Annotated in this window: 52 protein-coding genes, 1 tRNA gene and 1 riboswitch (1 of these 54 running past the window's edge); of the genes, 15 read left to right on the forward strand and 38 right to left on the reverse strand. The window is 56.4% G+C overall.

Annotated elements, in window-relative coordinates:
* The first annotated feature begins 252 nt into the window (after window positions 1-252).
* Window positions 253-2,667, forward strand: a complete 2,415-nt coding sequence (locus ABVF61_RS10040; protein WP_502949938.1) for a Tex family protein — start codon at window positions 253-255, stop codon at window positions 2,665-2,667.
* A 3-nt stretch (window positions 2,668-2,670) separates the two neighbouring features.
* Here ABVF61_RS10040 and ABVF61_RS10045 read toward each other — a convergent pair whose 3' ends face one another.
* The 3 genes from ABVF61_RS10045 to ABVF61_RS10055 form a co-directional block, all read right to left on the reverse strand.
* Window positions 2,671-3,432, reverse strand: a complete 762-nt coding sequence (locus ABVF61_RS10045; RefSeq protein ID WP_353993375.1) for a hypothetical protein — start codon at window positions 3,430-3,432, stop codon at window positions 2,671-2,673.
* 166 nt (window positions 3,433-3,598) lie between these two features.
* A complete protein-coding gene (locus ABVF61_RS10050; protein WP_353993376.1) occupies window positions 3,599-4,360 on the reverse strand; it encodes a hypothetical protein in 762 nt (253 codons plus the stop codon).
* A gap of 105 nt (window positions 4,361-4,465) precedes the next feature.
* A complete protein-coding gene (locus tag ABVF61_RS10055) occupies window positions 4,466-5,128 on the reverse strand; it encodes a hypothetical protein (protein WP_353993377.1) in 663 nt (220 codons plus the stop codon).
* 261 nt (window positions 5,129-5,389) lie between these two features.
* On the opposite strand from ABVF61_RS10055, the gene ABVF61_RS10060 reads away from it, so the two are divergent.
* Together ABVF61_RS10060 and ABVF61_RS10065 are read left to right on the forward strand one after the other, a co-directional pair.
* Window positions 5,390-6,076, forward strand: a complete 687-nt coding sequence (locus tag ABVF61_RS10060; protein ID WP_353993378.1) for a DUF2270 domain-containing protein — start codon at window positions 5,390-5,392, stop codon at window positions 6,074-6,076.
* 762 nt (window positions 6,077-6,838) lie between these two features.
* Window positions 6,839-7,276 carry a GNAT family N-acetyltransferase gene (locus ABVF61_RS10065; RefSeq protein WP_353993379.1) on the forward strand — a complete coding sequence of 146 codons (438 nt, stop codon included), beginning with the start codon at window positions 6,839-6,841 and terminating at the stop codon, window positions 7,274-7,276.
* 30 nt (window positions 7,277-7,306) lie between these two features.
* Here ABVF61_RS10065 and ABVF61_RS10070 read toward each other — a convergent pair whose 3' ends face one another.
* From ABVF61_RS10070 to glpD, 11 genes are all read right to left on the reverse strand, one after another.
* On the reverse strand, window positions 7,307-7,981 hold the full coding sequence (locus ABVF61_RS10070) for an MIP/aquaporin family protein (protein WP_353993380.1): 675 nt from the start codon (window positions 7,979-7,981) through the stop codon (window positions 7,307-7,309).
* 14 nt (window positions 7,982-7,995) lie between these two features.
* The gene (locus tag ABVF61_RS10075) at window positions 7,996-8,484 is read right to left on the reverse strand and encodes an arsenate reductase ArsC (RefSeq protein ID WP_353993381.1); all 489 of its coding nucleotides are present in this window, start codon (window positions 8,482-8,484) and stop codon (window positions 7,996-7,998) included.
* Between the two features lie 29 nt (window positions 8,485-8,513).
* On the reverse strand, window positions 8,514-8,867 hold the full coding sequence (locus tag ABVF61_RS10080; RefSeq protein ID WP_353993382.1) for an ArsR/SmtB family transcription factor: 354 nt from the start codon (window positions 8,865-8,867) through the stop codon (window positions 8,514-8,516).
* Between the two features lie 49 nt (window positions 8,868-8,916).
* Window positions 8,917-10,257: an MFS transporter gene (locus ABVF61_RS10085; RefSeq protein WP_353993383.1), complete on the reverse strand. Its 1,341-nt coding sequence runs from the start codon at window positions 10,255-10,257 to the stop codon at window positions 8,917-8,919.
* Between the two features lie 75 nt (window positions 10,258-10,332).
* Complete coding sequence (locus ABVF61_RS10090; RefSeq protein WP_353993384.1) at window positions 10,333-11,163, reverse strand: dipeptide ABC transporter ATP-binding protein; 831 nt, start codon at window positions 11,161-11,163, stop codon at window positions 10,333-10,335.
* A gap of 1 nt (window position 11,164) precedes the next feature.
* On the reverse strand, window positions 11,165-12,001 hold the full coding sequence (locus ABVF61_RS10095) for an ABC transporter ATP-binding protein (RefSeq protein WP_353993385.1): 837 nt from the start codon (window positions 11,999-12,001) through the stop codon (window positions 11,165-11,167).
* A 3-nt stretch (window positions 12,002-12,004) separates the two neighbouring features.
* Window positions 12,005-12,934 carry an ABC transporter permease subunit gene (locus ABVF61_RS10100; protein ID WP_353993386.1) on the reverse strand — a complete coding sequence of 310 codons (930 nt, stop codon included), beginning with the start codon at window positions 12,932-12,934 and terminating at the stop codon, window positions 12,005-12,007.
* A gap of 17 nt (window positions 12,935-12,951) precedes the next feature.
* A complete protein-coding gene (locus tag ABVF61_RS10105; protein WP_353993387.1) occupies window positions 12,952-13,959 on the reverse strand; it encodes an ABC transporter permease subunit in 1,008 nt (335 codons plus the stop codon).
* 117 nt (window positions 13,960-14,076) lie between these two features.
* Window positions 14,077-15,681, reverse strand: a complete 1,605-nt coding sequence (locus ABVF61_RS10110) for an ABC transporter substrate-binding protein (RefSeq protein WP_353993388.1) — start codon at window positions 15,679-15,681, stop codon at window positions 14,077-14,079.
* A gap of 294 nt (window positions 15,682-15,975) precedes the next feature.
* On the reverse strand, window positions 15,976-17,469 hold the full coding sequence (gene glpK / locus ABVF61_RS10115; RefSeq protein WP_353993389.1) for a glycerol kinase GlpK: 1,494 nt from the start codon (window positions 17,467-17,469) through the stop codon (window positions 15,976-15,978).
* 74 nt (window positions 17,470-17,543) lie between these two features.
* Window positions 17,544-19,064, reverse strand: a complete 1,521-nt coding sequence (gene glpD, locus ABVF61_RS10120; protein WP_353993390.1) for a glycerol-3-phosphate dehydrogenase — start codon at window positions 19,062-19,064, stop codon at window positions 17,544-17,546.
* 339 nt (window positions 19,065-19,403) lie between these two features.
* On the opposite strand from glpD, the gene ABVF61_RS10125 reads away from it, so the two are divergent.
* Both ABVF61_RS10125 and ABVF61_RS10130 read left to right on the forward strand, forming a co-directional pair.
* A complete protein-coding gene (locus ABVF61_RS10125; protein ID WP_353993391.1) occupies window positions 19,404-19,802 on the forward strand; it encodes a hypothetical protein in 399 nt (132 codons plus the stop codon).
* Entirely contained in the window at window positions 19,802-19,996 is a 195-nt protein-coding gene (locus tag ABVF61_RS10130; protein ID WP_353993392.1) for a helix-turn-helix transcriptional regulator, read from the forward strand. Before ABVF61_RS10125 ends, ABVF61_RS10130 begins: the two co-directional genes overlap by 1 nt.
* Window positions 19,997-20,405: 409 nt before the next feature.
* Here ABVF61_RS10130 and ABVF61_RS10135 read toward each other — a convergent pair whose 3' ends face one another.
* On the reverse strand, window positions 20,406-21,467 hold the full coding sequence (locus tag ABVF61_RS10135; RefSeq protein ID WP_353993393.1) for an N-acetylmuramoyl-L-alanine amidase: 1,062 nt from the start codon (window positions 21,465-21,467) through the stop codon (window positions 20,406-20,408).
* A 315-nt stretch (window positions 21,468-21,782) separates the two neighbouring features.
* Here ABVF61_RS10135 and ABVF61_RS10140 point away from each other — a divergent pair, with 315 nt between their 5' ends.
* A complete protein-coding gene (locus ABVF61_RS10140; RefSeq protein WP_353993394.1) occupies window positions 21,783-22,451 on the forward strand; it encodes a hypothetical protein in 669 nt (222 codons plus the stop codon).
* Between the two features lie 203 nt (window positions 22,452-22,654).
* On the opposite strand, the gene ABVF61_RS10145 is transcribed toward ABVF61_RS10140, so the two are convergent.
* Window positions 22,655-24,937 (reverse strand): mechanosensitive ion channel domain-containing protein, encoded by a 2,283-nt coding sequence (locus ABVF61_RS10145; protein ID WP_353993395.1) that lies wholly within the window; start codon window positions 24,935-24,937, stop codon window positions 22,655-22,657.
* A gap of 289 nt (window positions 24,938-25,226) precedes the next feature.
* Here ABVF61_RS10145 and ABVF61_RS10150 point away from each other — a divergent pair, with 289 nt between their 5' ends.
* On the forward strand, window positions 25,227-26,303 hold the full coding sequence (locus ABVF61_RS10150) for a DUF2336 domain-containing protein (protein WP_353993396.1): 1,077 nt from the start codon (window positions 25,227-25,229) through the stop codon (window positions 26,301-26,303).
* A 51-nt stretch (window positions 26,304-26,354) separates the two neighbouring features.
* Here ABVF61_RS10150 and ABVF61_RS10155 read toward each other — a convergent pair whose 3' ends face one another.
* The 3 genes from ABVF61_RS10155 to fliI all read right to left on the reverse strand — a co-directional run bounded on the left by ABVF61_RS10155 (window position 26,355) and on the right by fliI (window position 28,756).
* A complete protein-coding gene (locus ABVF61_RS10155; RefSeq protein WP_353993397.1) occupies window positions 26,355-26,789 on the reverse strand; it encodes a paraquat-inducible protein A in 435 nt (144 codons plus the stop codon).
* Window positions 26,790-26,994: 205 nt separating this feature from the next.
* On the reverse strand, window positions 26,995-27,402 hold the full coding sequence (gene fliJ / locus ABVF61_RS10160) for a flagellar export protein FliJ (RefSeq protein ID WP_299483266.1): 408 nt from the start codon (window positions 27,400-27,402) through the stop codon (window positions 26,995-26,997).
* Between the two features lie 28 nt (window positions 27,403-27,430).
* Entirely contained in the window at window positions 27,431-28,756 is a 1,326-nt protein-coding gene (fliI, locus tag ABVF61_RS10165) for a flagellar protein export ATPase FliI (protein ID WP_353993398.1), read from the reverse strand.
* 371 nt (window positions 28,757-29,127) lie between these two features.
* Here fliI and ctrA point away from each other — a divergent pair, with 371 nt between their 5' ends.
* A complete protein-coding gene (gene ctrA / locus ABVF61_RS10170; RefSeq protein ID WP_299483262.1) occupies window positions 29,128-29,820 on the forward strand; it encodes a response regulator transcription factor CtrA in 693 nt (230 codons plus the stop codon).
* Window positions 29,821-29,915: 95 nt separating this feature from the next.
* Here the strand turns inward: ctrA and ABVF61_RS10175 are convergent, their stop codons facing one another.
* A complete protein-coding gene (locus ABVF61_RS10175) occupies window positions 29,916-30,281 on the reverse strand; it encodes a VOC family protein (RefSeq protein WP_353993399.1) in 366 nt (121 codons plus the stop codon).
* 214 nt (window positions 30,282-30,495) lie between these two features.
* Window positions 30,496-31,464, reverse strand: coding sequence for an MBL fold metallo-hydrolase (locus tag ABVF61_RS10180; RefSeq protein WP_353993400.1), 969 nt, complete (start codon window positions 31,462-31,464; stop codon window positions 30,496-30,498).
* Window positions 31,465-31,769: 305 nt separating this feature from the next.
* Here ABVF61_RS10180 and ABVF61_RS10185 point away from each other — a divergent pair, with 305 nt between their 5' ends.
* On the forward strand, window positions 31,770-32,675 hold the full coding sequence (locus ABVF61_RS10185; protein ID WP_353993401.1) for a LytTR family DNA-binding domain-containing protein: 906 nt from the start codon (window positions 31,770-31,772) through the stop codon (window positions 32,673-32,675).
* Between the two features lie 37 nt (window positions 32,676-32,712).
* Here the strand turns inward: ABVF61_RS10185 and ABVF61_RS10190 are convergent, their stop codons facing one another.
* From ABVF61_RS10190 to ABVF61_RS10220, 7 genes are all read right to left on the reverse strand, one after another.
* Window positions 32,713-33,597 (reverse strand): CheR family methyltransferase, encoded by an 885-nt coding sequence (locus ABVF61_RS10190; RefSeq protein ID WP_353993402.1) that lies wholly within the window; start codon window positions 33,595-33,597, stop codon window positions 32,713-32,715.
* The gene (locus tag ABVF61_RS10195; protein WP_353993403.1) at window positions 33,594-34,811 is read right to left on the reverse strand and encodes a protein-glutamate methylesterase/protein-glutamine glutaminase; all 1,218 of its coding nucleotides are present in this window, start codon (window positions 34,809-34,811) and stop codon (window positions 33,594-33,596) included. The genes ABVF61_RS10190 and ABVF61_RS10195 overlap by 4 nt, the downstream gene beginning before the upstream one ends.
* A 21-nt stretch (window positions 34,812-34,832) precedes the next feature.
* Entirely contained in the window at window positions 34,833-35,198 is a 366-nt protein-coding gene (locus ABVF61_RS10200) for a response regulator (protein WP_299483244.1), read from the reverse strand.
* Between the two features lie 33 nt (window positions 35,199-35,231).
* On the reverse strand, window positions 35,232-35,729 hold the full coding sequence (locus tag ABVF61_RS10205; protein WP_353993404.1) for a chemotaxis protein CheW: 498 nt from the start codon (window positions 35,727-35,729) through the stop codon (window positions 35,232-35,234).
* Window positions 35,726-38,524 (reverse strand): hybrid sensor histidine kinase/response regulator, encoded by a 2,799-nt coding sequence (locus tag ABVF61_RS10210; RefSeq protein ID WP_353993405.1) that lies wholly within the window; start codon window positions 38,522-38,524, stop codon window positions 35,726-35,728. Before ABVF61_RS10210 ends, ABVF61_RS10205 begins: the two co-directional genes overlap by 4 nt.
* Window positions 38,525-38,656: 132 nt before the next feature.
* Complete coding sequence (gene chpT, locus ABVF61_RS10215; protein ID WP_353993406.1) at window positions 38,657-39,301, reverse strand: histidine phosphotransferase ChpT; 645 nt, start codon at window positions 39,299-39,301, stop codon at window positions 38,657-38,659.
* Window positions 39,302-39,482: 181 nt separating this feature from the next.
* Window positions 39,483-39,968: a YHS domain-containing (seleno)protein gene (locus tag ABVF61_RS10220; protein WP_353993407.1), complete on the reverse strand. Its 486-nt coding sequence runs from the start codon at window positions 39,966-39,968 to the stop codon at window positions 39,483-39,485.
* A 125-nt stretch (window positions 39,969-40,093) separates the two neighbouring features.
* Between ABVF61_RS10220 and ABVF61_RS10225 the strand changes: the two genes are divergently transcribed.
* The 3 genes from ABVF61_RS10225 (at window position 40,094) to ABVF61_RS10235 (ending at window position 42,996) form a co-directional block, all read left to right on the forward strand.
* Complete coding sequence (locus tag ABVF61_RS10225) at window positions 40,094-40,699, forward strand: DUF1134 domain-containing protein (protein ID WP_353993408.1); 606 nt, start codon at window positions 40,094-40,096, stop codon at window positions 40,697-40,699.
* 127 nt (window positions 40,700-40,826) lie between these two features.
* Window positions 40,827-42,152: a hypothetical protein gene (locus tag ABVF61_RS10230; RefSeq protein WP_353993409.1), complete on the forward strand. Its 1,326-nt coding sequence runs from the start codon at window positions 40,827-40,829 to the stop codon at window positions 42,150-42,152.
* 61 nt (window positions 42,153-42,213) lie between these two features.
* A complete protein-coding gene (locus tag ABVF61_RS10235; RefSeq protein ID WP_353993410.1) occupies window positions 42,214-42,996 on the forward strand; it encodes a DeoR/GlpR family DNA-binding transcription regulator in 783 nt (260 codons plus the stop codon).
* A gap of 62 nt (window positions 42,997-43,058) precedes the next feature.
* Here ABVF61_RS10235 and ABVF61_RS10240 read toward each other — a convergent pair.
* Together ABVF61_RS10240 and ABVF61_RS10245 are read right to left on the reverse strand one after the other, a co-directional pair.
* Window positions 43,059-43,134: transfer RNA gene (locus ABVF61_RS10240), tRNA-Glu, on the reverse strand.
* Between the two features lie 164 nt (window positions 43,135-43,298).
* Window positions 43,299-43,655 carry a hypothetical protein gene (locus ABVF61_RS10245; protein WP_353993411.1) on the reverse strand — a complete coding sequence of 119 codons (357 nt, stop codon included), beginning with the start codon at window positions 43,653-43,655 and terminating at the stop codon, window positions 43,299-43,301.
* Here ABVF61_RS10245 and ABVF61_RS10250 point away from each other — a divergent pair.
* Window positions 43,654-44,679 (forward strand): RluA family pseudouridine synthase, encoded by a 1,026-nt coding sequence (locus tag ABVF61_RS10250; RefSeq protein WP_353993412.1) that lies wholly within the window; start codon window positions 43,654-43,656, stop codon window positions 44,677-44,679. The genes ABVF61_RS10245 and ABVF61_RS10250 overlap by 2 nt on opposite strands.
* Before the next feature lie 179 nt (window positions 44,680-44,858).
* A complete protein-coding gene (gene rpoH, locus ABVF61_RS10255; RefSeq protein ID WP_353993413.1) occupies window positions 44,859-45,749 on the forward strand; it encodes an RNA polymerase sigma factor RpoH in 891 nt (296 codons plus the stop codon).
* Window positions 45,750-45,867: 118 nt separating this feature from the next.
* Here the strand turns inward: rpoH and ABVF61_RS10260 are convergent, their stop codons facing one another.
* The 5 genes from ABVF61_RS10260 to ABVF61_RS10280 all read right to left on the reverse strand — a co-directional run bounded on the left by ABVF61_RS10260 (window position 45,868) and on the right by ABVF61_RS10280 (window position 52,841).
* On the reverse strand, window positions 45,868-46,809 hold the full coding sequence (locus ABVF61_RS10260; protein WP_353993414.1) for an ABC transporter substrate-binding protein: 942 nt from the start codon (window positions 46,807-46,809) through the stop codon (window positions 45,868-45,870).
* 22 nt (window positions 46,810-46,831) lie between these two features.
* The gene (locus ABVF61_RS10265; RefSeq protein WP_353993415.1) at window positions 46,832-47,587 is read right to left on the reverse strand and encodes an ABC transporter permease; all 756 of its coding nucleotides are present in this window, start codon (window positions 47,585-47,587) and stop codon (window positions 46,832-46,834) included.
* A 223-nt stretch (window positions 47,588-47,810) separates the two neighbouring features.
* Window positions 47,811-47,917: riboswitch (TPP riboswitch) on the reverse strand.
* Window positions 47,918-47,996: 79 nt separating this feature from the next.
* Window positions 47,997-49,826, reverse strand: a complete 1,830-nt coding sequence (locus tag ABVF61_RS10270; RefSeq protein WP_353993416.1) for a hypothetical protein — start codon at window positions 49,824-49,826, stop codon at window positions 47,997-47,999.
* A gap of 254 nt (window positions 49,827-50,080) precedes the next feature.
* Entirely contained in the window at window positions 50,081-51,373 is a 1,293-nt protein-coding gene (locus ABVF61_RS10275; RefSeq protein WP_353993417.1) for an adenylosuccinate synthase, read from the reverse strand.
* 196 nt (window positions 51,374-51,569) lie between these two features.
* The gene (locus ABVF61_RS10280; RefSeq protein ID WP_353993418.1) at window positions 51,570-52,841 is read right to left on the reverse strand and encodes an MFS transporter; all 1,272 of its coding nucleotides are present in this window, start codon (window positions 52,839-52,841) and stop codon (window positions 51,570-51,572) included.
* 171 nt (window positions 52,842-53,012) lie between these two features.
* On the opposite strand from ABVF61_RS10280, the gene ABVF61_RS10285 reads away from it, so the two are divergent.
* Window positions 53,013-53,909, forward strand: coding sequence for a DMT family transporter (locus tag ABVF61_RS10285; protein WP_353993419.1), 897 nt, complete (start codon window positions 53,013-53,015; stop codon window positions 53,907-53,909).
* A 76-nt stretch (window positions 53,910-53,985) separates the two neighbouring features.
* Here ABVF61_RS10285 and serA read toward each other — a convergent pair whose 3' ends face one another.
* The 3 genes from serA to ABVF61_RS10300 all read right to left on the reverse strand — a co-directional run.
* Window positions 53,986-55,572: a phosphoglycerate dehydrogenase gene (gene serA / locus ABVF61_RS10290; RefSeq protein ID WP_353993420.1), complete on the reverse strand. Its 1,587-nt coding sequence runs from the start codon at window positions 55,570-55,572 to the stop codon at window positions 53,986-53,988.
* 74 nt (window positions 55,573-55,646) lie between these two features.
* A complete protein-coding gene (locus ABVF61_RS10295) occupies window positions 55,647-56,825 on the reverse strand; it encodes a phosphoserine transaminase (RefSeq protein WP_353993421.1) in 1,179 nt (392 codons plus the stop codon).
* Window positions 56,826-56,980: 155 nt separating this feature from the next.
* Window positions 56,981-57,091 carry the end of an outer membrane protein gene (locus ABVF61_RS10300; protein ID WP_353993422.1) on the reverse strand. 786 nt of this gene lie beyond the right edge of the window, so only the last 111 of its 897 coding nucleotides appear in the window; its start codon lies off the right edge, out of view — the gene reads right to left on this strand; it ends in the stop codon at window positions 56,981-56,983.

Raw genomic sequence — 57,091 nt, forward strand, 5'->3', positions numbered from 1 at the left:
GAAGTAGCCCATCGTGCCGTCATTCAGATTAAAAGTCGTTTCCGGATGCAACTGGTTGACGGAATTCGTGAGTACGTGCCGGGCACAGCTTGACCCGACAACGCGCCCGAATTAGCAGATGAAGGTCGCGCAACGGACGCTCGGCAAGTGATGACTGACGCCACAACAGCACAACGCGACCGATAACCAGCCTTTTTGACCCTGAGAGCTCAACTACCTATGACCAGCCCTTCCGCCCCAGACTTGTCAACCATGACAACCAAGACTGCTCCGTCAGGGGACATCGCGCTACGGATTGCGAGCAGGATCGCAGATGAAATCGGCTGCAAGGCAGCTCAGGTGAATGCAACCGTTCAGATGCTCGATGAAGGGTCGACGGTACCGTTCATCGCCCGCTACCGGAAGGAAGCCACTGGAGGTCTCGATGACAGCCAGCTGCGCAAGCTGGAAGAACGCCTGATTTACCTGCGAGAGCTGGAAGATCGCCGCGTAGCGATCACGAAGTCCATCGAGGAACAGGGCAAACTCACCGATCAGTTGAGCGCAGGCATACAGGCTGCCGAAACCAAATCGCAGCTGGAAGACATCTACCTTCCGTTCAAGAAAAAACGGCGGACGAAGGCACAGATTGCGCGCGAAGCGGGCTTGGAACCACTTGCAGACCTCCTTCTGAACGACCCGGCCAAGACACCGGAAACGGAGGCGGCCGCATTCGTGGACGAAGGCAAGGGCGTCGCCGACACCAAGGCGGCACTAGATGGTGCACGGCAGATTCTGATGGAGCGCTTTGCTGAAAATGCCCAACTTGTCGGCCGCCTGCGGCGCCATGTCGAAGAGCGCGGCGTGGTGCAGTCGAAACTGATCGACGGCATGGCTGAGAAAGGCGCGAAGTTTGCCGACTATTTCGACTATTCCGAAAAGTGGTCCAAGATCCCGAGCCACCGCGCATTGGCCCTTTTCCGAGGCCGGAATGAAGGTGTTCTTTCCGTCGATCTGACGGTGGACGCTGACGACGTTTCCCCCGTCCTGCCCGCGGTGAAGATGGTGGCCGACACCCACGCGATCACCGATCGCGGCCGTCCGGCAGATAAGTGGCTGATGGATGTGGCGCGCTTTGCCTGGAAGGTGAAGCTTGCGCTGCATCTGGAAATCGACCTGATGGGCGTCCTGCGGGACAACGCCGAAGAAGAGGCGATCCAGGTCTTTGCGAAAAACCTGAAGGACCTGCTTCTGGCGGCGCCCGCGGGCTCCAAATCAACGCTTGGCCTTGACCCCGGCATTCGCACCGGTGTGAAGGTCGCCGTGGTCGACGATACCGGCAAGCTTGTTGACACCGCGACCATCTACCCCTTTCAGCCGCGCAACGATATCTCCGGCAGCCGCGCATCTCTTTTGGCTCTGATCGCAAAACACAAGGTCGGCCTGATCGCCATCGGCAACGGCACGGCAAGCCGCGAAACGGACAAACTGGCAGGAGACGTGCTTTCCGACATTCCGTCGGCGCAGCGCCCGGTCAAGGTGATCGTCAATGAAGCCGGCGCTTCGGTCTACTCCGCCTCGGAACTGGCTGCGAAGGAAATGCCGGACGTGGATGTTTCCCTGCGCGGCGCTGCCTCCATCGCGCGCCGCCTGCAGGACCCGCTGGCCGAACTCGTCAAGATCGAACCGAAATCGATCGGCGTCGGCCAATATCAGCACGACGTCAATCAGACCAGGCTTGCCCGGGCGCTTGATGCCGTCGTGGAAGATGCGGTGAACGCCGTCGGCGTAGATCTCAACACAGCGTCCCCTGCCCTCCTTTCCAGGATTTCAGGCCTGTCCGACAGTCTGGCGAAGGCGGTTGTCGAACACCGCGACTCGATCGGCCGTTTCGAAAAGCGGACTCAGCTGAAGGACGTGCCAAGACTTGGGGCAAAGGCGTTCGAGCTTTGTGCTGGTTTCCTGCGTATCAATGACGGCAAGGAACCGCTCGATGCGTCTTCAGTGCACCCTGAAGCCTATCCGCTTGCCAAAAGGATCGTGAAAGCCTGCGGCCGCGATGTGCGTCAGCTGATGGGTGACGGATCGGTTCTGAAGGCCCTCGATCCGGCCGAATTCACCGACGAGAAATTCGGTCTGCCGACGGTCAGGGACATCCTTTCGGAACTCGAAAAGCCCGGCCGCGACCCTCGTCCGGAATTCAAGACCGCGGCGCTTCAGGACGGTGTCGAAGAAATCTCCGACCTGAAACCGGGCATGAAACTGGAAGGCACTGTAACCAATGTCACCAACTTTGGCGCGTTCGTTGATGTTGGCGTGCACCAGGACGGTCTTGTCCACGTCTCCCAGCTCGCCGACCGTTTCGTCGACGATCCGCACCAGGTGGTGAAAGCGGGCGACATCGTCAAAGTCACCATTCTGGACGTTGACGTACCACGCAAACGCATCTCCATGACCATGAAGTCCCAGGCAGACTATCAGGGTCAGCGTGAGCGGTCCGACAGAGACCGTCCTGGACCCGGTGGCCGGAACCAGGGCCAGCGTGGCCCGGGTGGTCGTGGACCAGGTGGCACTGGTCCGCGCGGAGGTGGGAAAGGCGGCGCACCGAAAGGATCAGGTGATGGTGGCGGTGGCAACAATGCCATGGCAGCGGCCCTTGCCGCCGCCATGAACAAGAAAAAGAAATAGTCCTCAGGCGAAAACGTCAGCCTCGGCAACAGGCAGTTCGCCGCGCTCTTCGAGATCCTTGAGATAAGCGCGGCAAACGACAACCGAAAACACCGCAAAGCTGTAGCCGGCCACCAGCTTAACGATCAGCAAGACGACCCCGCCAGGTATGTTGGGTGTTCCCTGAAGTGTAATCGGATCTGATCCGATACCGGTGTTCTCGAAAAAGATCAGCAGCGCAAACGCCAGTGTTGCGAAGGAACCGGCACCGAGCAGGATCCGGGGGAGCAAATATCCTGCCTGCCGGAATGATCTGCTGACGGCGGCTCCGATGCCGGTACTAACGCCGATCAGGTGTGCGGGAAAAACAGTCCCGAAAAGAAACATGGCGGCAAATGCGACGACGCCACTGGAAAGCAGCGTAACGCCGAGGAATAAATCCTGATTCTGCGAACTGTTCGGTGCTGCCGACATGGCGCCGAATACAACGACCATCGCGATGATGAAGACCGGCAGGTAGAGCAACAGGATGTATCGCAGCATGAAGCCGGTGTATTTCTTACCCGTATCTTTCGATTTAAGATCCAGTCCAAGCAAGGTCGCGCAAATGTAAAAGACGATAGCAGACTCCACAAAAGCACGTGCAACCGTTAGTCCGCTCCCAAGATCATAAACAACGCTCACCGCTTCAAGAATGTAGATCACGGCAATCATTGCGAAAAAATACTTCCAGCAGGCGACAATTGCCGCAAACGCTTGTGAGAAAATGTTCAACTCGGAATTCAAGACACACCTCTAAATTGCAGGACGAAACAGAGTTAGGCCACAGATCGCATTCATTTTCAACGCTTGCGCGAAGTGCTTGCCAAACGTCGAGCTCGATGGCTGGCTCGGTGCAATCTGATTCAGGACAGCGTTGCCCGCAGTCGGGAGACACACTGGTTAAAGCGCCCTAAGCAAACACTTCAGCATCATGCTCGGGATGGTCTCCGTATTCCTGTACATCCCGCAGGTAGGCGTTTTTTGAAATCACCATGAAAACCGCTTCGCCGAAAACATACAATGCGCCGGAAGTCAGCATCAGCAACATACTGAACGCGTCAGGCTCCCCGGAATAAGTGAGTTGCTGGAAATCAGGCCCGGTCAATTGCGCTTCCACATACAACGAAGCCCCTAGAAACGAGATGGGAAAGAAAATTCCAACAAATCTGGGCAGCAGATATCGGGTCTGTCGAAATACCCTCTCCAAAGTCGTTCGAAGACTGTCGGATCTACCCAGAAGCATCGCTGGAAACAGGGTGGCGAAAAAATAATACGGAAAATACAAACAGAACGTCGTCGAGACGTAGTAACCGATCCACCAGTACCCTCGATCCTGCGTTTCTGAAGATGCCGTCTCAAAGAGGATCGCAACAAGCTCTGACGCGCCCACCGGGATCAGATGGATCAACAAAAACACCCAGATCGCGAACCTGGCAAACTCTTTTAGCCCCCTATGCGGATTACGCACTTCCAACAGTTTGAAATAGAAAAAATACCAGAAGATCATGCCGCCGGGCGCGAAGAACAAACTAAAGTACCAGGTGTCTTCAAGCTGCATATCCAAAATCGAAAGGGCGTAATCCATCACAAGAAACGCCAGCACCAGCCACAGCAGCGAAAACAACGTTTCGTAGGTTTCTGAGAACAAATCTCTATTCTGCTTCTCGTCCATCGCCTCGCACCGTCGTCTTTACTGTTAATTGAAAATTTCAGCGGAATAACAACCTGAAACAAACCGGCGCAGATGCACATTGCATCAAGGCCCTGCATTTGAAGGTCAATTCGTTTTTGTAACCTCAAAGCCGTCCAGCAGATCCGCGACCTCGACCATGAAAGCCGAAATGTCGGACGGAAAACGCTCGGGGATCGTGCTCACCATGTAAACGAAGTCCCCGCGTTTCCATTCGCACGTGGTGTAAGTCTGGTGCTCCGTACAAGTCTCCTCGGGCGCGGCACCACCCTTGCCGCGGTTGAAATCAACGGCTTTCCCGACTGTGATCAACTGGTCCCTGGTTTTGTATCGTGGCTCAAGATCCGGAAACGAAACGCTCACCCAAAAATACTTGCCACCGGGCTCGGAGCGGCCGTTGTAAGGCCCATAGTACCAGGGGATTTCGTGCCGGGTTTCGGCGAGCCAATACGTTTCTCGATAATTGCCCTCAATACGTGGAAGCAGCGGCAACAACGTTGCGAACGCAATCAAAACCAGACCAACGATATAAGGCCTGTTCTTGAGAGGTCTGCGCCACAGCCAAAATAGAAACATCATCAGCGCGATCGGGATCGGAGCGAGAAGCGCAGCCTCCTTGACCAGACGCAGCGCATCACCTTTTACGGACATGGGGAAATAGGCGGCTCTCACAAAATAACTAATGAGCATCCAGCCATTCCAGATGGCGGACAATAGGGCTGCAAACCAGAAAAGTTTGGAATAACGCATAATGGTGCTCAATTAGTCAGGCCGCTGCCAAAGCGCAAGCGGGGCAATACCTGTAAAAACGCACTTGCCTGCTGCAAAAGAGCATGTTTCGCGAGCCGCCTGAAGCAAGACATCAAACCTGATGCGTTTTCCGTTCCCGATTTGGCTGGAACTGTGAGGGCTTACAAGGTCCGCTGCAATGCCGGTAAGCCAGGGCTCTCGAACTCGACCGCTTGTCTTTTTCGCCCTAAGCTGAACTTGAGTGATAAAAAGGTCTGGCGCATGACGGAGGAAAAGTCAGAGGAGGAGTGGCCCAAGCAGGACATTGAGTCCGGCACTATCGGCGCGCTCGCCCACCTCTATCGCGCCGAAGTCTTCCGCAGCACCCATTGGCGCACACGGCTTGACAACACGACCAATTGGGCGGTCGTCACAACGGGCATTGCCCTCTCGGCCACCTTCGCCAATCGCGAAGCCTCTCCCCTGCCGATGGTGCTTGTCGGCCTGCTGGTCACGGTGTTCCTGATTTTCGAGGCAAGGCGCTACCGCTACTACAACATGTTCCGGGCGCGCGCGCGTTTGATGGAGTCCGATTTCTACGCGCCGATCCTTTACGGGAAAAAGGTCCCATGGAACGGCAGATGGGCCAAAATGCTCGCAGACGATTACGAAACGCCGCACTACCACATCAGCCTCGTGCGGGCGGCCGGGCGCAGGCTGCGCAGCAACTACTCCTGGATCCTGGCGATCCAGGCAGTTGCCTATTTCGGCAAGCTGGCCATTCACCCTGTTCCGCTTACAGAACTCTCAGAAGCGTTTGAACGGGCAGCCATCGGGCCGGTTCCCGGTTACTTTGTGTTTCTCGCCGGCGTTGTTTTTCACACCAGCTGGATTGTCTTCGCTGTGGTCACGCTGCGCCTCGATAAAAGCTACCGCAAGAAACGCAAGTCACCGATGCAGGCGATTTGAGCGCTTTGTTTTCGATCGTCTCTTTTCGCGACAAAGTTACGCTAAGGTCTGCATTCAATCGCCAAACTGATATCCAAATCAGCTGCAGCTTTGCTTAAGTTGGCTGAGCTGTCCCCGACCCTTATCAAGCACAAACGGGACATTCCCCCCCGCAAGCTTGAATGGATCACCTGCACAAGTGAATCGGACGCCGAGACTGTTCTTGTTTGCCGACTTGCAATCCCATTCACCCAGGTACCTGTTTGCAACAGGATTGTAGACGTTGGAGGCGTACTTGAAGCAAATCTCGGCTCCATCCTTTTCTGTTTTCCAGCGCCCTGGAACAGACCCGGAATTTCCTGGATACCAAAGATGAGAACGGCCGCTGGAAGCGTAATACTCAACCTGGATGCCGTGGCCACCGCCAACGTAGCCGACTGTTTGACCGGCGAAGGAAAGCGGTTCACTCGATGTTTGACAGGAACCAAGACAAATGGCGGCAAGCACACCCAAAGCGCGAGTTTTCAAGTTTTACCCCACAACACGAAATTGAACGCGACCAGCTCTAATGCAATTGGATTACACTCACAAGATGCAATCTATGGTGTACTGAAAGCTCGTCGCGCTGATACTTTTATAAAGAGATTGAAAAAGCTGAAGTCTGCGCGGATAGGCGAAGATACGCCTATCCGCTTCGAAACGAGGCCTGTTCGTGGAACGCTCTTGACGCGGCTTTGCAGACCGGTTGATGCTGCAGCCATCCGGTTAGCATGCGGAAAAGAGATGGCTTACGTTGAAATCTCGTTTGTCGAAGAGGCGGACAGCAAGGCTGTCACCGCAACCATCGAGGACCGTCTGCTTCAGTCTTTGGCGGAAGAAAACGAGCAGTCGAACAATGAAACCTTCGTGCTGAAGGCGACTGACGAAACAGGTAAAATTCTGGGCGGGCTGAGCGCAAGCACGTCCTATGACTGGCTCTTGATCAAACTCTTGTGGGTGGACGACAAGGTGCGCGGCGCGGGTTTGGGGCGCAGACTGGTTGAACTGGCCGAACACGAAGCACGGCGGCTCGGATGCAACGCCGCCTGGCTGGATACCTCCAACGAAGCGGCACACAGGTTCTACCTCGGTCTCGGCTACGAGGACTTCGGTGTCCTGGCCAACCCGCCGAACCGGCGCCTGTCTTCCCACCGGCGCTGGTTCATGAAGAAGGATCTGTGACCAGCCTTTTGCGACACCTGTTGCCCGGGTTCAGTCCGTCGATTTTTCAGATGTCAGCAGCCAGGAAAACAGGGCGAGTGCCAGCGCAGCGCCGATAAATTCGGCAACGATAAAGCCGGGCAGATCAATCGGCCGAATACCGGCAAACGTGTCCGTAAAGGCGCGCGAAATCGCAACCGCGGGATTGGCGAAGGACGTCGATGCGGTAAACCAGTAGGCGGCCGTGATGTAAAGACCGACCAGCCAGGGAACCGCTGCTTCACGAAACCGGATACCGGCCAGGATGCTTGCAAGCAGTCCGAACGTCGCAACCACTTCAGCCACCCATTGACCGCCGCCGGTGCGCACGGTTGTCGAGGCCTGCAGGATCGGCAATTCGAACATGACGTGGGCAATCAGTGAGCCGCAGATACCTCCGAGGATCTGAGCGACGATATAGCTGACCCCCTCGGACACGCTCAGCTGCCGTTTCAGCCAGAACACGAACGTCACCGCCGGATTGAAATGTGCGCCCGAGATAGGTCCCAAAATGGTGATCAGAACCACAAGGATCGCGCCGGTGGGGATCGTGTTTCCGAGCAATGAAACGGCAACATCATCTGAAAGTTTATCGGCCATGATACCGGAACCGACAACGGTTCCCACAAGCATGGCGGTTCCGAGCGCTTCGGCGGTCAAGCGCCTCGACAGGCTGAATTCTGACATGAAAGGTTTCCAGTTTAGTCGGCGATGGCACCAATGGCAGCGAGCTGTGTTTTTCCGTTTTCGGCATCGAATACATCGTCACCGAGAGCGAGCATGTCGTTGATGCGCCGCTCCAGCCGCTTGTAGGCCAGATCGAACGCCGCTCCGCGGGCTGTGTCGTCACCTTCAACGGAGGCGGGATCCGGAATGCCCCAGTGGACAACCATCGGATGCCCGGGCCAGACGGGGCAGGCCTCGCCGGCGGCGTTATCGCAAACCGTGATTATGAGATCCATTTTCGGGGCGTCGACGCCTGCAAACTCTTCCCAACTCTTGGAACGGAAACCGCCGGACGGCAGCCCGTGACGTTCCAGACACGTCAGTGCGTCCGGATTGACGGTTCCCCGGGGTGTCGACCCGGCCGAAAAGGTGGCGAATTTTCCCTGTCCCAGATGACGAAGCAATGCTTCACCCAGAACCGAGCGCGCGGAGTTTGCGGTGCATAAAATCAAAGCGTTACGCATTATCGGATTGCCCCACCTAGATGGTGTGATCAGAGCTTCTCGGGCTCTGAGCAGGTGTTTGAAACGGCGAGACTGGCGATCGGTGCGCAAAGCTCCGGGTTACCCCCACAACAGTCCTGCAAAAGGTAGGTGACCAGATATTGCATCGTCGTCAGGTCCGCTCGGTAATGAATGGAGCGCCCGTCACGTTCGGCCTGCACAAGTCCGGACCGCGACAGAGCGCCCAAGTGGGTCGACAGGGTGTTCGGGCGCACATTGAGAGCATCTGCGATGGCACCGGCAGTCATGCCTTCTTTTCCCGCTTTCACCAGCAAGCGAAAGACGTCGAGGCGTGTTTCCTGACCCAAGGCTGCCAATGCATTCAAGGCGTCTTCTTTTTCCATAATTCGAGAATACTCGAATTAACGAATAATGCAAGACTGAACCGACCCGCTATTTGCCGCGAAACGCAAAAAACGCGTGAACAAAAACCAGCGCGATGATCAGGGCTGTCACGCCGAAAACGAGTTCGTACCCACCGACCGCGAAAGCAGCGCTGGACGCCGCCAGACCCAATGTACCGCCGATCATCTGTGACGACATGGCAATGCCGCCTCCCTGACCGTGTTTATGCTCTGGCAACGCCTCAGATATGGCAGCTCGTGTCGGCGTGAACAGAAATGGAAAGGACAGACCCACAAAGAGCAGCCCGGGTGCGATCCAGACAACGCTGTTCAGGGGCGCCGTCAGCACGAGCCAGACATATCCGATGAAGATGCTCGCCAGTCCGAACAGGACCATTTGCCGTTTTGGCGTCCTGTCCGCTAGGCGCCCGCATAAAGCCGCGGTCGCCGGCTGCACGGCAGGTCCGATCATGACGACCAGCCCTGCCAGAAACGCGCTCAGTTTAAGATCGGTTTGGGCATAGAGTGCAACAAAAACGAAGACCGGCATCTTGGCGTATTGGGCCAGGAATATCGTCAGCGCACTGCCGGCAAAAACCGGTTCCTTGAATAGATCGACTTCAATGAGCGGCGTCTCGACAGTTGTCTCGAACCAGCTGAACAGCGTGAGCAACAGCAATCCGAGCGAAATCAGCGCCCAGATCAACAGACTGTTCCAGCCCAGACTGTCGGCTTCCATCAGGGCGAAAATCGCACTGAACATGCCAGCCGCAAGAAGCGCAAGACCGATCCAGTCGATCTTGCCGGCCGGCGGCCGTTTTACGTCGCGCCATGTCATCGTCACGATGACGCCGACGGCAAGCGCAACGAAAGGGTTGATCCAGAAAATCCAGCGCCACGAAATGAAGTCGGTGAAAAGACCTCCGACAAGTGGCCCGAGCGCCAGGAATGTCGTCCCGACAGCGCCGCTGGTGGCAAGCGCAGCGCCGCGCACTTCCTTCGGAAAGGTCATCGTGATCATGGCAAGAAACAGCGGAAAAATAATCGCCGCTCCCATGCCCTGCAGTGCTCGAAACAGGATCAGGGCGCTACCGCTCGGCGCAAAACCACATGCAATGGAAAAAGCCGTGAAGACGGTCAACCCGACCAGAAACACACGCAAGGTGCCGAAGACATCCGCCAGCTTTCCGCCAACGGCAACAAAACAGGCGAAGGTCAACAGGTAGGCATTCACCACCCAATGCGCATCATTGTCGTCCAGACCGAAGTCCTTCTGGATGGTCGGCAGAGCGATCCCGACAACGGTTTCGTCCAGAAGAACAAGACCCAGAACGCAACTGACCGACCACAACAGCCACGTCTTTCGGTTAGATTCCGTGATGAAATGCATCAGGCTCCCCAAGTCCACAAGGGGAGCCTATCCGAGTTTGCCAGGACCGTGAATGCGTCGTCTCAGTTCGCTGCGTCAGGCAGCCTTGGCCGCGAGACGCTTGCGGATACTCTCGACATCGGCGCGCGGCGTCGCGGCAAACAGGGTCTTGGTGTAGTCGTGCTTCGGATCATTGAACACCTCGTCACGTGTCCCGTATTCCACGACCTCACCAAAATACATCACCATGACCTTGTCCGCGATGTAGCGCACAACTGACAGGTCATGTGAGATAAACACATAGGTCAGCCCCATTTCGTCCTGCAGATCTGCCAGAAGATTGAGGATCTGCGCCTGGACGGACAGATCGAGCGCTGAAACCGGTTCGTCGAGCACAAGCAGCTTCGGCTTCATCATGATCGCGCGCGCAATCGCAATGCGCTGTCGCTGGCCACCGGAGAACATGTGCGGGTAGCGGCCATAGTGTTCCGGTTGCAGCCCGACTTTCTGAAGCATCTGCAACGCGAGATCCTGACGCTCAGCCGGTGGCATATCGGTGTTCAAGAGGAGCGGTTCTTCCAGAACGTGCCCGATCTTCTGCCTCGGATTCAGTGAGCCATAGGGGTTCTGGAAGACGATCTGAACCTTCTGCCGCATTTCCTTGGAGATGCCGGTCTTCGAAATGTCGATCGGCAAGCCGTCGATTTCGATCGAGCCGGAGGTCTGCGCGTCGATCATGGTCAGCATGCGCGCAAGTGTCGACTTGCCGCAACCGCTCTCGCCCACCACGGCAAGCGTCGTCCCGCGTTCAACGTCGAGGCTTACGCCCTTGACAGCCGTCAGCGTCGAGGCCTTCTTGAAGAGGCCTCCCTTGATGTCATAGGTCCTATAGACATCACGTACCTTGAGGATCACATCTTCGGACATATCAGAACCCTCCTGCTTCGGCGAAATCGCTTACGGTCGGCAGGCGATCACCGGTCGCGTTTTCCGGCAAGGCTGACAGCAAAGCCTTCGTGTAGGGGTTTTGCGGGCTTTCAAAGAGGGAAAGCACGTCCGCTTCCTCCATTTTGCGCCCCTTGTATTGAACGATCACACGGTCGGCGGTTTCTGCGACCACACCCATGTCGTGGGTGATCATGATAAGCCCCATCCCGCTGTCCTGCTGCAGCTTGACGAGCAGATCCAGGATCTGCTTCTGGATGGTCACGTCGAGCGCTGTCGTCGGCTCATCGGCGATCAGGAGCTTCGGCGCGCACGCAATCGCCATCGCGATCATAACGCGCTGGCATTGGCCGCCTGACATCTGATGCGGGAACGCATTGAGCCGGCCGGCGGGATCCGGAATACCAACAGAGGTCATCAAGTCGACCACGCGATCCTTGATTTGCCGTCCCTTCAGCTCCGTGTGCGCTTTCAGCGTTTCGCCGAGCTGGAAGCCAATTGTGAAGCAGGGATTGAGGCTGGCGATCGGCTCCTGGAAGATCATGGAAATGTCTTTGCCGATGACCTTGCGCCTTTCTTTCTGAGACAGCGTCCTGAGGTCCAGCCCTTCAAAGTCCATTTTGTCGGCTGTGATTGTGGCACTTCCCGGCAACAGCCCCATCGTGGCCAGCATGGCAACGGACTTGCCCGATCCCGACTCGCCGACAATCGCCAGCACCTCGCCCGGATCAACGGTGTAGTCGACCCCGTCGAGGGCCTTGAACGGACCCTTGGCCGTATCGAATTCCACCTTCAGGTTTCTGATTTCAAGAAGAGACATGCATCAGCTCCTCTTCAGTTTCGGATCGAGCGCATCGCGCAATCCGTCGCCGACCAGGTTGATGGCCAGAACGGTGATCAGAATTGCCAGTCCCGGGAACGTGACAACCCACCAGGCCCGGAGGATGAATTCACGCGCTTCTGCGAGCATCGTGCCCCATTCAGGTGTTGGTGGCTGTGCCCCCATACCGAGAAAGCCGAGCGCCGCCGCATCCAGAATGGCATTGGAAAAGGAAAGCGTCGCCTGAACGATCAGCGGTGCGAGACAATTCGGCAGGATCGTCTTGAACATCAGCCTGATGTGACCGGCACCTGCTACGCGCGCTGCAACGACATAGTCGCGCGAGCGTTCAGCGAGCACGGCAGCACGGGTCAGGCGCACGAAATGGGGTTGCAGGACGATGGCAATCGCGATCATGGCGTTGATCAGTCCCGGCCCCAGAATGGCGACAAGGACCAGCGCCAGCAGCAGCGAGGGGAAGGCAAGGATGATGTCCATCACGCGCATGATGAACGTGTCCACGGCACCGCGCATGTACCCGGCGACCAGCCCAATGGTGATGCCGCCGACAAGCGCGATGCTGACGACAACGACGCCGATAAAGAGGGAAAACTGAGCTCCGTAGATCAGGCGGGAGAGGATGTCCCGGCCAACTGCATCCGTTCCCAGAAGAAACTCGGCCTTGCCACCTTCCTGCCAGACAGGCGGCACCAGAAAGCTGTCACGATATTGGAAGTCGGGGTTATGCGGTGCGATGAATGCGGCAAAAACCGCCATCAGCACAAGCAGAACAAAGACTACCAACCCCACGACGGCACCCTTGTTTTGAGAGAAATAATACCAGAATTCAGCAAGCTGGGCCTTGGTTGCGCTGCGGCTTTCAGCTTCCAGTTTGGCGGTATCGGCCTTGGTGGCCGGGGAGGTCTCTGACATGTTCCTGGTCCCTCGGCTCAGTTGTGTCGGATACGCGGATTGATCAGGCCGTAGAGCACGTCCACGATCAGGTTGACCAGCATGATAATCCCGGCAATCAGGAGAAGACCGCCCTGAACCACGAAATAGTCACGGCGTGCAATACTGTCGACAAGCCATTTGCCGATGCCCGGCCACGAGAAGATGGTCTCTGTCAGGATCGCACCGGCAAGCAGCACACCGACCTGAAGACCGATCGTGGTGACCACGGGAATGAGCGCGTTGCGTAAAGCGTGCAGACCAATGACCGAGCGCGGCGGAAGGCCCTTTGCCCGCGCCGTTCTGACGTAGTCTTCCCCCAGAACCTCCAGCATTGCCGACCGGGTCTGACGTGCGATCACTGCCAGCGGAATGGTTGCCAAAACGATGGATGGCAGGATCAGATGCCGGACCGCGGAAATGAAAGCGCCCTTTTCTCCGGAGAGCAGGCTGTCGATCAGCATGAAGCCTGTGACCTGCGGAAAGAAGTAGAGCAGTGAGATCCTTCCGGAGACAGGCGTCCACTGAAGGATGCCGGAGAAGAAGATGATGAGCAGCAGACCCCACCAGAAAATGGGCATGGAATAACCGACAAGCGCCGTTCCCATGATGGCCTGGTCCGCGATCGATCCGCGTTTGACCGCTGCGAAAATACCGGCCGGTATACCCAGGCAGACCGCGAGGATGATGGCACAGAGCGCAAGTTCCGCGGTTGCGGGAAAGAGCGTCAGGAATTCGTCGAGGACAGGTTTCTTCGAGGCAAACGATGTGCCGAGATCACCCTGAAAGATGCCGATGACGTAGTCAAAATATTGCTGCCAGAGCGGCTTGTCGAAGCCCATCTGGGCCATGAGCTCAGCCTTGCGTTCCGGATCGATGCCGCGCTCGCCGGCCAAAAGATCAAGCGGGTCGCCCGGCAGAAGGCGTATGAAGGAAAACGCGACGAGGGTGACACCGAAGAACGTCGGGATCAACAGACCGAGACGGCCCAGAAGAAAGCGGAGCATGTCAGGTTCCAGACAAAGAAGACCTGCGGAAATTGACGCAATTCATGCAGATATTCGCAGGTCACAATACCAGAAGGCGCCGGCATTCCTGCCGGCGCCTTCCGAACTCAAGCGGCTTTACTCCGCAATGTCCACGCCTTTAAACCAGTGTCCACCTAGCGGGTCCATGACATAGCCGGTCACCTTGGAGGACATCGGCATATAGACCACGGAGTGCGCGATCGTCGCCCACGGCGCTTCTTCTTTAAAGATCGCCTGCGCCTCTTCATAAAGTTTAGTCCGCTCCGCTTTGTCCGTCACGGTCTTGGCTTTTTGAACGAGTGCATCAAACTCTTCGTTACACCACTGAGCACGGTTGGAGCCGCCAACACCATCACAGCCGAGCAGAACGGCGAGGAAGTTGTCAGGATCACCATTGTCGCCTGTCCAGCCGAGCAGAACAGCACCGTCACGGTCGACGTCCTTGGAGCGGGAGAGGTACTCACCCCACTCGTAGGTAACAATCTCGACATTTACGCCGACCTTGGCAAAGTCTGCCTGAATGACTTCCGCCATGCGGCGGGCATTCGGGTTGTAGGGTCGTGCAACTGGCATCGCCCAGACTTTCATGGACAGGTTCTCAACGCCGGCAGCGGCCAGCATTTCCTTGGCCAGATCCGGGTTGTAGTCGTCGTCCTCGATCGCCTCGTTATAGGACCACATGGTCGGCGGGATCGGGTTCTTGGCAGCCTGTCCGGAACCTTGGAAGACCGCGTCGAGGATTGCCTGCTTGTTGACCGCGTGGTTCAGCGCCTTGCGAACTTCCTTCTTGTCGAACGGAGCCACTTTGGTGTTGTAGGCAAGATAACCGACGTTCAGGCCTTGCTGTTCCAACATTGTCAGGTTGCTGTCGGCGCGAATATCTTCCAAGTCAGCCGGAGCAGGATGGATCATCACATGACATTCTTCAGCTTTCAGCTTCTGCAGGCGAACGGCAGCATCCGGCGTGATAGCGAAGATCAGGTTGTCGATCTTCTCCTTACCTTCCCAGTATTCTGGGTGTGCCGCATAGCGGATCACGGCATCTTTTTGATAACCTACAAAGGAAAATGGACCGGTGCCGACCGGCTGCTGGTTCAGTTGTTCCTTGGTCCCGGCTTCCGCCAGCTTGTCCGCGTATTCAGCAGAGAGGATAGAAGCAAAATCCATCGCCATATTGGCAAGCATCGGTGCTTCCGGACGATTCAAGACAAACTTGATCGTGTAATCATCTATTTTAACGATTTCCTTGATCAGGTCCGGCATGGACATGCCGTTGAAATATTCCCAGGCCGTGCCTGGGGTGTATTCATGCCATGGGTGATCCTTCTTCAGCTGACGCTCGAAGGAAAACAAAACGTCATCCGCATTGAAGTCACGGGAGGGAGTGAAGAAACTCGTGGTGTGGAACTTTACGCCTTTGCGAAGACTAAAAGTAAACTCCAGACCGTCTTCAGACACTTCCCAGCTTTCCGCCAACCCTGGTATAACTTCCGTCGTACCAAGCTTGAACTCGACCAGCCTGTTGTAAAGTGGACGTGAAGAAGCGTCCATGGTCGTCCCGGCGGTATATAGCGCCGTATCGAAGCCTTCCGGAGACCCCTCGGAGCAATAAACCAGGGTCTTTGCGGATGCACCAGTCGCTGCGATCACGGCGAGGCTGGCGCCAAGAAGGGTTGCCTTCAAGGATTTTTGGAAATTCATCAAACTGTTCTCCCCTTGATGAAGAGCATGGGCCTTGCATCATTGACGTGTGCAAAGGAGTTAAGCCCAAGCCAGGGCGAACTAAGGCTTTTTTTCGGCAGGAAATCAACTGCCAACATATTTCTAATTTTGCCCCTGTTTTGAAATTTTTTTGCTAGGTAAGCCATGCTGCCGTAACTTTTAACGCATCGACCCTCGCGCACGGAAATGTGATACCGCTGCGTAAGCACCAAAACAGTACTTAAGGAGGCACAAAAAGAAAGGCTCTCGAAAATGCGAGAGCCTTGGTAATGTTCAATCCTGACGGGTGCGTGTTCGTTTGACCGCATCCTGCCAACCTGCAAGGAGGCGCGTTCTGTCGGTAGCGGCCAGTCGGGGTTCGAAACGTTTCTCCAGCTTCCATTCCGCAGAAAAAGCATCCTCGCCCGGCCAGATGCCCGCTTTCGATCCTGCCAGCCAGGCGGACCCCAGCGCGGTCGTTTCCGCAACAGTCGGCCGGTCGACCGGCGCGCCCAGAATGTCGGCAAGAAACTGCATCGTCCAATCGGACGCGGTCATGCCACCGTCGACCCGGAGGACCGGCTTTTCAGCTCCGGGCCAATCGGCGCGCATCGCCTCGACGAGATCGCTGGTCTGATATCCGACGCTTTGCAGCACTGCACGGGCAATTTCCCTCGGCCCGGTGTTCCGGGTCAGTCCGAACATCGCCCCGCGCGCATCCGCATCCCAATAGGGCGCGCCCAGTCCGACGAAAGCCGGCACCAGATAAACATCGTGGTTCGGATCCGCCTGCTCGGCGAGAGCCTGCGTCTCTCCGGCACTTTCGATCATTCCGAGACCGTCGCGCAGCCATTGCACAGCCGCCCCGGCGACAAAAATCGAGCCCTCGAGCGCATAGGTCGTCTTGCCGTTCAACCGATAGGCGATTGTGGTGAGCATCCGGTTATGCGATCGAACCGCTGTATCCCCCGTATTCATCAACGCAAAACACCCGGTGCCATAGGTGGATTTCACCATTCCCGGCTTGAAGCAGGCCTGTCCTACCGTCGCCGCCTGCTGGTCGCCGGCAACCCCGAGAATCGGTATCGACCTGCCGAAGAGTTCCGCGTCGGTCACACCAAACTCGTCGGCACTGTCCTTGACCTCCGGCAGCATGCTCATCGGGATATTCAGCACCTTGCAGAGATCTTCGTCCCAGCGGTTTTCATGAATATTGTAGATCAGTGTGCGCGCCGCGTTGGTCGCATCCGTCACATGAACGGTTCCGCCTGTCAGCTGCCAGATCAGCCAGGTGTCAACAGTCCCGAAAACGAGTTCACCCCGTTCGGCTCGCTCCCGGACGCCATCGACATTGTCGAGAAGCCAGGCGATCTTCGTTCCGGAAAAATAGGGATCGAGCAACAGTCCGGTCTTTGCGGTAAAGGTTTCTTCCAGCCCCTGACCGCGCAGTGATGCGCAGAATTCGGAAGTGCGCCGATCCTGCCAGACAATGGCATTGTAAACGGGTTCCCCAGTCGAGCGGTCCCAGATCAACGTTGTCTCACGCTGGTTGGTAATCCCGATGGCCTCGACGCCGCTGCCGCCGTCGGGAGCCTTTTCCATCGCCTCCCGGCAGACACGAAGCGTGCTTGTCCAGATGTCCGACGGTGAGTGCTCAACCCACCCTGATTTCGGAAAATGTTGCGGGAACTCCTGCTGGCCCACGCTGATTGGACTGAAGCCACTGTCGAAAACGATTGCGCGACTTGACGTCGTGCCCTGGTCAATCGCCAAAACGCATCCGGCCATGGCGCACCTCCCGAAATTCTTGTTTGTTCATGGAAGCTGCCGGCGGTGATGCCGGCAGTTCGAATTCGCCCAGACTATGCAGCAGCGCCGGTCTGGTCTGCAAGATGGCCGGACATGTAGCTGTCGAGTTCCGCCGCCTCTTGCTTGTCAAGCCGCAGGCCAAGTTTCGTTCGCCGCCACAAAACATCGTCTGCAGTGCGCGCCCATTCCCGGCTCATCAGCCACTTCACTTCATTTTCGTAGAGGTTGAAGCCGAACGACTTCCCCAGATCGCCAAGGGTCTTGGCATCGCCGAGGATCTTCCTGGCATCCGTCCCGTAAAGACGGACGAGACGCGTTGCAAACGCCTTGTCAAGGAACGGATAGTCCCGTTCCAGCCCGGCGACTTCCTCATCAAAGGCATCGACCTTGAAATCACCGCCAGGCAGCGGCGCAGTTCCCGTCCAAAGCCCCGTCTTGAACGGCAGATGGTCTTCAAGCTTGGCAAGCACCTGTTCCGCGAGCTTGCGGTACGTCGTAATCTTTCCGCCGAAGACCGAAAGAACCGCGGCCCGGTCACCGCCTCCATCCAGCTCCAGGACATAGTCGCGGGTGGCTGCCTTTGCGTCCTTGGCACCGTCATCATAAAGCGGGCGGACACCTGAATACGTATGAACAACGTCTTCCGGCGTGATGTCCTTTTCCAGATATTCGCTCGCCGCCGCGCACAGATATGTCACCTCATCCGGTGAAATCCGGACATCTTCCAGGTTATCCTGATAATCGACATCCGTCGTCCCGATCAGGGTAAAGTCCTGTTCATAGGGGATGGCAAACACAATCCGGCCGTCACCGTTCTGGAAAATAAAGCAGCGGTCATGGTCGAACTGGCGCGGCACGATTATATGGCTGCCCTTGACCAGCCGGATGCCTGAGGTTTCGTTTTCACCAACCACGCCGTGGAGGAATTCCGCGACCCAGGGGCCGGCGGCATTCACCAGCACACTTGCCGTGACGGTTCGATCTTCACCGGTGGCAAGATCCCGCAGGACCACCGACCAGATCTTGCCGTCCCGGCGCGCGCTGATGCATTTGGTCCGCGTCAGGACTTCCGCCCCGCGGTCAGCCGCGTCCCTTGCGTTGAGCACGACAAGACGCGCATCGTCCACCCAGCAATCCGAGTATTCAAATCCCTTTTGGAAGAGCTTTTTCAGCCCTTGCGAAAAAGGCGCCTCGTCCAGCCGAACGGTTTTCGTGGAAGGCAGCAACTTCCGGCCGCCAAGATGGTCATACATGAACAGGCCAAGGCGCAGAAACCAGGCCGGGCGCAGGTCCTTGTGGTGCGGCAGTATGAAACGCAGCGGCCAGGCGATATGCGGGGCGATGCCCCACAGAACTTCACGTTCCTTCAGCGCTTTTCTGACGAGGTCGAACTCGTAGTACTCCAGATAGCGCAACCCGCCATGGATCAGTTTGGTCGATGCCGAGGACGTCGCGCTCGCCAGGTCACCCATTTCAGCAAGCAGGACGCTCGCCCCGCGACCGACAGCGTCGCGGGCAATCCCCGTCCCGTTTATCCCGCCACCGATTACCAGAAGGTCATAGTCAGCCGTCATTGGCCCATCTCCACCTAATGCGCATCTGCGCTTTGAAGGTCAAAATGAAAATAAAGCGAAACTCAGCGAAATTCAATCAATGATTCACGAGCACCGGTTTTCTTTGATTTAGCGTGACTAGAAGCACAGGGAAGACACGTTTCGCGCGAAGGTGTTTTTTCGATCTTGTTTTCGGTTGCGAGGCACAGATGCGGTATCTGAAACCAGCCAAAGACTGAGAGAAGGCGCACCGATATCAGCAAAAAGGCCGACTTGCTGTTTGCGCAAAATGTAAAATGTCCTTTACATTTTGCTCGATTGCGATATGTAAAGGATACTTTCCAATTTGGAGGTCGGAACATGACAGTCGAACAAGCAACTTTCCGGTTTTTCAAAACTTTTGTCCCTGCGATGGTCACCTATGTTGCAGCCACCGCCGGAATAGTGTGGCTCTCGGACGGTGGCGCTCTTCCACCCTTTGCCCTGTATGGTCTGACACTTGTTCCGATTGGTGCAATTTTCCTCGCCTTTTGGGCACAATGGCGCTTTGCCATGGAACTTGACGAGTTTCTTCGGCTTATTCAGATCAAGGGGACTTTGATCGGCGTCGCCTGCATCATGATCATCGCGTCCGGATGGGGTCAGCTCGAAAGACTTGCGGATGCACCGAGGCTGCCGGTGTTCTGGCTTTTACCGATTTTCTGGGCGATCCAGGGCCTTGCAACAACCTTCATCTCAAAACGAGAAGGCGTCTTTTGATGAAGAACCGCCTTAGGGCGCTTCGTGCGGAAAAAAGCTGGTCCCAGGCCGCTCTCGGGGACCGCCTCAATGTCTCCCGGCAAACAATTAACGCCATCGAAGCCGGTCGATATGATCCCTCCCTGCCCCTGGCCTTCAAGATCGCGCGTTTGTTCGACCAAAAGATCGAAGACATTTTTGAAGATGAGAAGTGATCGGACACGCTTTCGTTTACGAATGGCGAAACTGCCGGACGAGAGCTGTACCGCTTCGATCGTCGTTCTTAAGTCTGCGGGATTGAAAATTGAAATCAACCTGGGCCACCTCTCAAATATCAAAAGGTATGTCCTTGGGTCGAATGGCCTGCACGGATAGAGTTTTTAATAGCCTTCCATTCTGACGAGGGAGTTACCCGGGATGACCAACCGCATCGTGGAATACGGCTCGCTGGCTTTTAGTTTTCACCTGGACAAATGCCAAAGGCTCCCGGACAGAAACAAACAGGCCGGTCAAGCAACCGCCCGTGTCAGATGCAACTTGGAATGTCTGGCTGCTCATATCGGATTTGACATTTCGCCCCCGGTAAAATTCTCCACCGGGGGCTTGAAGCTTCAATAAGAAAGCTCACGCGACAAGATCGAGTGCCGAGCGGTTCTGACCCGCGTAGCTGGCCAAAGCGGACAGATAGGCTTCGGCAAGTGCGGGTTTGCCAATTTGTGCCATCAAATTGCGGTCGTCTTTGTTCGAGCCGAAGAAAGGTTCGACCAGAATGGCTGGTGCTCGACCTGCATAGAGCGAGCGCCAACCGCGTTCGCCACCAGGCTGGCGGACTTTGACACCACGATCGGCGTTGCCAGTTCGACCAAACAAACCCACCAATTCGTCCTGTGCAAACTCTGCAAGGCTTTGTGATGCGGTGGATCGACTCGCGAGCACTTCGCTGCCGCGTACGCTGGAGTTACCAACACTGTTAAAGTGAAGCTCGATCGTCACTTCGGCACCCCAAGCATCTGTTTCGGCGTAAACAGTGTCAATTTCCTTGGAGTACGAGCCTGCATATCGGCGATAGAAAATCGCCGTTTCGATTTCGTACTCAGATGCGTATTCAGCCATCAGCTCGGCAACAGCCGTATTGAAGGGGTATTCACTCTCGTCAATCGGCGAAGTCGCATAAGCGCCCTGACCGTGGCTGTTGTGACCAACGACTATGCCAACACGCAAGCGCGCGCTTCTCCGGGGAGTAATTGGCACCACGGTATCGGTGGTGGTATCGGCCGCCTCCGCGAGCAGGTTGTTTGCTTCCTCGATCAGAGAGAGCACCTTTGCTCGGTAAGCGGGGTCGACGGCATACCCTCCCTCGACCAAAGTATCGAGATAAGTCTCGACCGAGTTGTCCGCCGGTTTTTTATACGGACCTGTCTCGATGAATGTCGCATACCCATCAACCGTGTCTTCCAGCGTAGCGAACAGGGCATAAGTGTCCTCACCGTCACTGGCAACATACTGCACCGGTGTTGCATGCGCGGCGATACGGGGGCGGTACTTCATCCCAAACGGATTCCTGTGATCGATGTAGAGGCGTGACGTACCGCGGCCCGATTCCAGCAATGCTTGGGCCATAGCAATGGTTTTAGCCGCGTCCGTGAGGCGAGTGGAGGCGACAATAGCTTTTGCTAAACTTTTCATCTGACCAATCCCTTCCACGTTGTTGGTCGAAACCTCTCAATGCTTCGTGCATCGATCGGCAATTCATGAAAAACACATCGGCAGAACAATCCGTCTTCAGATGTGATGAGCCTCGGTTGGTTGCGTCAGCTCATGGCTCGAGATGTATGGATGAAGGATCAATCCGGGGAGGAGACGACCTGTGGGCGCTTCCGTCGAGAGGGGGCCCGATGGACCCCCAGTTTTCCCTGTTCAGGTTCTATTCACCTTCTTTGTCCCCATATCTGTCGAGTTGTCTACACGGTGTAGTGTCGAAAACAATGGTGAGGAAAACGCATGTTCGACGATGAGGGTCGTCCCGAGATTTCTGACACCCGCTGGGCGGGTGGAGATTATCTCCCTGGATTTGTGAAGGGGTCTGGTGACTACTTCACGCGGTCGGATGTCATTGCGAAAATTGAAGAAGAGGCTGAAGCTACCTTGCTTTGGATGCAAGAAGGTACGCAAAGCTACTCTGGCTCAGGCGACCTGCGGTATGAGCCGTGGTGGCCGGATCTGCCCGTTACAAACTCCATTGTCTTCAAATGCGGACGCGAGCGCATGCTCTTGGACCGCGCATATGAGCATGGAATCCTGAACTTCCTAAGGCGTTTGGAAGCTTGTGGCGTCATTCAGAAACTCAATGATCGGATCATAGATCTGGTTGTCGAATCCATGACCCCGGTCGTTCTGAACCAACTGGCCATGAGGCGCCATGCGGAAGGTGTTCCCGACGGGGTGTCCCTGAAGGAACTCAGCAAGCTCTTTGGAAATGGCAAGAACACAAAACCGGCGAAGGTGCGGGATCGCTTCTTGGGCGACCTTACGGCAGTAGGCCTATTCAAAGCCCGCGAGGCAGAAGGATGGGACATTGCAATCGGGCCTGTTGGCGACGTTTTTTTCTCCAAAATTTATGCCCCGATCACAAACGAAATCGATATCAAGTACGCGGAGCCAAAAAAATGAACAACCTGTTCGCTGTCGCTATTTTTGCAATTTGCCTCGTAGGCGTCTCAACACCATCTTTTGCCGGTCCAGGACAGGGAACAGTTTATGTTTTGACGAGTAGTCCTCAGTGATCGGACCTTGATGTATGTCCCGTCTTACTGGCGGACACTTCTGACGGATACGACGAAACTGTTTTCTTTGGTCCGCTACCGCCCAGCTCCTCAGTGCTCTTCACTTTCCGGCGGAGCGTCGTCCTCAGGTTCCGCAGGTTTCGCCTTCTTCTTGCCGGCCTGCTTAGGATCTTTTGCTTCGTCGGCGAAAGGCGGCGTCGCGGCATGGTAGGTGACTTGCGGGAACGGTATTTCAATCCCGCGCTCATCGAACACCTGTTTGATGTACTCATTGTAGGTGCGCCCGACGCTCCATTGATCGCCAGGTGTGGTCTTGATGCGCGCCCGGATATCGATTGAGCTGGCCCCGAAGGCGGTCACGCCGTGCATTTCCAGATCACCGAATATTTTCGATTTGAAATCCGTTTCCTGCAGGCGCCGGAAGGCTTCTTCCATGGCCTCCTTCGCATAGGCGATATCGGTATCGTAGGAAACACCGATAAGCGCGACATGATAGGAAAAGCCGCGCATGAAATTCGAGACCATGTCGACGGAGGAAAACGGAATGATATGGGTCGTTCCATCCAGGTCCCGCATGCGCACGGAGCGGATCGTGATGCCTTCCACGGTGCCGGTAACACCGGCAACCGTTACGACATCCCCTTCGTTGATGGCGTTTTCGATCTGAATGAAGGCTCCGGTGATAATGTCTTTCACCAGTGTCTGGGCACCGAAGGAAATCGCCAGACCGACGACACCGGCACCGGCGATCAGGGGCCCGATATTGACCCCGATCTCAGAGAGCGCCAGGAGCGCCGCCATGACAATGATAACCACCGTGAAGGCATTGCGGAACAGCTGGAAGAGGGTCCTCTCACGTGCACTTACAATGTACCCCGCGCGGGACTGAAGGCGCAGATCGACCCAGGACATGACGGCCAGCCAAACGACAAAGGCGACCAGCAGGACCAGGATGGCAGCGCCATAGCTGCTCACGAGCGAGAAACCGGCCTCGCTGAAAATCCAGTCGACAACGCTCAAGAGCCCCCAGATATCCATGAGCAGGAGAATTGTTCCGATGAAAACGACAAAGCGGATAATCTTCAAAAGGCGGGGAACGAAGGCGTTGAGACGGTATTGCAGTGCTGGCAGTTTCTGATGAATGTCATCAGGCAACCGGATACCGCCCTTGATGGCGCGGGTCATCACCAGTGAAATGAGCATGCCGGCCATGATCGTGATGATCGAAAACCCGGTCGCCCGCAAAATGATTGTCGTGGCGTCGAAAGGGCGCGTCACCCAAACCAGAAAAACAGCGAGAATGTAGCCGTAAGCGCCGATGTGCCAGAGATTGCCGAGATTGGAGAGCGCTCTTTGCGCCAGAACGCTGTGCATCGTCTCGGCATAGGCTTTCGCGCCCTCGCGGACCTTGACGCGGTTCTGCTTGATGAGAACCATCAGATAGAGCATGCCCAAAAGCACGATGAGGAACCGAAGCGCATTTCCCAGAACGAAGGAAACCGCGAGGTTTGCCGCTGGAACCGCTAGAAAAACCCCGAAATTGTTCCAGTACATATAAATGCGCAGCCGCGCATACCAGTAGTCCGAAGCTTCATCGGAAAAGGGCAAAAGTCTGAGTTCGGGACGCTTCGGTGCGAACACAAACCGCAACGCGACATTGGCCATTCCCGTGATGAAAAAGGCATTGAGCGCAAGGCTTTCCTGAATGGTTACGCCCGTATCGAGGCCGCCGAAACCCGTCAGCGCAACGAAGTAGCCGACCCCCAGCCCAATTGCGACTGTAAGCGCGTCGATAAGCGTCGTCACAATCAGGATCGTGGCCCGCATCAGGCCACCGCCATAGCGGGCGCGCACCGCCATCTTGGGATAAAGCCGCCGGGCAACAAACTGGGCGGCCCAAAACGCCGCATAAGCAGTTGCCAGGACGATAATCACCTGCAAGAGGACTTCGTTCACCCGGTCCCATTTGATCGGAATGTCGCCACGCAAAACAAGCAGCAGCCCCCTGAGCGAATGCCGGGACCGGTCGAGGACGACTCCGATCTCATCAGCTATGGCGCGCGTGTATTCGCCGACGCGAATAACGAAACCCTGCCCTGCGGACACGGACTCCTCGGTGTCGGCTGTCGCTTCCGGCGATGCCTCGGCGCCGTTTTCGGGAGCGACCTGGTCTTCACCAGCGTTTTTCTTCAAAAGTTCAATGAGTTCTTTGCGGCTGTCAGGGTCGTTCAAAACCTTTATGAGCGCTTCGCTTGCCTGCTTCAGGTCAGCACTTTCGTCGTTGGCAGCGGCGTCTGTCTGCCCGGCTGCCGGAACTGCAAACAAAAGAGCAAAGCCAATCAGGGCTGCGCGACAAAAATGCAGAGGTTTCATGCCAAATCCGCTTCGGTTGAGGGGAGACCCGAACCTTTCATTTCACGACAATAGAAAATAACGGCGCGGTATGAAAAGCCACCTACGAAAATAGTCAACGGATTTAGTCACTTGGCAAGTAATGTGAACACCAGATCATGCCTATATTAAGGCTGCTTAAATAATCTTCAAACAATATAAACCCGGATCTCAACAGCACAAACTAACGTTAGGTGAATTAACCACCGCCCACTTTTCGGTAACGTAAAAATAACAATATTGCCTCATTATTTCCCGCTACGGAGGAAAAATGGCAAGTTCGCTCATCAGTCTTGCAAAAGATGAGACCCTGGAGGGCCGGCAAAAGCTTTTTGCCGCGGTCAGCAAACTTGTCGTGACGGACCTGAACGAGCGTTCCTCGAAGGAGCTTGATTTGTTCGCAGAGGTCATGCTGCTGCTCTATGGCAACAGCGACCTGGATGACCGGCTCCATCTTGCCCAGAAACTCGCACCCAGCGCGCAAAGCCCGACCGATCTTGTGTTGCGGATCGCAAAGGACGACGTCAAGGTTGCCATGCCGGTGCTGGCCGAGTGCAAGTTGTTCACACTGGACAATTTGCTGGACCTCGTGGCGCAAGCCGGTGAAGACCATATGCTCGTTTTGGCAAACCGGAAGGATCTGCCGGCAGAAGTAACAGACGCACTTGCACAAAAGGGCGGCGCAGAAGTGCACCGCGCGCTTGCCGGCAACCAGACTGCAAAACTTTCGCGCGAGACCATGCATAAACTTGGAAAGCTCGCGCTCGAGGACAGTGCGCTCTGCGACGATCTCGTGCTTCGCTCCGATCTGTCTCCCGCAGTATGTCAGGAACTGCTTCCGCTTGTGAACGACGACATCAAGAAGCGTTTGCGCAATATTATCGAAGGCTCGTTTTCGCAGGAACAACGCGATCAGATCGCCCGGCTGAAGGCGCTGCGCAAAACCTTTGGCGAAGCCCTCAGCACACAGGATATCGGCTCTCTCTGGCGCGAGGCCGAACGCTCGACCGTGACGCTGGATGAACTTATGATCCTGCTGTTGCAGGACGGCCGTTTCAACCATGCCATCGAATTGCTTAGCGCACGCGGCAGGATCGCACTGTCCGCTTTGAAGGATGCTGTGTTCAACGGGAAGCGGGATGTGGTTCTCAGAACTGCGGCCAAGGCCGGCCTGGACATGCCGGCATTCGCGCTCTTGGCCAAGGCCCGGTGCGCGCACCTGAAACTCCCCGCAGCGCAAGGCGCGGAATGGACTTCCGCCTACGTCAAGCATGTCGCGGAAGCGGCAAAAGCCCGGCAGTCCCGGTGTGACGATTTTCAAGCGCGGCGCCGCGATAAATCCGCTTAGACAAATCTACTTCACTGAAAACTCTGAAACGGCCTTCACAAGAAGGCGGGATCAAGTGCGCTTGCACAAACTCGCGGCAACCGCAGTCGTAATTGTTGCCGCGGCATAAAACCAGAGACCCGGCAGGATAGCGGCGGCCGCGAGGCCGCTGGTCTTGGCAGCAAACAGAACGAGGGCCACCAGCATTACGTCAAGCATTGACCACTTGCTCACCGTCGACAAAAGTGCGAGCGATCGCGAGCTTCCGCCCGTCATTGCAGCAATATTGATGAGAAGTATTTTCACTGCAGGAAAGCCGATCGAAAACAGGCCGACGATCGACGCAAGTGCAATGTCGCCCTGCCGCCAAAGCTCCGTGATCATTTCGACGAGGTTCGGCCGTTCTTCCAGGAAATAGAGTTTCTCAAAACGCATGAGCGGTTGCGTAAGACCGAGTGCGAAGGAAAAAGCGGATAACGGCAAAAGCAATGCCAGAAATGTTCGCATTAAAAAATTGCTCCCCGCAGGTCAGGACAATTGAGTTTCAGACATCTGTCAAAAAGTGGGCCGCAGTGCAATAGCTCGACAACTCAAGACCGTTTTCGGCGGGCACCAAACAATAAAACCTGCCCGTCTTGCCAGACGACCAGGCATCATTCTCGCCTCATTGCGGGTTCGCCCTGGCGAAACCCGCGCCGTGCAATTTTCGCTTCTAACGCAGGCGCGCCCGTGCAGCAACTTCGTCAAGCTGCTCCTGTTCGGCAATTTCCTGAGCCGTTCTCTCGCGCTGGTGATCGCGTTCTTCAAGTTGTTCGAACTTCTTCAGCTCTTCAATGGCTGCACTGAGCTCATCCTGGGCGCGTTGCAACTGGTCATCCAGCTCATGCGCGGAATTGCGAAGATTGTCGCGCCGGTCAGCAGCAGCTTTGGCAAACGTCGGATAGGCAAAATGGGTGACGTCTGTAATGCCGACCCGCTCCTGTTCGGAACGAATCTGGTCATCCAGTTCATCGGCCATGCGATTGAACTCAGCAATCATGCTTTCAATCTGCGCGAGTTGCCTGCGCTTTTCATCGACCTGGAACCGCTTCAAACGGATCAAACTGTCGCGGGTTTTCATAACTCAATACTCCCCTAACATAGGCAGTCTACTCCGGAGTCATTTCCAAAAGGTTGGCGAGTTGAAAATATCCGTCAGAAAGTGATGTTGATTCGCCTTTTCCCTGATTCAGGAAGTCATCGATGGGGCCAAACCGGTGAATCGCTTCATCGACAGTGGGGTCTGAGCCCTTTCGGTATGCACCCAGCCGGATGAGTTCTTCCATGTCCGTATAGGTCGACAATAATTGCCGAGCCTTTCTCAGAACGGGAAGCTGTTCAGGAGGGACGCAGCGCGGCATGGTTCGGGAAACGGACTTCAACACGTTGATGGCCGGGTACCTTCCACGCTCGGCAATCGCCCTTTCCATGACAACGTGGCCATCCAAAATACCGCGCACGGCATCTGCGACCGGCTCATTGTGATTGTCGCCCTCCACTAGCACCGTGAAGAGACCGGTAATTGAGCCCGAGCCGACCTTGCCCGGACCGGCTCTTTCCAGAAGACGCGGCAACTCAGTAAAGACGGTCGGTGTATACCCTTTGGACGTCGGCGGCTCACCAATGGAAAGTCCGATTTCGCGTTGCGCCATCGCAAACCGGGTGATGGAATCCATCATGCAAAGAACATTTTTGCCTTCGTCCCGAAAATGTTCGGCAACAGTCACCGACAGGTAGGCCGCTTGCCGACGCATCAGCACGCTTTCATCCGATGTCGCAACCACGACGACTGACCGTGCAAGACCCTCCTCGCCAAGGTCGTCCTCGATGAATTCCTGGACCTCCCGGCCGCGTTCACCGATCAGTCCGATGACGGCGACATCGCAGCTGGTGTTTCTTGCGAGCATGGACATCAGGACCGACTTGCCGACACCTGAGCCTGCGAAAATGCCCATGCGCTGCCCTTCGCAGCAGGTAACGAAGGTATTCAGGGCCCTGACCCCGAGGTCGAGCGGACCGCCGACACGCTTGCGCTCAGACGCCGGTGGCGGTGTGCTGCGAAGTTTGCGGGGTGTTCCCCCGTTTTGAATGGGCCCCTTCCCGTCGATGGGTTCACCGTGTGCATTTACCACCCGGCCCAACCACGCGTCGCCGGGATGCACAACACTTTCGCGGGAACTGATGACCGCCTTGCATCCCATGCGGACCCCTTCAAGGCCCGAAAACGGCATGCACAACGCGTGACCTTCTCGAAAGCCGACCACTTCTGCCGGGACTTTCGGGTTATCCTCACCGTTTTCGATCAAAAGCCGCGACCCGACGCTCATCTCGTGAATCGGCCCAGCAATCTCGACGAGGAGCCCCTGAACCGCAGTGACACGCCCGTAGATTTCGGTTTGCATGAGCGAATCAATCTCGGCGAAAAGCGCCTTCAAGGAAAATTCCTTTCTCAGTTAACGGATTTGGTAACCGATCGTTTACGACTCTGGTTAATCTTAACCTTTGGAAGGCTGACAAGCGAGGGCCATTTCGAAGTCAGAACGGTTTTGTTGAAAGGAATCTGAACGGAGTCGGTTAGATCGATTTCTTAATGTTCAACATTAAGCTTTGTGAATTCGTGTTTTTTTTGGGGATTCAACAAGTTGCTCGTTGTTCACAGATTCATTTCTTCGGAGCTTGCCGCTGCGAATCATATTTTGTTAACCATTAACCGATAGCTTTGAGTCGGGGTTAACACAGTCCTTCGTAGCAGGCGCCGACACAGCCGTTGCGACTTGCCCAGGAAAGGCAGAACAAGGGGATTGGCATGCGTGTATTGTTGATTGAGGATGATAGCGCCACAGCGCAGAGCATCGAGTTGATGCTGAAGTCCGAGAACTTCAACGTCTACACGACAGATCTTGGCGAGGAAGGCATCGACCTCGGCAAACTGTACGATTACGACATCATAATGTTGGATTTGAACCTGCCGGACATGTCCGGTTACGAGGTTCTCAGGACGCTTCGCGTCTCCAAGGTCAAGACACCGATCCTGATCTTGTCCGGCAACGCGGGCATTGAGGACAAGGTTCGCGGTCTCGGCTTCGGCGCAGACGACTACATGACCAAGCCGTTCCACAAGGACGAGCTGGTTGCGCGGATCCACGCGATCGTCCGCCGCTCCAAGGGACATGCACAGTCGGTGATTGTCACCGGCGATCTGAAGGTGAACCTGGATACCAAGACGGTAGAGGTCGGCGGTCAGCGCGTGCACCTGACCGGTAAGGAATACCAGATGCTCGAGCTGCTTTCACTGCGCAAGGGCACCACGCTCACCAAGGAAATGTTCCTGAACCACCTCTATGGCGGAATGGACGAGCCGGAGCTGAAGATCATCGACGTCTTCATCTGTAAGCTGCGCAAGAAACTCGCTTCTGCGACGTCGGGTAAGAACTACATCGAAACGGTCTGGGGCCGCGGATATGTTCTTCGCGAGCCGGATGTTGAAGCAGCTGCCTGACCGGCGATATTGGATTATTTGAAAAGCCCCGGTTTTTCCGGGGCTTTTTGTTTGGCCACATAAGACAGGCAGGACGTCTTTCGTTCGTACCGGCTTCAGCTGTTTTCCGGTTCCCACAATTCTACCGGATTGCCTTCCGGATCGTGGATCCTGGCAAAGCGGCCGATACCATCCATTGTTTCCTCGCGTGACACTGTAATGTCCTGCTCCCGCAAATATGCCAGGACTGCGTCCAGATCCATGACGCGGAAATTCAGCATGAATTGCCGATCGCTTGGAAAATAGTCCGTGTCTTCGGCAAAGGGTGCGAAAACTGTAACGCCGCCCTCAGAGATCCAGGGCGCTTGTTCCATGTCCTTCGGCACCTTGTTGATGCCCAGATGTGTCTCATACCAAAGCGACAGCGCTTCGGGATCCTTTGAGCGGAAAAACACACCGCCAACACCCACAACATTTCTCATAGCGCACTCCCGTTGAAAGACTTCGCGTACAAAGCCATCTTGCCACGATGAAAGCTTCAGGTCTGCGGTTCGTGGCTTACGGGAAGCGTGCAGCAGGGATGCATTGGGAATCCTGGCTGAATTGTCGGAAGAATCTGAAAAAATGGCCTGAACTGGAACAGAAAAAGGGCCGGCGTTGCCGGCCCTTTGCATTGCCACGTGCACTTTCGTTTTTTTAAAGATGCATCTGATAGGAAGCCGGAACGTAACGATAACCGCTCCCGTCGACCGCGACATAGCCGACAGCCGGGAATGGCATGTGATAGCCGACAAAGGGCACCTTGTCGGCCGCCAGCATGGCAAGCAGAGATTTCCGGGTTGCGGCAGCTGCTTCCTTGTCCATGTCGAATCGAACCTCCCAATCCGGCCGCGCAAGCGACCAGACATAGTGATTGGCCGTGTCCGCCATCAGAAGAAGCTGCTGGCCGCCGTTTTCCAGCATGTAGACCGTGTGACCCGGCGTGTGACCGTGAGCAGCAACGGCGGTGACACCGGATGCCACTGACCCGCCATCGCCGAGGAACGTCATTTTATCAGCCAGTGGCTTCACATTCTTTGTCATCAGCTTGGTGACGCCATTCGCCTCAGGATCCATCGCAGCCCAGAAGTCATACTCTTTCTGGCCCGTGACATAACGGGCATTGGCAAATGCCGGCGCGCCGCCTTCCATCAGGCCACCGATATGGTCGGGATGCATATGGGTTATGACCACGATATCGACTTGTTCCGGCGTGTAGCCGGCACTCTCAAGCGCAGCACGCATGTTACCGCGTGCAGGACGCCCACCTTCCCCCACGCCGGTGTCGAACAAGATGAGCTCGCTGCCGGTATTCACGAGAGTGGGTGTGAAATAGGCCTTGAACGAATCAGCGGGAATGAAATTTTCTTCCGAATGCGCAACGAAGGCATCCGGCTCCACATTCATTCCGAAGGTTTTTTGGGGTTCGCCAACGGTAACGGCCCCGTCAAGCAGCGTGTTCACTTCAAAATCGCCAACAGCGTAACGTGCGACAGGAGCGGTCATTGCACCCTGTTTTTCAGCCGCGGCGTGCGCCAGATTGACAGTTCCAAGGCTCGCTCCCGCCACGGCGCCCCCTGCGCCAAGAAGAGCAGCTCTACGCGTCAGTTCAACATTAAGTCCCATATTCGTCACTCCGGCAGCTTCGTTAGTTCAAGAAAGGTTTGACACTTGATCGGGCTCATTGGGTTGGGAAAATCTCCAAACGCACTGCGCACCCGCTGCTTCACCCTTGCTGACAACTTGGCGCATAGCCTTTGAAAGGAAACCCGCTTCTTCTTCAAAGACCTGTTATTTCGCCACTTCTTCAACTTTGGCTCCCAGGCAATTACTTGATTTTTTTCAGATAGTTAAGTTAAGAAAAATTCACGCTTCTTGAATGACACGCGCATTCGGCCATACTTGGACGGTGCCCAATCGCGACGTTTGATATGGTCCGCAACCAAACGACACAGTTCTTCTTGCTTGCCCTGAGCGCCGCCTGGCTACTGGCGTCTACGCAGATACAGCGCCCTGAAGGATGGCCAATCGCGGGTCTCTATGCCTATTGGAGCACGCGCATTCTGCTGGAGGCCGGACTGTTCGCAGCTTTCCTGGAATTGCTGGGGCGATTGCCCGGGCTCAAGGGGCGGCTCAGCGTGATCGTGATTGTCGCCGCACTGGTCAGTCTGGTGCCGTTCGCGCTCGCCGTGACGGCACTGGATCTCATACTCGGTCTGCCGGAACTGGATGAGCTCGTATCTGGCGCGCAAGCCCCGGCAGGATCCGGAAATGCCGCCACCGGACAAACGCATATCGGGTCTTTCCTGCTCGAACTGGTCTACCTATCCGACAATCACCTTGTGCTTTGTTTTCTTTTGTCGATCCCGCTGATTTTCAGGACTGGGGAAACACAGAGCGTCGAAGACAGCCATGAGGCGCAACCCGTGCGCGACCAAGCTGTCGAGACTGAAAATCCTGCGCCGGATGATTTAACGGAAGACGAGGCTTCTGTGGGCATAGGCTACCAGCGACACCTTGATCCGCCTCTTCAAGCACCTGTTCTGCGTGTCGAGGCGCAAGAACACTATGTGCGCCTGATAAACGCCACCGAGAACCGCATGGTTCTCTACCGTTTCAACGACATCGTTTCAGAACTCCCGCACGACAGGGGCATGCAGGTGCATCGCAGTCACTGGGTTGCCTACGAAATCATGGACCGGCTAGTCAGGGAAGAAGGACGATTGTGGCTCGATCTTACCGGCGGCGAGCGCGTCCCGGTGAGCCGGAAATACGCCGAAGATGTCCGCCAACAAATCCAGTCCGCCGACAGTTCAGCAAAAAAGGCGGCCACTTGACCGCCTTTTTCGGATAATTAATCGTCCCGGAAGACAGCTACCGGGCAAACCCGGACCCGCCGCCAACGGCAAGCCTTGGAGCTGTCGTTGAGCCGGTTCCAGCCTGTACAGCCTGTTTTTTCTGGAAGAGACCCCGTTTTCCGGGCACCGGTTTGAACGCATCCGTCAGACCGACAACTGTCTCAGCTGCGCCAAGAACCAGGAAGCCATCGTCCGGGAGCGTCTTTGAAAGCCGGCCCAGGATCTCTGATTTGGTCGCCTGGTCAAAATAGATGAGAACGTTTCGGCAGAAGACGATGTCGAACTCACCAAGATGCGTGAAGCTGTCGAGCAGGTTGAGCTTTTTCCACTCGATCATCGCGCGCATGCCGGAATTGATCTGCCACATGTCACCCTTTTGATCGAAATACTTCAAAAGCATCTGGATCGGGAGACCGCGCTGAACCTCAAACTGGCTGTAAATGCCGGCTTTTGCCTTCTCGAGCACTTCTTGCGACAGATCGGTTCCAAGGACCCGTGTTCGCCACCCGGGCATTTTGGAAGCTTCTTCTTTCAGGCATATGCCGAGAGAATAGGGTTCCTGGCCCGTCGATGCAGCCGCGCACCAGATCTTCAATTGCCTTCGGGACGCACGCGCTTCGAGCAACGCGGGCAGCATCGTATCCTTGAAATGATCGAAAGGCGTCTTGTCCCGAAAGAAAAACGATTCGTTCGTCGTCATCGCCTCGATGACTTCGGTTTCAAGGGCGCGATTCGAACCACGCTGCAGCGTCTGGATGACTGCGCTCAGTGTCTCAAGCTTTGAGCTTCTCGCAATCGGAAGCAATCGGCTTTCAACCAGGTACTGCTTGTCGTTCGACAGAACCAGTCCGGAGCGCGTCTTAAGGAAAGTTTTGAGGAATTCGAACTCGCCTGGAGTCATCGTGTGTTCCCCTTCAAGACGCGTGAAATTTTCGGGCCAATTTGGTTCAGCGGCAGAATTTCGCTGCAAACGCCGGTCGCGGCCGCAGCCCCAGGCATCCCCCAGACAACACTGGTGGCCTCATCCTGTGTGATGATACTGCCGCCACCGGAAGAGATCGTTTTGGCACCTTCTGCGCCGTCATGCCCCATCCCCGTGAGAATGACAGCAAGGCTCGCCGATCCGTACGCTTTGGCGACGCTGTCGAAAAGCGGATCTACGGCAGGTTTACAGAAGTTGACCGGAGCGCCGTCAGTCAGCCGGATTTTGACAGCCCCGGCATCCTTCTCGACGATCATGTGTTTGCCACCGGGAGCCACGTAGATGTTGCCCGGTTTCAGGATTTCACCGTCCTCGCCTTCCTTCGATGGGCGCAGGGCCGCCTTGCCGAGATGTTCGGCAAGGATCGAGGTAAAGGTCGGCGGCATGTGCTGCGTAATGACGACAGGTACATCGTTCACCGCCGTACCGGCTTCCTTCATCACTTCCTGCAGAGCCTGCGGCCCGCCGGTAGAAGAGCCGATCGCCAGAATTCGCGGCCGGGCCGATGAATAAGGACGTGTCTGGAATTTTGGACCGGCAGCCGCAGCCGGTTGGGTTGCCCCCCGGAAGCTGGCACGCGTATCCGTCGCTGGCCGCGCTGATACCGGTCTGACCGGCTGCGCGGTCTTTCCGGCGCGGGTCTCTGCCCGCATGGTTCTGGCCGGCCCGCGCATCCGGATGGCACGCGCTCCAAGAGCCTTCACCTTCTCGATCAGTTCGCGGCGAAAATCGACTGATGTAGTGACTTCCGAGCTCGATTCCGGCTTGGGAACATAGTCGGCAGCCCCCAGAGAAAGTGCTTTCAGACTGATTTCCGCATTCCGCCGGGTGAGGGTCGAAGCCATGATGACCACAAGGTCGCGCTTCTTGGCGAGCATCAGCGGCAACGCCGTCATGCCATCCATTTCCGGCATCTCGATATCGAGAACAACGACATCCGGATTGCTTTTTTCTATGTCCTCGACAGCGAGTTTGCCGTTCCGCTGCGAGCTGACGACCTTCAGGCTTTTGTCTTCCCCGAGCCAGCGGGTCAAAAGGCCTCGTATCACGACGGCATCGTCAACGACCATGACTTTGATCGGATCGTTGCCGGGATTGGTGCCCGCGGCAACACTTCGTTGTGCTAGTGCCATTAAAGACTGTCCAACTCGAAACTAGATAAGACCGACTTCTTGAAACTTGGCTTCGACGATTTCCCTATCGAACGGTTTCATGATGTATTCGTTTGCGCCGGCGCGGATGGCCCGCGCAATATGGGCGACGTCATTTTCCGTCGTGCAGAACACCACGATCGGATTTTCACCGCCTTCTTCTGCCCGGAGGCTGGTCAGAAATTCCAGACCATCCATGACCGGCATGTTCCAGTCGAGAAGGATCGCGTCCGGCATCGTCTTCCGGCAGGCATCAAGCGCCTGCTGCCCGTCCTCGGCTTCCGTGATTTCGAAGCTCATGTCCTCGAGGATACGGCGTGCCACCTTACGAATGACGCTTGAGTCATCGACTACAAGGCACTGTTTCATCACCTGTTACTCCACTCGTTGGCCATGTGGCCGTTACGCTGCTGCCATCGGTTCGGTGAACAAAGATCCGAGGAGGCGGTCGACATCGAGAATGACCATCAACTGGCCGTCAAGGCGGTGGACACCACCGGAGATTTCAGCCCAGCGACGATCCAGGTTCGACGGGTTCGTTTCTGCCGAAGCTGCGGGCAGCGTCAGCACTTCGCCCACCGTGTCGATGACCAGCCCATAGCTCTCCTGCTTGTATTCGATCCCGACAGCCATCATCTGCTCGTCTTCGAGCGGCGGCAGGTGCAGCCGCCGGCGCATGTTGATCGCCGTTACGATACGGCCGCGCAGGTTCAAGACACCCTGCACTTCCGGAGCGGACATGGGCACCCGGGTGACGCTCTCCGGAACGAAAACGTCGTGCACTTGCGAGATCGGTAGCCCGAAAAGCTGACCTCCGATCACGACAGTCACGTACTGGATCATGTCGCTGGCGGAATTCGCATCCGCATCCGCATTGAGGTTGTGTTCCAACACACTCATGCTGCTGCTCCCAGTTCATTGGAGAAGACATCTTTCAGGGCTGCAATCAGGCCTGGGCGGTCGAACTTGGCAACGTAGTCGTCGAAGCCTGCTTGACGTCCGCGCTCGATCGACGCCGGTGTCACCAGCGACGACAACGCGAGGATCGGGATGTTGCGGAAACGCGGATCGCGGCGCAATGACTCGCAGAACTCGAAGCCGTTGATTTCCGGCATTTCGATATCGCTGACGACAGCGTGGAACTTGTCGCCGTTTTCCAGAAGTTCGAACGCCTGCTGAGGTCCGATACAGGTGGTAACGTCGTAGCCCGCGGCCTTGAGGACCGGTGTCAGCATGTTCCGGAAGAACGAACTGTCGTCGACAAAGAGGACCTTCTTCGTCAAGGCCTCAATATCCATCTCCTTGCGCATGAACCAGTCTTCGAATGCCTGCGGGAGATAGTAGCCAAGGTCGATAATCTCGGTGGCTTTGTCCTTGACAACCGCCGACCCGAGAACGCCGGGACGCTCCGATCCGACTTCGATATTCATGCGGTCCTCGACAATGTCGACGATTTCGTCGACGACGAGACCCATCGACCGCCCGGCATCGGAGAAGACCAGCATCGGCTGGGTTCCTTCCGACTTGTGGCAATCGCCGTCGTTGACATAGACCAGCGGCATGAGTGCGCCGCGATACTGGACGAGGTCCCTGCCGTTCGAACGTTCGATCTTGGAGACTTCGAATTCTTCCAGGCGTGTGACCAGCGAAAGCGGCACTGCCTTCGGTTCCGGTGCACCGGCGCGGAAAAGCAGGAGGGATATCGAATCTTGTCCAGACATTGCCTTGCGCTGCACATCTTCCCGATCGTCTTCCTCGGACTCTGCGACCGAGCTTGATGCATGGCTTGCCATTGCACCGGCGATTCCGTTCGGATCGATGATCATGATGACCGAGCCGTCACCCAGGATGGTGTTGCCAGAGAACATGTTGAGGTTACGCAACATGGTCGACATCGGCTTGACCACGATTTCCTCCGTGTGGAAGACACCGTCCACCACAACGCCGAAGGTCTGGCTGCCCACCTGCATGACGACAATGAAGCCATTGTCGGCATCAATCGCCTGGTCGGCGTCCTCACCTTCGTAGATGCCCAGCAACTGCGACAGGTGAACCAGCGGCAACAGCTTGTTGCGCAATCTGAGAACCGGCGTGTCCTTGATCCGCTCGATGCGGTGCTCCGAGTTCGTCTGAACGCGGACAAGTTCCACGACCGACAACTGCGGAATGGCAAACCGGTCACCGCCCGCCTCAACGATCAATGTCGATACGATGGCAAGTGTCAGCGGGATCTTGATGATAAAGCTGGAGCCTTTGCCGGTCGTAGAGCGCAGGTCGACGGTACCGCCGATCAGTTCGATGTTGTTGCGCACAACGTCCATGCCGACGCCGCGTCCGGAAACGCTGGTGACTTCGGCGGCGGTCGAGAAGCCGGCGGCGAAAATGAACTTGTGGATCTGGGAATCCGTCATTTTCTCGAATTCGGCTTCGGTCGCAAGACCGCGCTCCAGAACCTTGGCCTTCACCTTCTCGACATCGATGCCCTTACCGTCGTCGCGGACTTCGATGATGATGTGACCGCCTTCATGATAGGCAGCAAGAGTGATGATGCCTTTTTCAGGTTTGCCGGCGGCACGCCGTTCTTCGGGCCGTTCGAGACCGTGGTCGGCTGAATTGCGAACCATGTGCGTCAGCGGATCCTTGATCATTTCAAGGACCTGACGGTCAAGTTCGGTGTCGGCGCCGATCATTTCCAGTTCGATCGGTTTTTCAAGTTCCTGGCTGAGGTCGCGTACAATGCGCGGCAGTTTCTGCCAGGCGTTTCCGATTGGCTGCATTCGGGTCGCCATGACACCTTCCTGCAGCTCTGCAGTCACATTGGAGAGGCGCTGCAGCGGAACCTTGAACTCGCTGTCTTCATGCCGACGGACGATTTCCAGGAGCTGGTTCCGGGTCAGCACCAGCTCGGACACCATTGTCATCAGGTGCTCAAGCGTGTCGACCGCAACACGGATGCTTTGATTGGAAACACCGCCGCCAGCAGCTTTCTTTTCACCGCCCTCGCCGCCTGCTTTCTTCGCAGCCGCAGCTTTCTTGGGCTCTGGCTTGGCTTCGGCTTTTGCAACTGCGGGCGCCGGAGCGGGTTCTTCCACTTCCTCGACAACCTCTTCAGCTTCTGCAACGGCCTCGTCCGCGATCTCAACCTCGATCTCGGTTTCCTGGAACGCCCGCTCCAGTTCATCAAGGGAGACTTCGCCAGGTCTCAACGGACGCTCCAGCGTCTGACCTTCGTCTTCTTCGGCTTCAGCTTCCGCTGCCTCGGGCTCTTCCTGCGGCGCTTCAGCTTCTTCGGCGCCACCGCCGGCCATCGCGACGTCGGCTTTGGCGGACATTTCCTCAAGCTTGCCGATCAACTCGCTGTCGTCGCCCTCGGGTTCCTCACCTTCGGCAGCCTCAAGTTCGCCAAGGATGTCCTTGATCTGATCGATGGAAATCAGGATCAGCGAAACCGCTTCCTGCGTGACGGGCGCTCCGTCCCGGAACTTGCCCATGAGGGTTTCGGCCGCATGTGCAATGCCTTCAAGCCGGGGAAGGCCCAAGAAGCCGCAAGTCCCTTTAATTGTATGCACCAGACGGAAAATATTATCCAAAATGGTGGCGTTGTTCGGTTCCTGCTCGAATTTTACGAGTTCAACGTCAACAACATCGAGACTTTCATTCGTCTCTGTAATGAATTCCCTGAGGAGGTCGTCCATGGCCTGCTCTCACCCGACTTGTTACTGGTTCCGCATCCTGAAACGGATGTCTGGACCGAAAGTCCATGAGAGTAGGTTGACCTCAAAGAGTTAAGATACGCTGAAACGGAGAGAGACTTTTATTTTGCCGGATTAGACCTTGGGAAGGGCCGTGATTTTTACCAATTCATCTTGTTTATCTATTGTTAATACCATGTTGGATTCACGCGCCAAAAGCAACGTGTAGATAGGCTGAACCGAGTGCGCATCGACCCTTTCAGGCTCTTCTCCGTCCAGAGTTTCCTTCATTCCCAAGGGGATGCGCGGATTGAGACCGCTTGCAGCGAGAGTGAAGGACGGAGACTGCGGATCTCCTTCCATCTCGACCTTGATTTCGCCGCCGCGCGGAACGCACTGATTTGCGATAAGAATAAGATTAAGAAGAAGCTTCACATAGTTTTTCGGCATCAGATGCCGGGAAACTTGCCAAATTAAATCGGATTTTTCGTTTTCCATAAACCCGGCGGCAACGATATGCGCATCGCCCAGATCGATCTCGGCTCCGGCAGACCCGGCAGCGCCGAAAGCCAGCCGCGCGAACTGAAGCTTGGCAGAAGCCTGCCGCGCGCTTTTCCGGATGAGATCCATCGCGAAGTCGCGCATGTCCTCAGAACCTTCTTCATCAAGGACCTCAAGACCGTTCGTGATTGCTCCAACCGGACTGATGATGTCATGACAGACACGGCTGGCAACCAAGGCGGCGAGGTCCAGAGAGGAAAGCTCTTTAAGTGCGGACATGGTGGTGCAGGGCTCTTCTATGGGTCTAAGCAAGGTTCTGATTCGCAGAAATTTGTAAAACCGTTACACATCCGCAATGGCGCTGCCAAGATCGCGCCGCGGCGCAATCCAAATCATCCAGATGAAAGTTGCCGTTTTGGCGAAAATTGGCGGAACCGGGCGTGTTTCAGGCGTAGAAAGGCTAGGATTCCGGGATGCAGCCGACCCTCGAAGCATTGGCTTCAGCATCCTTGACAAGCTGAGGCCCGTTCACAACGAACAAAAACCGGTTCACAACGGAGTGGAAAAACACCAGCCTTCCCTCCACCATTGCATAGATGAACGGACTGCCGGCCGTGGCAAATCCTTCCGACAACGCAAAACCGCCGCAGCCCGCGAACAGCGGGGCATAGGTTTCCGGATTGCGCTCGAATGCGGCCCTGTTGCCTTCATTCACGAAGACCCACTCCGCACCACCCCACGTGAGTTCGTGGCGCCTGTCGCCTTTTCGCGGCCGCCGGTCGACGAAATAGCTGACCGGGTCATTGCCTCCGATCGCGTAACCCGTGATCGGATCCGGGACAAAAAGCTGGGGACGCGCATGTCCAATACCTGCAAAAACACATAGAAGTGCGGACAACGTTACGGAAAGACACATCCAGGTCTTTTTTTCGGGCCAGCTTTTCATCGATTCGGCTATGTAGAGTACCGAGGCTTGCGCGAATCAGTTTGATTCTATTGCGTTCCAGCGTACGGGCTGAGGCACTTGAAGACAATGCGCCTCATCCGGCAGATGATGAGGAGTCCCAATTAATGGCAAAAAGAGACTGGCGGGCAGCATCCCTTTTGAAAGCTGCGTTTTTGTGCTTTTGCCTGATTGCCGTACCAAATTTCGCCGCCGCTCAAACATCCGGTGCGGCACCGATCGATAGCGCCCAGACTTACGATGAAGATGAGATCCTGAAAACCGGACACGAGTTTTTCGGTTCTGTATCCGGTGGACTGGCCTCTGTTATCGAACGCGCCTTTTCCAGATACGGGGAGCCCAACGGCTACATACTCGGCGAAGAGGGATCAGGCGCATTCGTTGCCGGAGCGCGCTACGGTGAAGGTCATCTCTACACGCGTAACGCGGGCAATCACAAGGTTTTCTGGCAGGGTCCCTCGCTTGGATGGGACTTTGGTGCAGATGGCGCGCGGGTGATGATGCTGGTCTACAGCCTGCCCACAGTTGACTCCATTTACGATCGCTTTGCGGGTGTCAACGGGTCTGCCTATCTGGTCGGCGGAGCAGGAATGACGGTCCTGCTCAGGAACGAAACGGTCCTCGTTCCGGTGAAAGCGGGCGTCGGCGCGCGCCTCGGGCTGAACATGGGTTACCTGAAGTTCACACCCAAACCTACATGGAATCCGTTCTGATTCGGGTCAATGAACGCAGCCTGCAACACGTTGTTCTGAAGATCGCATGCGCTGACCGCTCTTGGCGGCAGGCCCTGTGTCGTCTAATGATTATGTATGGACTTGGGAGAACGACCGGGAACATGATGTGATTGAAGCGGTAATGTATATTGCACTGGGGTTTTGTACGGCCGGTCTGATCGGCCTCGCAATACTGCCTGCCTTTTACCGCAGAGCCGCCCGATTGACTGAAGAAGCCCTGCGTGCGGTGAACCCGTCGAGTTACGCCGAAGTGAGGGCCGCACAGGATCAGGCAAGGGCACGGCACGCGATCGAACTCCGGCGCGTGGAACGTCAGCTCGATGATGAGCGAACCAAAGCCGCCAAGCACCACCTTGAAGCATCACGGTTGCGCACGGAAATCGACGTGATCACCCGCACGCACAAATCCCAGGTTTCGGATCTTGAATCCAAACTGGGCTCCCTGCATGGCGATCAGAAGGCCGTCGACCTCCTCACGGCCGAAGTGAAAGTCCTGAAGGAAAAACTCGCGGAAACCGAAAAGGCGCTCGCCGAGAGCTGGAAAACGCCAGCCGACGCCAACGCGGAAGTCAAACCAGACGCCAAAACCGATGACAACAACGACTGGCTGCCGGCGGCCGACACGATGGCGCTCGCAACCATCACCGGTCTGGAAGCGGAAGTCGCGACATTGAAAGCACGGCTTGCGAAATACGATCCTACCGTCGCAAGCGAAATCGAAGCTGACCAGAAAGATGGCAGGAAAACGCGTCTTTCCGAGCTCGAAGCTCAGCTTGTCGATACAGAATCGAAATACGTCACCGCGCAGGCAGAGGTAACGCGCCTGTCGCTGCTCCTTGAAAATGATGGGCTGAAATCGGACCGTCAGGATGAGGCCCTCACCGAGGAACTTGAAGAGCTCAAGAGAGTAAGTGTTCAGCAGAAAGCCGAGCTGACAAGCAAGGACCGCGCCCTGGACAGGTTGTCCGGGCAGATCGAAAAACTTCAAAAAGATCTCACCGGAACTCCTGCGCTTGTTCAGTTGCGGCAGGAATTCCGCGCACTCGCCGACAAGCTTGCGGGACCGGCAGCGGCGCCTGTTAACAAGGAGAAAACGACCAAGCCCGTGGAGACTTCTGCACCCGAGAGCGAGAAGACCAAGAAGCGGACCCAACGCGTGACGGTTCAAACGGATAAGTCCAGGAAACCGGCCTCAATCAGGGTGAAGGCAACCAAAATCAGGACAGCACCGAAAGAAGAGGCCGCACCGAAATCTGCGGACATCGCTTCAGCGGCTGAAGCTCTCGTCAGCAGAATTGTTGCCTCAAATCGCAAGAACGTGGCTGAAGAAGAACCGTCGACACCCAATTCGGCGGATGCAGAGACCGGATCCGGCCCGGATACCGGCGCGAAAAGTAAGTCCAGCAAACACAAAAAGAAAGATGTGGCTTGATCTTAACGGGTTGGATCGGTCACTAAGGTGAATGAAACGACACCTGATGAGCTTGCTTTAGATGCTGATTGAACGTCACAATTCCATTCTGGAACTTGCCCGGCAGATGGGACGTGTAAGCGTCGATGACCTTGCTAAACGGTTCGATGTCAGTCCGCAAACGATCCGAAAAGACCTGAACGAGCTGTGTGATCGGCGTCTTCTGGCCAGAACGCATGGCGGCGCGCTCCTGTCATCGGGAATCGAGAATGTCGGCTATGAGGCACGCAGGATTATCTCCAGCAAGGAAAAGGCCGATATCGGCACACGCGTTGCCTCGCTCATCCCGGACAACACCTCCATTTTCATAAACATTGGTACGACCACGGAAGCCGTTGCCCAGGCGCTGCTGCAGCATCGCGGACTGATGGTGATCACGAACAATATCAATGTCGCCAGCCTAATGCGTGGCTACACACAGATAGAAGTGGTCATAGCGGGCGGTGTGCTGCGCCACTCCGACGGCGGTATTGTCGGCGAAGCTGCTGTCGACTTTATGCGTCAGTTCAAGGTTGATTTCGCGGTCGTCGGTGCTTCGGCCGTTGATGCTGACGGCTCACTTCTCGACTACGACTATCGGGAAGTGAAGGTCACCAAAACTATCATGGACAATGCCCGCCATGTCATTCTTGCGGCCGACAGCACAAAATTCGAGCGTACAGCACCGGTACGGGTCGGCCATTTGTCTCAAGTGACGACATTCGTGACCGATCACTGTCCTGATCCCGGCTTTGCACAGATTGCAAGAGAAGCAGAAGTCGACTTGATCGAGACGGGACTTCAGTCCGACGAAACCTCCCTTTGAACAACCGGACGTGACAAACGCTGCAAGGCGTTAAACCGGAAGTATTTTCGAAGGGAAGGAATTGGCACGCCCAACGGGACTCGAACCCGTGTTTCCGCCGTGAAAGGGCGGCGTCCTAGACCGCTAGACGATGGGCGCGCACCGCTTGGAAGCTCATTGCTCCAAGCCAAGGATCGTGCGTATAAGGCCGCAGACCTGAAGACGCAAGCCTTTTTTTCGTGATTTGGTGCACCTGCCGCTCACACCAACAAAAATGGAACTGCAAGCCGCAACACGCATGGGCAAGCCGGTAACGGCCCCCCTCACCTGGCGACAAAATCCGTTCGACCGATCTCGACCCCGGTTGAAGGATCAATGCGCAAAAGGGCGGTTTTGCTGCCCTCCCGCACCAGAACATAAACGATTCCGTCCGAAACCGTTGCCTGAAGCACCTCTGCCTCGGGGCCGACAACGATCGTCGATGCGAAATCATCTGCGGATACGTCTGTGGAACCGGAGTTGATCTTGTAGAGAATTGCTGCAAAGACAGCGATCAAACCCGCAAACATGATCAGAAACGATCCGAGCAGCAAACGGCGCAGTTTTGACTGAAGACGCTCTGCCATCGGATCGAGCGGCGGTTCATTCTGGTCCTCATCCCGAAAATTAGGGTGTGACATGACAAACAGTTCCCACGAAGATCCGGCCGACCTGGACGCGGATTTCAGATTGACAATTGACGCAAGCGATTCCGGAAAGCGGCTCGATGCAGTGTTGGCGGCGCATGTTGATGCGCTTAGCCGCAACAGGATCCAGTCCCTCATCAAATCCGGAGACGTCACCGTCGGCGGCGCGAAAATAGTGGAACCGAAATACCGGGTCAATGAAGGGAATGCCGTCGTCCTGATTCTTCCTGAGCCTGAAGACCCGGAGCCTGTGGGCGAAAACATTCCCATTGCGGTGGTCTACGAGGACGAACACCTGATTGTCATCGACAAGCCAGCCGGGCTGGTGGTTCATCCCGGCGCTGGCAATTGGACGGGCACTCTCGTGAACGCCCTTATCTATCACTGCGGCGACAGCCTCTCAGGAATTGGCGGCGTCAGACGTCCCGGGATCGTGCACAGGATCGACAAGGATACGTCCGGTCTGCTGGTTGTCGCAAAGACCGACCTCGCGCATCAGGGACTCGCCGCGCAATTCGCCGATCACGGCCGGACGGGGCCATTGGAACGCGCGTATGCCGCGCTGGTCTGGGGTGCCCCGTCCAATTTGAAAGGCACAATTGACGCAAACCTCGCGCGATCCCAGTCGAACAGGCAGAAAATGGCGGTTATCAAGACAAGCGGCCGGCATGCGGTGACGCATTGGCAGGTCAAGGAACGGTTCGGGCCGGCGGAAGAACCCGCCCTCGCCTCTCTGATGGAGTGCCGTCTGGAAACAGGTCGGACGCATCAAATCAGGGTCCATATGGCCCATATCGGGCATCCGCTGATCGGTGACGGAGACTACGGGTCCGGCTTCAAAACCAAGATAAATCGCCTTGAGGAACCTTTGAAAAGCGTCGTCAGCGGCTTCGAGCGACAGGCACTTCACGCCGGATTGCTCGCTTTCGAGCACCCCGTAAATGGCAAAACTTTGCGCTTTGAAAGCCCATATCCGTCTGATTTCGCAAATCTTTTGTCTGCATTACAAAATTTTTAGGATGGTTTTCCGATTTCTTGTCATGCAATCGGCTATTTCCAACCTATATTAGAATCTCTTGTGTGCCTTAACGGACACGATTCCGCGTCCGCCTCTTCTCTGAAACGGCTTGCTTGCGTAAATTTTCGGAGCAACGGGAGAATGAGGGGATGTGAACATTACGAAAGGGGGTGCATGCTATGGCCCAAAACGTACCTACTCTCACAGCCGGGGAAGGCGGTCTTAGCCGATACCTGGACGAGATTCGTAAGTTTCCCATGCTGCAGCCGCAGGAAGAGTACATGCTCGCCAAGCGCTACAAGGAGCATGAAGACCCTGAAGCTGCCGAACGCCTCGTAAATTCTCACCTTCGTCTCGTCGCGAAAATCGCGATGGGTTATCGCGGCTACGGCCTGCCGATCGGCGAAGTCGTATCGGAAGGAAATGTCGGCCTCATGCAGGCCGTGAAACGCTTCGAGCCCGACAAGGGCTTCCGGCTTGCCACTTACGCCATGTGGTGGATCAAGGCGGCTATTCAGGAATACATCCTGCGCTCCTGGTCCCTCGTGAAAATGGGAACGACGGCGAACCAGAAACGTCTGTTCTTCAACCTGCGCCGCCTGAAAGGCAAGATCCAGGCGTTGGACGAGGGCGATCTGAAGCCTGATCAGGTCAAGGAAATCGCAACGCGTCTCGGCGTTTCCGAGGAGGAAGTGATATCCATGAACCGTCGTCTCGGCGGCGATGCCAGCCTGAACGCACCTGTGCGTGCTGAAGCCGATGCAGGTGAATGGCAGGACTGGCTCGTCGATGAAAGCGACAGCCAGGAAACGCTTCTGGCCAACCAGGAAGAGCTGGACATGCGCCGCAAGCTGTTGAGCGACGCCATGGGTGTCCTGAACGACCGCGAGCGCCGTATCTTCGAAGCACGCCGGTTGGCGGAGGACCCGATGACACTGGAAGATCTGTCCGGTGAATTCGGTGTGAGCCGCGAGCGCGTCCGTCAGATCGAAGTGCGCGCCTTTGAAAAGGTTCAAAAGGCCGTGCGCAACAATGCGCGTGCCCAGGAGCACCAGCAACCGGTTGCCTGAGAACAGTGACGCGAAAGCTTGAAACAAAAAACGCCGGAGACTTCTCCGGCGTTTTTGATTTAGCGGCGCAACGATGGGCTCAAGGCGCTGAGCACCCTTGCGGATCCAAACCGAGCGTTCAGCGAATCTCGACCGCATAGGTCTCGACAGGCACAACTTTGCTGATCAGTCCCGCTTCTGCCATGAACTCTGCAAACCGCTGATAACGTCCTTCGTCCAGAGCACCCGGGCGCTTTGCAAAACGAGGCAACGTGTCCGCCCAGGCCCGTTTGTTGAGCTCGTCATTCAGGTGCGGATATGCCTCGATAAATGCAATCCAGGCTTCGTCCGGGTGATTGGTCAGGTAGATCGTTGCCGCCTCGACGGCTGCCAGAAATTTGGCGAACCGCGGATCGCCGGTCTGGTCCTTGTTCACCACGTAGATCAGTTCATCGAAAATCGGCACACCGTTTTCTTCAGGGAAAAATGCAGTCCCTTCCTTGCCTTCAATCTCGATCTGCGTGAGTTCGAAGTTACGGTAGGCTCCGATAACCGCATCCACCTGGCCCGACATGAGTGCTGGCGACAAGGCGAAATTGACGTTGATCAGTTCCACGTCATCAATCGAAAGGTCGACAGACCGCAGCATCTGGCCCAGCATCGCATCTTCAAAACCGGAAACGGAAAAGCCGATTGTCTTGCCTTTAAGGTCCTTCAGGTCTTTGATCGGCCCGTCTTTCAGAACGATCAGGGAGTTCAGCGGGGTTTCGACGAGTGTTCCGATCCAGGAAACGGGCAGCCCCTCTTCGATATGCGCATGAAGTGTCGGTTGATAGGAAATCGCAATGTCACCCTGACCGGCGGCAACCAGCTTTGGCGGCATCGCAGGATCAGCCGGCTCGATCAGTTCCACTTCCAGGCCTTCCGCTTCAAAGAACCCTTTGGTTTGAGCGGTTATTACCGGAGCATGGTCGGGGTTTGTGAACCAATCCAGCAGGACAGTAAGTTTCTCCGCGGCATGTGCCGGTGTCCCGGCGAGCAGTGCAGCCGCCATGGACAGGGACAGCAAGGTCTTCTTCATTCAATCCTCCAGAGTTCGGCGGTCAGTCTTCGACCTGCCAGGGAACAAGAATTCGGGTGAGATGTTCGACGGCGTAGCGCATGGCCAGAACCATCAGCGCCAGCAGGATCACAGCAGCAAACAGGACATCGGCATTGCCGCGGGCATTGGCCTGCAACATGATGAATGCGAGCCCTCCCTTAGCACCGGCCCACTCGCCCACAACGGCTCCGATCGGCGCAAAAACAGCAGCGACGCGGATCCCGGAAGCGAACGCAGGCAGCGCAGCGGGAAGACGAAAGACAACAAGCTCCTGAAAGCGCGAGACCCGATAGAGCCTTGCAAGATCGGACAGGCCGGGATCGAGGCGTCGCAACCCGTCATAAACGGTCGACGTAACGGTGAAAAAGATGACCAGAATTGCCATGACGATTTTGGAAGACATTCCAAAGCCGAGCCACAGAACCAGAACAGGTGCGATGGCAAAGACAGGCAGTGCCTGCGTCACCAGAATTGTCGGCATCACGACGCGTCCGGCAAGCGGGAACAGCCAGACCGCAACGGCTAGCATCGAGCCGCACAAGACGCCAAGTACAAAGCCGATAATCGTTTCTGAGGCAGTTATCCCGGCATGATGCAGCAAAAACGGTGCGTTTTCAGGGAAGGTCTTCAGGACTTCCAAAGGACCCGGCAACATGAAGGATGGCGGTTGAAAAACCGCGACCAGAAGGCCCCATATACCAAAGACGACAAATGCTGAAAAAAGGAACTTGGACGTAACGGATACAAGCGCTTTCATGCACGCCTCCCGGCTGCATTCGGCACAATTTGACCCATTTTCAAGGCAGCTTGTCGTTGTAGACAAACAGACAGCCGCCGCTGCAGACCAGAACGCATAGGATCTCCCGTCCCGGGACCGGAGCATCGCGTGCAGGTTAACGAACACACTTATGCGCCGGCACCTTTGGCGCAATCAACGTTCAACGGTTGATCTTGCCGAAAATGACAATGGAGATCCGGGAATAGGCTAAGGATTCCGTCCCTTCGCCGGCATGACCCGGATCAGGTTCTAAGGGTTCGGCTGATCGCCATCTCAGTTCCGAAATTCGGAACACCCCTCGGACCAAGGCGGAAGATGCCTTGGTTGATCAGAAAAGGCAAGTTGTACGACGACAACTTTTTTGGTCAAACACGACACAGGCCTGAATTTAGCCGGCTTGCCAAGCAGAAACCGCCTTTTCAACAGCGTCAGCGCCGACTGCGCCTTTTTCCAACGTGAGAATACCGCGTTTGCCATTCTCATAGAGCATTGGAATGTCGATCCAGCCCCGCTCGCGCAAGAGGGCAAGATTGCGCTGCTGCTCGTTCGGCAGGCTTGAAAGGGCAATCCAGAAAAACCCTGGCTGTACTTTCACCGACGCACCGATCAGGGCGTCGCCCCGTGCCTCTTCCGTCGGTTTCATGACCAGGCCGGGAACATTGACGACGTCGCCTGCAGCAAAACTGTCCGGGAAATCGTATTTGATTTCGACGAGATGGCTGGCAGGCAGAGACGTGTCGTCATTCGGCTTGATGCGGATATCAACCTTGACGTCCCGCTCGGGAATATCGATCGACGCTGTCAAAATGGATTGTTGCCGTCCATCCAGATTGGTTTCTTCGGCAACACCCCAGACAACGGCTCCCTGGGAAGCGGTGCCCGCCCCTCCTGCATCTTCGCCTTCTTCGTAAAGGATTGAACGCTGTGCGGCTCCGTCGGCTCCTGTCAGTCCCGCCGGCGGGTCTTCCGGAGCAGCTGTTTCTGGCTCGATTGCAGCCAGGTTGTCTTGCGGCACCGCGGCCGGTTCGGTGGTTTCCGCACCCGTAGGCGCGGTGACACCGGATTGTGAGGCCTGAGGCTGAATGAGCGTCGGAACGGCCTGAGTATCGGACGTAATCGGCGGTTGAGCAGGCGCTGTTACAGGCTCATTTGTTTCAGGATTGATTGTCGTCGTGGTAACGGTTCGCGCATCCGGTGCGATGACTTCGTTTTCTCCCCCGTCCAGAAGCCTATCGGTATTCTTTGAACCGGGATCCTCATCTGTAACCTGGCCGGTGTCGGGTGCAGTAACTGGAGCGTTGGATGGGGCTGTATTTTCGGCTTGTGTGGTTCCTGGCTCGGTGTCCTGACGATTTACGGAGACAAGATCGCCCAAGGGCAGGAAATAGTAAGCTCCTGCTCCAAGAAGAGCGAGGACGAGTATGAGCGCAAGCGCGATCGGAACAACCCGACTCGAAGAAGAAGAGCTGCGCAAAGCGTCAGAAGCCGACGGACGCTCGCGTTTCGCCCGCACTTTCGCCGGAGCACCCGTGGCGATGTCCTGATCGGGGCCAACTATCTCCTCAGTCGCATCCGTCTTTTTTTCGTCTTCGAACAATCCATCGTCGGAAGGTGCGGTCTGATCGAAAACCGGTTCCTGGCGTTGTGGCTCTGCCGTCACCGGCTCCGTACCAGAGACAGGTACGACTGCTTCTTTGGCCTGTTGGACGGCCTGATTTGCCGCAGTTCCGAGTGCTTCCGCCTCCGTCAGCGTGTCCTGCAACGGTGAGGGAATGTCTTCCGGATACTCGCTGACGGCCTCAGCCGCCGGTTCCGGTATCACCTTGTCCGCTGGCGGCAAATCGCTGCTTTCTGGCGCAACGGAATGATCCGGAATCGGGTCTGCAACGACTGGTACGGCAGCGACCGGATCCTCAGCAACAGGTGTCTCATCCGGTTGCGGAGCTGGTGATGGCGGCTCAACTGCCGGTGCCGCAGCAACAGCAGCAGGTGTCAGTCCGAGGCTTTCGCGTGCGGCCTCGGCTTCGACCTTCCGAATAGCTTCTTCAAGGCGGAGTTGCTCCGCAGTGATCTCCGACGGAGAAAGCGGAGGTTCATAAGCTTTGAGCTGATTGACGATCGCGTTGCGCGCCCGGCTGTAAACACTTCGACGGGCAGCACCATTGCTTTCGGGCAAAGACGCGATCGTTTTCTTCAAGATTGAATAGTAATCAGCCATCTTCCTGCCTACCGGCCAATTGCATGGGATCTGTCTGCAGGCCTGAGGTTTGTAATCACATCAGGCTTATAGCAAGTTTTTGAAGAAGGATGCCAATTCTTCATGCTTGCCCAAACAGAAATCCCTGCACAGCTTATGTTTACCACAGTCAATCGGACGAACTGCAAAGTTGCGTCCAAGAACACGCATATGGCGAATCGTGATTCGCGAACCGCCCCTTCCCCCGTAATATTGAGCTTTTTCAGCTGCAGATCTCAATCCTGGAAAGGATTCTGCACAAGAATTGTGTCATCACGTTCCGGGCTCGTCGACAACAACGCTACCGGTGCGCCGATGAGTTCTTCAACGTGACGCACATATTTGATTGCCTGCGCCGGCAACTCACCCCAGGTGCGAGCACCTTCAGTGGATTCTTTCCAGCCCGGCAGCGACTCATATATCGGCACGACCCGCTCTTGTGCCCCCTGCGACGCCGGAAGGTAGTCGATCCGCTCGCCATCGAGCTCGTAGCCGATGCAGATCTTGATTTCATCCATCCCGTCAAGAACATCAAGCTTGGTCAGTGCGATGCCGTTGATGCCCGATGTGCAGACAGTCTGTCGAACCAGAACAGCATCAAACCAGCCGCACCGCCGGCGGCGTCCGGTCACCGTCCCGAATTCGTGGCCGCGTGTTCCCAGAAATTCCCCGACTTCGTTTTCCTGTTCCGTCGGAAACGGCCCTTCGCCGACACGGGTCGTATAAGCCTTTGTAATACCGAGAACAAAATCGACCGATCCCGGCCCCAGTCCGCAACCGGTCGCTGCCTGGCCCGCAACGGTGTTCGAAGAGGTGACGAACGGATAGGTGCCGTGGTCGATGTCCAGCAACGCGCCTTGCGCGCCCTCGAACAGGATGCGTTTTCCCTGACGCCGCAAATCGTCAAGCAGATACCAGACCTTGTCCATATAGGGCAGAACCTTGTCCGCAACGCTGGCAAGCTCGTCATAGATCGCCTGGGCGGAAATCTCGTCCTGCCCGAGCCCGCGGCGGAGCGCATTGTGATGGGTCAGGAGCCGATCGATTTTCGCGGGCAGCGTGGTCAGGTTCTTCAAGTCCATAAGACGAATCGCACGGCGACCCACCTTGTCCTCGTAGGCCGGTCCAATGCCTCGCTTCGTAGTGCCGATCCGGGTCCCGCTGTTGGAGTTTTCGCGCAAAGCATCCAGCTCGCGGTGAAGAGACAGAATAAGCGTTGCGTTTTCGGCAACGCGCAGGGTCTCCGGTGTCACCACGACACCTTGTCCACCAAGCCGTTCCACCTCCTCGGCCAATGCATGCGGGTCGAGGACAACACCGTTGCCGATCACCGACAGTTTGCCCGGGCGCGCAACACCGGACGGCAAGAGAGAAAGTTTGTAACTCACACCGTCAATGACGAGCGTGTGTCCAGCGTTGTGACCGCCCTGGAACCTTACGATGACATCGGCCTGTTCCGACAACCAGTCGACGATCTTGCCTTTGCCTTCGTCACCCCATTGCGAACCGACAACAACCACATTCGCCATCTAATCTTTGCTCTCCTGAAAGCAGATTCTGTAGCACCGGTATGTATCCGGTGTGCAAACACGACAAGCCCCGGCAAGTCGACCGGGGCAAACGGCGCGGACTATAGACAGGTTTCCCCGCGCACGCGAGTCTCCGCGAACAGTTTATGACGTGCCGGTGTATATTTAAGCACCGCTTATAGGCCCGTCTTTGACCTTATTTGGGCGCAGGTGTGTTCTCGTCGGATTTTTCCCCGCGCGCCAGCTTGTAAATCATCGGCGATGTCCGTAGCAACCAGACGAACCGGCGGCGATTTTCGACAGGGACGGCTTCACGGCGGAACATCCGGACGATAATGAAAAAGACCAGCATCAGGTGCAGCGTCGCGGTATAAACGAAGAATGATGCAGGACCGAAGGTTTCCATCAACAGAGACGCTACAAATGGTCCGATCATCGCGCCGGTGCCAAATGCAAGCATGATCCCGGCAGCAACGTCGATAAACTGTCCGGGTTGTGCGTGATCGTTGCCGTGGGCCGCGGAGAGCGAATAGAGCGGCAGCGCAAAACCGCCAAAGAAAAAGACTCCCAGAAAAAGGTCTGTCTGCGTCATGGAGCGCGCAATGAAAAGGCAGGCAGCGCCCGCTCCCACCGTGAACGCGATCAGAATAATCCTCCGGTCGAGCCGGTCCGATAGCCAGCCGGCGGGATACTGAAAGATTGCGCCCGCAAAGACCCAGATCGCAATGAATGCCGCGACTGTCTCCAGACCCAGTCCGATGCTTTCTGCATAGATCGGTCCGATCATCCGGAACGCGCCGTTTGTGAGCCCAATCGTGAATATCCCGACAATCGCTACCGGCGACACGTGCCAGAGCATCAGCGGATTGACGAGACGTGCTGGAGGTGCGGGCGGGTTGCCGCCCCGCGCGAGTGAAATCGGAACAACCGCGAAACAGAAGAGCACCGCAAGCACCATAAGAATATCGGAGCCCGACGCACCGAAGACCGGCAACATAAACTGCCCGCCCATGACGGCGCCGAGATCCACAATGCGATAGATCGAGAGAATGCGGCCGCGAGACGTGTTGGAGGCAATGGAATTCAGCCAGCTTTCAAGCACCATGGCCGTGCCGCAAAACGCGGCTCCGCTGACGAACCTGGCCAGCATCCAGGGCCAGCCCGCCGGGGCGAACGAGATCGACAGAACGGCAATCGCACTAATGGAGGCGAGCGCTGCAAAGACGCGAATGTGACCTGCCCGCGCAATCAGGTAAGGCGCTAGCAGAACGCCTGAAATCAGACCGGCGAAATAGAGTGAACCGAGCAGGCCGATGCTCGTGTCGGGTAGTCCCTCCACCCGTGCACGCACCGCAATCATCGTCATGGAAAGGCCATTCGCCCCCAATAGGCAGGCGGCCGCGACCAGAAGTGGGAAAAGTCGCCCGGTTTGAGCGGGGCTTTCAGATGACTGTTCTGTCTGTGTCATGGGAAACGCGGGTCCTGGATCCGCAAGGGCAAGCAAAGATTGTCTTCCCAGTTTGCCGAACTGAAGATCAAGCGCAAGGGACTAATCCTGTTGCTGCTCGTTTTTCGGGTGTTTAGCCAGGATGGAGCGTGATAACCGGTGTTTCAGTCGTTCTAAACGCTGGACAAGGCCATGCCTCTTCGAAACTGGATCATGTTGATTGTATTGGGCGCAATCTGGGGCGGATCCTTCCTGTTCGCCAAGGTTGCCGTCGCAGAGATACCGCCCTTTGTGCTGGTCTTTTTACGGGTATCAAGTGCCTGCGCCGCGCTTTTCATCGTGCTCTGGCACCAGAAACTGCTCCATAGGCTTGAACTATCTCTAGCAATTCCATTCCTCATTATGGGCCTCTTGAACAATGCAATTCCCTTTTCGCTGCTGTTTCTCGGCCAGACCGAAATCGGCGCCGGACTGGCCTCCATCCTGAATGCGACGACGCCTGTATTCACCGTGATCGTTGCCGGATTGCTGGCAAAACAGGAGGCGTTGAGCGCCAACAAGATCGCCGGCGTTCTGTTGGGTGTGGCCGGCGTGGCGATCATGTTGTCGAGTTCTCTGTCCGGGCTCGCCAGCGATCCTTTGTGGGCACAGTTGAGTTGCCTCGGTGCCGCCGTGGCTTACGCCTGTGCCGCGACCTATGCCAAACGTTTCAAAGCCGTTCAGCCCCAGGTTGCCGCGACAGGTCAGCTTTTGGGCTCAAGCCTGATTATGCTGCCGATCGCGATCTACACGGGAACCACATGGTCGTTTTCCGAAACGAGTATGACGGCCTGGATTAATGTTGCTGCACTCGGGATCGTCGCCACGGCGCTTGCCTATCTGATCTACTTCCAGCTCTTGGGAGAAGCAGGCGCGACCAACGCGTCCCTGGTAACGCTGATCGTGCCGGCAAGCGCGCTTCTGTTCGGCTCGCTGATTCTGGGTGAGAATCTCAGCGCGCTGCAGCTCGCCGGATTTGGGGTTCTTCTTGTGGGTCTGGTGGTGCTGGACGGAAGGGTTTTACGGCGCAAGGGCGCCCGTGCGATCTAGGCCAGCTGAACGGGTTGGTGTTTCTCAACCCGTCCAACTGGTCTGAGTGACGTGACCAAGCGGGATGCGTCCGGCGCTAAAACTTCAGTGCCTTCACCTGTTTGACATGCGATACAGCTTCAAGGCGCTGCATTGTGTCTGCCCCGACTTCACCATCGACTTCGACGAGACAGATTGCATCTGCTCCCGGAGCCAGACGGCCGAGGTTAAACGTTGCGATGTTCACCCCTCTGTCACCGAGTTCCATTCCCAGATGCCCGATGAAACCGGGTTTATCCTCGTTGGTGATGTAAAGCATGTGTTCTCCAAGCTCGGCTTCCATGTTGATGCCCTTCACCTGGATGATGCGCGGTTTTCCGTCGGCAAAGACGGTCCCGGCTACAGAACGCTCCTGCCGCTCGGTGATGACTGTCAGGCGAATGTAGGTCTCGTAAGCGCCCTGTTTGTCCCGTCGGATTTCTTCAACCTTGATGCCCCGATCCTTTGCCAGGATCGGCGCTGAAACCATGTTGACCGTCTGCAGCAGCGGCGTCAAAAGACCGGTGATTGCAGCGGCCGTCAGGGCCTGAACATTCATTTCGCCGACGGCACCGGCGTATTCGATCTTGACGCCCTCGATGCCGGTTTCGGTCAGCTGACCGGCAAAGGAACCGAGCTGTTCGGCAAGACGCACGAAAGGCGCGAGCTTGGGTGCTTCCTCAGCGGTGATCGACGGCATGTTGAGTGCGTTGCGGACCGCGCCGTCAAGCAGATAGTCACACATTTGCTCCGCCACTTGCAGCGCAACGTTCTCCTGTGCTTCGGAGGTCGACGCACCCAGATGCGGCGTGGAGACGAAATTCGGAGCACCGAACAGAACGTTGTCCTTTGCGGGCTCCTCGACAAATACGTCAAATGCGGCACCGGCGAGTTTTCCTGAATCAAGCGCGGCACGAACGGCGGCCTCATCAGCCAGTCCGCCCCTGGCGCAGTTGATCAGATAGGCACCGGTTCTCATCTTCGCGATTGAACCGGCATTGATGATATTGCGGGTCTTGTCGGTGAGCGGTGTATGGAGCGTGATGAAATCCGAGCGGCAAAAAAGATCGTCCAACTCAACTTTTTCAACGCCAAGACTGAGCGCGCGTTCTGGTGTCAGAAAAGGATCATAGGCAAGAACCCGCATCTTCAGGCCGATTGCCCGGTCCGCAACGATGGAACCGATATTGCCGCACCCCACCAGGCCCAGTGTCTTGCCGGTCAGTTCCCGGCCCATGAAACGGGACTTTTCCCATTTGCCGGATTGTGTGGAGGCATCGGCAGCAGGAATCTGGCGCGCAACGGCCATCATCATCGAGATGGCATGTTCTGCAGTTGTGATTGCGTTGCCGAAAGGCGTGTTCATGACAATGATGCCACGCGCCGTCGCCTTCGGAATATCCACATTGTCGACGCCTATGCCGGCCCTGCCGACGACTTTCAGATTGTCCGCTGCTGCAATGATCTTTTCCGTGACCTTCGTCGCGGAACGGATTGCGAGGCCATCATACTGGCCGATGATTTCCAGCAGTTTGTCCTTGTCCTTGCCGACTTCGGGCAGAAAATCCGCATCGATGCCGCGATCCTTGAAGATCTGGACGGCGGCGGGCGACAGCTTATCGGAAATGAGTACCTTGGGAGCCATGTCAGCTTCTCCTTGAAAGCAAATGAGGTCCAGGCGTACGCCGCCCGGGAAATTGTCACGGGAGGAGAAACTGCTCAGGCGGCCTGAGCGAGGTTCGCTTTTTCGGTGGCGTAGGCCCAGTCCAGCCAGGCGGTCAACGCGCCGAGGTCGGATGTTTCGACCGTTGCGCCAGCCCAGATACGCAGCCCCGAAGGAGCGTCCCTGTAAGCACCGATATCAAAGGCGACACCTTCCTGATCGAGGCGCGCCGCGACAGCTTTGGCGAATGCAGCCTGTGCCTTGTCGTCAAGTGCCAGAACATCAGGGTCTGTGACTTTCAGACAGACGGAGGTGTTGGAACGGGTCTGCGGGTCGACAGCCAGAAATTCTGTCCAACTGCTGCGGCCGACCCAGTCGGCAAGTACTTGGAGATTGGCATCGGCGCGGGCCCGAAGACCGGCAAGGCCTCCGATACGATCTGCCCATTTCAACGCATCGATGTAGTCTTCAACGCACAACATTGATGGCGTATTGATTGTTTCGCCCCTGAAAATTCCTTCAATCAGCTTTCCGTCCTTTGTGAGCCGGAAGATTTTGGGAAGCGGCCAGGAAGGCCTGTAACTCTCAAGACGCTCGACCGCACGCGGGCTCAGGATCAGGACACCGTGAGCAGCCTCGCCACCCAGAACTTTCTGCCAGGAGAAGGTCACGACATCGAGCTTGTCGAACGGCAGGTCCTGAGCAAAGGCGGCCGACGTTGCATCACAGATTGTCAGACCTTCCCGGTCTGCTGGGATCCAGTCACCATTGGGAACACGCACGCCGGACGTTGTCCCGTTCCAGGTGAAGACGACATCGCTTGTAAAGTCGACCGCCGACAAATCCGGGAGTGCACCGTATGGCGCATCGAGAACCCGCGCATTGTCCAGTTTGAGCTGTTTCACGACGTCGGTGACCCAGCCTTTGCCGAAGCTTTCCCATGCAAGCATATCGACGCCACGTGCGCCAAGGAGCGACCACATGGCCATTTCCACAGCACCCGTGTCTGATGCGGGTACGATACCAATTCGATAATCTTCGGGAACGTCCAGAACCTTGCGGGTCAGGTCTATGGCCTCGGCAAGCTTCGCCTTGCCCGGTTTGGCACGATGCGATCGGCCGAGCGGTGCATCAGCCAAGCCTTCCAGCGACCAGCCCGGGCGCTTGGAACAGGGTCCGGATGAAAAATTGGGATTTGCCGGACGCACGTCCGGCGTGGCAGTGAGACTTGTCATATCTGTCTACCCTCGCAGATAGTTGCCCCTCGTTGGGGAGGGGTGGCCCACCTACGGGGATATGACGTTACACTGCTCCGGTCAATTCAAATCCACTTCTAATGCAAAAAGGCCGGTCTCACGGACCGGCCTTTTTTCGTCATGCGCTGATCACATCAGAAGTTGCTGCTGATCGGTCCTTGCGGCTGGTAGACAACCGGTGCCGGAGAGGCAAATCCGGAGTTGAAGGTATACCGCGCGCCCAGGCGGAACTCATGAGCGGTGAG

Origin of the sequence: Roseibium sp. HPY-6 (assembly GCF_040530035.1) — a bacterium.
In the GTDB taxonomy this organism is placed as follows: domain Bacteria; phylum Pseudomonadota; class Alphaproteobacteria; order Rhizobiales; family Stappiaceae; genus Roseibium.

Bases quoted from the DNA above. Each gene is read 5' to 3' on its own strand.
- ABVF61_RS10040 (WP_502949938.1), top strand. From the start codon at position 253: ATGACAACCAAGACTGCTCCGTCAGGGGACATCGCGCTACGGATTGCG.
- ABVF61_RS10050 (WP_353993376.1), bottom strand. From the start codon at position 4,360: ATGGACGAGAAGCAGAATAGAGATTTGTTCTCAGAAACCTACGAAACG.
- ABVF61_RS10055 (WP_353993377.1), bottom strand. From the start codon at position 5,128: ATGCGTTATTCCAAACTTTTCTGGTTTGCAGCCCTATTGTCCGCCATC.
- ABVF61_RS10060 (WP_353993378.1), top strand. From the start codon at position 5,390: ATGACGGAGGAAAAGTCAGAGGAGGAGTGGCCCAAGCAGGACATTGAG.
- ABVF61_RS10065 (WP_353993379.1), top strand. From the start codon at position 6,839: ATGGCTTACGTTGAAATCTCGTTTGTCGAAGAGGCGGACAGCAAGGCT.
- ABVF61_RS10070 (WP_353993380.1), bottom strand. From the start codon at position 7,981: ATGTCAGAATTCAGCCTGTCGAGGCGCTTGACCGCCGAAGCGCTCGGA.
- ABVF61_RS10075 (WP_353993381.1), bottom strand. From the start codon at position 8,484: ATGCGTAACGCTTTGATTTTATGCACCGCAAACTCCGCGCGCTCGGTT.
- ABVF61_RS10080 (WP_353993382.1), bottom strand. From the start codon at position 8,867: ATGGAAAAAGAAGACGCCTTGAATGCATTGGCAGCCTTGGGTCAGGAA.
- ABVF61_RS10085 (WP_353993383.1), bottom strand. From the start codon at position 10,257: ATGCATTTCATCACGGAATCTAACCGAAAGACGTGGCTGTTGTGGTCG.
- ABVF61_RS10090 (WP_353993384.1), bottom strand. From the start codon at position 11,163: ATGTCCGAAGATGTGATCCTCAAGGTACGTGATGTCTATAGGACCTAT.
- ABVF61_RS10095 (WP_353993385.1), bottom strand. From the start codon at position 12,001: ATGTCTCTTCTTGAAATCAGAAACCTGAAGGTGGAATTCGATACGGCC.
- ABVF61_RS10100 (WP_353993386.1), bottom strand. From the start codon at position 12,934: ATGTCAGAGACCTCCCCGGCCACCAAGGCCGATACCGCCAAACTGGAA.
- ABVF61_RS10105 (WP_353993387.1), bottom strand. From the start codon at position 13,959: ATGCTCCGCTTTCTTCTGGGCCGTCTCGGTCTGTTGATCCCGACGTTC.
- ABVF61_RS10110 (WP_353993388.1), bottom strand. From the start codon at position 15,681: ATGAATTTCCAAAAATCCTTGAAGGCAACCCTTCTTGGCGCCAGCCTC.
- glpK (WP_353993389.1), bottom strand. From the start codon at position 17,469: ATGGCCGGATGCGTTTTGGCGATTGACCAGGGCACGACGTCAAGTCGC.
- glpD (WP_353993390.1), bottom strand. From the start codon at position 19,064: ATGACGGCTGACTATGACCTTCTGGTAATCGGTGGCGGGATAAACGGG.
- ABVF61_RS10125 (WP_353993391.1), top strand. From the start codon at position 19,404: ATGACAGTCGAACAAGCAACTTTCCGGTTTTTCAAAACTTTTGTCCCT.
- ABVF61_RS10130 (WP_353993392.1), top strand. From the start codon at position 19,802: ATGAAGAACCGCCTTAGGGCGCTTCGTGCGGAAAAAAGCTGGTCCCAG.
- ABVF61_RS10135 (WP_353993393.1), bottom strand. From the start codon at position 21,467: ATGAAAAGTTTAGCAAAAGCTATTGTCGCCTCCACTCGCCTCACGGAC.
- ABVF61_RS10140 (WP_353993394.1), top strand. From the start codon at position 21,783: ATGTTCGACGATGAGGGTCGTCCCGAGATTTCTGACACCCGCTGGGCG.
- ABVF61_RS10145 (WP_353993395.1), bottom strand. From the start codon at position 24,937: ATGAAACCTCTGCATTTTTGTCGCGCAGCCCTGATTGGCTTTGCTCTT.
- ABVF61_RS10150 (WP_353993396.1), top strand. From the start codon at position 25,227: ATGGCAAGTTCGCTCATCAGTCTTGCAAAAGATGAGACCCTGGAGGGC.
- ABVF61_RS10155 (WP_353993397.1), bottom strand. From the start codon at position 26,789: ATGCGAACATTTCTGGCATTGCTTTTGCCGTTATCCGCTTTTTCCTTC.
- fliJ (WP_299483266.1), bottom strand. From the start codon at position 27,402: ATGAAAACCCGCGACAGTTTGATCCGTTTGAAGCGGTTCCAGGTCGAT.
- ctrA (WP_299483262.1), top strand. From the start codon at position 29,128: ATGCGTGTATTGTTGATTGAGGATGATAGCGCCACAGCGCAGAGCATC.
- ABVF61_RS10175 (WP_353993399.1), bottom strand. From the start codon at position 30,281: ATGAGAAATGTTGTGGGTGTTGGCGGTGTGTTTTTCCGCTCAAAGGAT.
- ABVF61_RS10180 (WP_353993400.1), bottom strand. From the start codon at position 31,464: ATGGGACTTAATGTTGAACTGACGCGTAGAGCTGCTCTTCTTGGCGCA.
- ABVF61_RS10185 (WP_353993401.1), top strand. From the start codon at position 31,770: ATGGTCCGCAACCAAACGACACAGTTCTTCTTGCTTGCCCTGAGCGCC.
- ABVF61_RS10190 (WP_353993402.1), bottom strand. From the start codon at position 33,597: ATGACTCCAGGCGAGTTCGAATTCCTCAAAACTTTCCTTAAGACGCGC.
- ABVF61_RS10195 (WP_353993403.1), bottom strand. From the start codon at position 34,811: ATGGCACTAGCACAACGAAGTGTTGCCGCGGGCACCAATCCCGGCAAC.
- ABVF61_RS10200 (WP_299483244.1), bottom strand. From the start codon at position 35,198: ATGAAACAGTGCCTTGTAGTCGATGACTCAAGCGTCATTCGTAAGGTG.
- ABVF61_RS10205 (WP_353993404.1), bottom strand. From the start codon at position 35,729: ATGAGTGTGTTGGAACACAACCTCAATGCGGATGCGGATGCGAATTCC.
- ABVF61_RS10210 (WP_353993405.1), bottom strand. From the start codon at position 38,524: ATGGACGACCTCCTCAGGGAATTCATTACAGAGACGAATGAAAGTCTC.
- chpT (WP_353993406.1), bottom strand. From the start codon at position 39,301: ATGTCCGCACTTAAAGAGCTTTCCTCTCTGGACCTCGCCGCCTTGGTT.
- ABVF61_RS10220 (WP_353993407.1), bottom strand. From the start codon at position 39,968: ATGAAAAGCTGGCCCGAAAAAAAGACCTGGATGTGTCTTTCCGTAACG.
- ABVF61_RS10225 (WP_353993408.1), top strand. From the start codon at position 40,094: ATGGCAAAAAGAGACTGGCGGGCAGCATCCCTTTTGAAAGCTGCGTTT.
- ABVF61_RS10235 (WP_353993410.1), top strand. From the start codon at position 42,214: ATGCTGATTGAACGTCACAATTCCATTCTGGAACTTGCCCGGCAGATG.
- ABVF61_RS10250 (WP_353993412.1), top strand. From the start codon at position 43,654: ATGACAAACAGTTCCCACGAAGATCCGGCCGACCTGGACGCGGATTTC.
- ABVF61_RS10245 (WP_353993411.1), bottom strand. From the start codon at position 43,655: ATGTCACACCCTAATTTTCGGGATGAGGACCAGAATGAACCGCCGCTC.
- rpoH (WP_353993413.1), top strand. From the start codon at position 44,859: ATGGCCCAAAACGTACCTACTCTCACAGCCGGGGAAGGCGGTCTTAGC.
- ABVF61_RS10260 (WP_353993414.1), bottom strand. From the start codon at position 46,809: ATGAAGAAGACCTTGCTGTCCCTGTCCATGGCGGCTGCACTGCTCGCC.
- ABVF61_RS10265 (WP_353993415.1), bottom strand. From the start codon at position 47,587: ATGAAAGCGCTTGTATCCGTTACGTCCAAGTTCCTTTTTTCAGCATTT.
- ABVF61_RS10270 (WP_353993416.1), bottom strand. From the start codon at position 49,826: ATGGCTGATTACTATTCAATCTTGAAGAAAACGATCGCGTCTTTGCCC.
- ABVF61_RS10275 (WP_353993417.1), bottom strand. From the start codon at position 51,373: ATGGCGAATGTGGTTGTTGTCGGTTCGCAATGGGGTGACGAAGGCAAA.
- ABVF61_RS10280 (WP_353993418.1), bottom strand. From the start codon at position 52,841: ATGACACAGACAGAACAGTCATCTGAAAGCCCCGCTCAAACCGGGCGA.
- ABVF61_RS10285 (WP_353993419.1), top strand. From the start codon at position 53,013: ATGCCTCTTCGAAACTGGATCATGTTGATTGTATTGGGCGCAATCTGG.
- serA (WP_353993420.1), bottom strand. From the start codon at position 55,572: ATGGCTCCCAAGGTACTCATTTCCGATAAGCTGTCGCCCGCCGCCGTC.
- ABVF61_RS10295 (WP_353993421.1), bottom strand. From the start codon at position 56,825: ATGACAAGTCTCACTGCCACGCCGGACGTGCGTCCGGCAAATCCCAAT.